The following is a 57,671-nucleotide window of genomic DNA, read 5'->3' on the forward strand; positions in this document are numbered from 1 at the left end:
CGCCGGCGGCGTGCCCTGGCCTCCGCGAACGAGCGTGCCGCCGCGCAGGAGGCGGCGCCGCGTCAGGTGTTCGCCCTGCCGCCCGCCGAGGCCGACCGGCCGTCCGGCGGCGCGCCGGAGGCGAGCGGCACGGCGGACGGTGCGACGGAGGCGGCGGGTCCCGTGGGGGGCCGTGGCCGCGGGACAGGTCCAGGTGCCCGGTCCGGCTGCTTCCGGCGATGCCCTGATCGACGACGGCCGGCACGACGCCGTGCCGCACGACCAGGCCGACGACCACACCCCGCCGCAGCCGCACCCGGCCGAGGCGCCGACGGGGCGCCGCCGCCGGGCCGTCGCCACCCCGTCGGCACAGACGGCGCAGACGGCGCAGGCAGCTCAGACGGCGCAGACGGCGCAGGCAGCTCAGACGGCACAGGCGACGCAGGCGGCGCAGACGACACAGGCCCACGGCATTCCCGCCCAGGGCGGCCCGGTGCAGGGGGCGCCCGTGCCCCCGCAGGGCGGCACCGCCGGTCAGGGCGTGCCCGTGCAGGGGGCCGCGCAGCAGCCCACCGCGTCCGCGGGACCGGCACAGCCCGTCGGGCCCGGCCGGCCGGCCGGACCCGCGCAGCCCGTGGGCCCCGCCCCGTCCCCCGTGCCCGTGGCGGGCGCCGAGCCCCCCGCGCCCGCCGCACCGGAGGCCGTCGGGCCCCCCGTCGGCACGCAGGCCCCGGCCACTCCGGCCCCGGCCCCGCAGCCGTGGCCCGCAGCCGCCGAGACCCCGGGCGCGGGGATCCCCGTGCCGCCCGACGACGCGGACGACACGGCGCCCTCGTCCGCTCCGGACACCGCCGGCGCACCCGGCGCCCCCACCCCGACGGCCCCGGCGGCCCCGGCGGCCCCGCAGGGCCTCCCCGCCTCCACGCCGAGCCGGGGCACCCCGCTGCCGCCGGAGAACACGCCGCGCGTGGCCCAGCCCCTGCCCGCGGAAGCCTCCGCCCCGGTCGATCCGAACTCCACCCAGGGCCGGTCGATCAGCGTGCGCACGCTCGGCCAGGGGGTGCCGTTCAACCGGCAGGCGTTCCAGGTGCAGCAGGCGTCGCCGACACCACCACCGCATCAGCCGGGCGGTTCCGGCCGACGCCGCAAGCTGGGCACCCCGCCCGACCCGGCGGCCACGGCGCGCCCGGAGCAGGCGGCCCGTCCGCACCCGGCGGCGGAACAGCCGACCGCGCAGCCCAAGGTCCCCTCCGTCCCGGGGCAGGAGCAGCCGTCCCCGGTCGGCGGCCAGCCCCGGCTCGCGCCGACGACCGAGGGCGCGGGACGGTCGTACGCCATAGGGGCGCCGGACCGGAACGCCGCCGAGGGACCCGAGCCGCTGGACGGGCCCGGCGGGGCCGTGGAGGTGGCGGATCCGCCGCGTCCGCAGCCCATGGACGACGAGCTGCCTCCGGAGCCGCTGGACAACCCGCGCCGGCTGCTGGTGTGGCCCGCGCCGGACGTCTCCACGCAGCAGGCGCTCAGCGACCGCGGCTACCGGCCGGTGATCGTGCACTCGCGCGAGGAGGTGGACGCGCAGATGGCGGCGTTCCCCGCCGCGCTGTTCGTGGACCCGCTGACCGGACCGATCACGCGTAAGGCGCTCCAGTCGCTGCGGCAGGCGGCCGTCGCGGCCGAGGTGCCGGTGCTGGTCACGGCCGGGCTGGGGCAGGCCTCGCGCGACGCCGCCTACGGGGCCGACCCCGCCGTGCTGCTGAAGGCGCTCGCGCCCCGGGACAGCGAGCAGCACCCGCCGCGGGTCCTGCTGATCGAGGAGCACGCGGAGATCGCGCTGGCGCTGACCTCGGCGCTGGAGCGGCGCGGGATGCAGGTCGCGCGGGCGGCGAGCGACGCCGACGCGGTGACGCTGGCGAGCCAGTTCCGGCCGAACCTGGTCGTGATGGACCTGATGCGGGTCCACCGGCGCCAAGAGGGGTTCGCCGGGATCGTCGACTGGCTGCGCGCGAACGGCCGGCTCAACCGCACCCCGCTCGTCGTCTACACCGCCGCCGTCGACCAGGCCGACCTGCCGCGGCTGGCGTCCGGGGAGACCGTGCTGTTCCTGGCGGAGCGGTCCACCAGCAGTGAGGTGCAGTCCCGGATCGTCGAGCTGCTCGCGCGGATCGGGACCAACTGACACCGCCGGACCCACCGGACCGGCCGACACCGCCGGACCGGCCCCGTGAGCGGTGGACGGGGAGGCCGGGCGGTGGGTGCCGCCCGGTCCCCGCGCCTTCGTACCCGGAGGTCAGAGCCGGGTGACGTCCAGCCCGCCCTCGGCGTACTGCCTGCGCAGCACCTTCTTGTCGAACTTGCCGACGCTCGTCTTCGGCACCGCCTCGATGACCGTCCAGCGCTCCGGGAGCTGCCACTTGGCGATCTTGCCGTCCTCCGCGAGGAAGGTGCGCAGCTCCTCGAAGCCGACGCTCGCGCCCTCCTTGAGGACGACGGTGGCCAGCGGGCGCTCGCCCCACTTGTCGTCGGGGACGGCGACGACGGCGGCCTCGGCGACGTCCGGGTGGGACATCAGGGCGTTCTCCAGCTCCACGGAGGAGATCCACTCGCCGCCGGACTTGATGACGTCCTTGGCGCGGTCGGTGAGGGTGAGGAAGCCGTCGGGGGAGATGGTGCCGACGTCACCGGTCTTCAGCCAGCCGTCCTCGCTGAACTTGTCGGCGGGGCGCAGCGGCTCGGCGTCCGGGCCGTTGTAGTAGGCGCCGGCGATCCAGTTGCCGCGGACCTCCAGCTCGCCGGCGGACTCGCCGTCCCAGGGCAGGCGCTCGCCGCCGGGGCCGGTGAGGCGGGCCTCGACGCCGGCCGGGAAGCGTCCCTGGGTGAGGCGGTACGCGAACTCCTCCGGCGTGCCGACCGCGTGGGCCGGCGGCCGGGCGACCGTACCGAGCGGCGAGGTCTCCGTCATGCCCCAGGCGTGGCAGACCCGCATGCCGAGCCCGTCGAAGGCCTCCATCAGGGAGGGGGGACAGGCGGAGCCGCCGATGGTGACCTGGGTGAGCGAGGAGACGTCCCGCGGCCGCGCGGTCAGCTCGGCGAGCAGGCCCTGCCAGATGGTGGGGACGGCGGCGGCGTGCGTCGGCCGCTCGCCCTCGATCATCGCGGCGAGCGGCGCGGGCTGCAGGAAGCGGTCCGGCATCAGCATGTTGACGCCGGTCATGAAGGTGGCGTGCGGCAGTCCCCAGGCGTTGACGTGGAACTGCGGGACCACCACCAGCGAGGTGTCCTGGTCGGTCAGGCCCATCGACTGGGTCATGTTGACCTGCATGGAGTGCAGGTAGATGGAGCGGTGGCTGTAGACCACGCCCTTGGGGTCGCCGGTGGTGCCGGAGGTGTAGCACATGGCGGCGGCGGCCCGCTCGTCCAGCTCGGGCCAGTCGTACGCGGTGGGCTTCCCGGCGATCAGGTCCTCGTACTCGTGCACCCGGACGGCGGCCCCGTCCAGCGGGGAGCGGTCGCCCGGGCCGGTGACGACGACGTGCTCGACCGTCTTCAGGTGCGGCAGCAGGGGGGCGAGGAGCGGGAGGAGCGAACCGTTGGCGATCACGACCCGGTCGGCGGCGTGGTTCACGATCCAGGCCAGCTGCTCGGCCGGGAGGCGGAGGTTGAGGGTGTGGAGGACCGCGCCCATGGAGGGGATCGCGAAGTACGCCTCGACGTGCTCGGCGTTGTTCCACATGAGGGTCGCCACGCGCTCGTCGTCGCCGACGGCGAGGTCCTCGCGCAGGGCGTGCGCCAGCTGGGCGGCGCGGGTGCCGATCTCGGCGAAGGAGCGGCGGTGCGGCTCGTCCTCACCGGTCCAGGTGGTCACCTGCGAGCTGCCGTGGATCGTCGACCCGTGGGTCAGGATCCTCGAGATCAGCAGTGGTACGTCCTGCATCGTGCTCAGCACGGTGTCCTCCCGGGGCGACATTGCCTACGCGGCGGTAAGGGGTGCGCTGATTCTGCGCACATACCGCGCGGTATGTCACTACTTCCGGGTGATCGATCAGTGCAAGCGGCCCGACGGGTCCGCCCGCCGCGGTGCCGCGGAGCCGCCCGTCACCGGTCGAGACCCAGCTCAGGGTCCTCGCGGAGCTTGCCGATCGCACGGGAGACCGCCGACTTCACCGTGCCCACGGACACTCCGAGGACTTCGGCCGTCCGGGCTTCGCTGAGGTCCTCGTAGTACCTGAGGACGATCATCGCCCGCTGCCGGGCCGGCAGCTTCATGACCGCCCGCCACATCGCGTCGCGCAGCGCCTGCCGCTCCGCCTGGTCCTCCCCGTCGGGCTCGGGGTCCGGTTCGGGCACCTCGTCGCACACGAACTCGTCGACCTTGCGCTTGCGCCACTGCGACGTCCGCGTGTTCACCAGCGCCCGGCGCACGTAGCCGTCCAGGGCGCGGTGGTCCTCGATGCGCTCCCAGGCCGCGTACGTCTTGGTGAGCGCGGTCTGCAGCAGGTCCTCCGCGTCGCTCGGGTTCGCGGTCAGCGACCGGGCGGTACGCAGCAGCACCGGCCGGCGGGCCTTCACGTACGACGAGAACGACGGGTACGGGAAGGTCTGCGCCACTGCTGTGGCGGCGTTCGAAGCGCTGGTGCAGACGGGTGCGGTCATGACTCAACGCTATGAGCGGAGGGGTGCGCGGCGGATCGGCCGCAGGTCCCGAAGCGGGGTCCGCCTCAGGTTGTAGGGGTGGGGCCGGCTGCACCTCCTCTGGGTGGAGGAGAGGGCGAGGGGCACTGCGGGTTCACCCCTGAGAAACCCCGGCTCCCGCGCGGTCCGGCGGGGACGAACGTCCGGGCGGTGGCATCGGAGCACCACCGCCCGGACGTCGTACGACCCCATGAAGCACACCCGTGAGGAGACCGGGGCCGGCGCCGGAGTGCCCGCACCGGCCCCTCAGCTCACCACAGCGGGGAGAAGCTGACGGCCACGTTCTCGTTGCCCTGGTTGATGGCGGTGAACGCGGAGCCGTCGACCTGCGCGGTGTTGTTCTGGTTCGAAGCGCCCGGGCCGACCGCCTGCTGCTGCGTGGTGGACGAGTTGCCGTTGTTGTCGTCGCCGACACCGCTGCCGACGATGCCCGCGAAGGCCTCCGCGGAGGTCGCGTTCGATCCGTCGTCCGCGAGGGCGCCGTTGTCCGCCGTCGCGACGCCGCCGAAGAGGGCGACGGCCAGCGGGAGCGCGGCGACGGCGGCGATGACGCGAGCGGTACGGATGCTTGCCATGTAGTTCCTCCAGAACACGGTGCGCACCGGCTTCCTGCCGACAACGCGAGAAGTACCTGCACTTGTGAACCAGCTCCTGCACCAAGGCAGTTGGCCGACCGCCTCGGCGCCGTGCACGACGTCGCGTGATCAGAGTTGCCCACCGCCCCCCGGCGAACCACCTCGGAAGCCCCGATTCGCCCTCAAGCGTGAGGACAAGTCGATAAACCCCTTTGCCCCCCTTTCCCTGCACCACCGTGCAGTACGGACGGCTCCGCACCAAGCGCCACAAGAGGTGAAGCGTTCCGCCACTTTCCTCCTCCGCCCCTCCGCCCCCGGCGCGTCGTACGCGGACACCCTTCCTTTTCTCGAACATACGTACGAAAATGAAGTCATGGCCACCACCGACCGGCAGGCCACGACACTGGCCCTCGCCCACGCCCTGTCCGCCGCCGAACGCGGACTGGCGGTCATCCCCCTGTCCCGGACGAAGCTCCCGGCCCTGCGCTCCCCCCACCGCGACGACCCGGCCCCCTCCCGCTGCCACGGCGAGTGCGGCCGCTTCGGCCACGGCGTCCACGACGCCTCCACCGACCCGTCCCGCATCCGCGAACTGTTCGCCGCGGCCCCCTGGGCCACGGGCTACGGCATCGCCTGCGGGCTGCCGCCGCACCACCTCATCGGCGTGGACCTGGACACGAAGGGGGACACGGACTCCTCGGCCGCCCTGCGCGAGCTGGCCCTGCGCCACCTGTTCACCATCCCGCCCACGGTGGTCGTCCTGACCCCCAGCGGAGGCCGCCACCTCTGGCTGACCGGTCCGCCCGACGCCGTCGTCCCCAACTCGGCCGGCCGCCTCGCCCCCGGCATCGACATCCGCGGCGCCGGCGGCTACCTCGTCGGCCCCGGCTCCCGCACCCGGCACGGCTCCTACACCGCCGCCCCCGGCACGGCCCACCTCGCGCCCGCTCCCTGCCCACCCGCGCTGCTGCGCCTCCTGCTCCCCCCGCCCCACGCCCACCGGCACGTCCACGCGACCACCGACGCGCACGGCCGGGGCCTCGTCCAGTTCGTCCTCGCGGCCCACGAGGGCCAGCGCAACACCCGCCTGTTCTGGGCGGCCTGCCGCGCCTACGAGAACGGCATCGGCGCCGCTCTGGTGGGTCCCCTGGTCGAGGCGGCCCGGGAGACCGGACTCACGGAACGCGAGGCACGCGCGACCGTCGCGTCGGCGGCCCGCATGACGGGCCACCGTCCCTGAGCGGAGCGGGAGGACCACCCGCGGGCCGCCCCAGCACGACGGCCCCCGACCGTCGTGCCTGGTCGGGGGCCGTCCATCACCGCGGTGGGTGTGGGATTTGAACCCACGGTGACTCGCGCCACGACGGTTTTCAAGACCGTTCCCTTAGGCCGCTCGGGCAACCCACCTCGTCCCCGTCCCACCTGGGGCGGAGCGGGTACAGCGTACCGGGATCGGAGCTGATCGTGGAGGCGTGGTCCACACAGGGTCCACCGGCTCGGTGCGCCCGTCCGTCTCAGCTCCGGCTCAGCCCGCGTCCCCTATGACGGCGTCGAACGTGTTGCGGTAATCGCTGCCAAGTCCGTTCGAGCCGAGCTCGGTGAGTTCGAGCCGGGCGATGTTCCCAGCGCCGGTACGTACGCACAGCACCACGCCCTTGGCGAGTTGCTGCTCCTTGGCTCCTTCCGCCGTGACCGTTGCCGAGCACTCCTCGAAGCCGGGGAGACCGGTCGTCCTTCCCGACCAGAGAGAGATCACGGTGTCCTTCCCACCGTTGATCCGGTTCTCCGGCGTCATGTACAGATCGCCTTCGTCGGCATAGCCGACAGCGACGGGCTGTCCGGCGTCCAGGTCCTTCGACACCGTGTCGAGCAGCAGTGAGCCCCTCCAGATCTCGCTTCCCCCGGGCGAAGAACCGCGATCGGGGTCCGGCGCCTCGGTCTGCTCCGACGGCGAGGCGGAGGGGGGTGGGGATCCGGGCGCCGAGGTGGGAGCCGATGAAGTGGGCACGGGGGTCGAGGCACCGTCGGCCTTGTCGTCACCGGAGGAAACGAGACCAGGCACCACGACGGTGATCAGGGCTGCAAGCACCGTCGCCCCGGCGCCGATCCAGGCTGCCTGCTGATGCCTGCTGAACCAGCCTCCGCCCGCGTCACCGCCTTGCCCGCCGTCCGGCGTCGGCGGGGCCCGGGGGCGGTGGTGCGGGCAGCTGTGCACCGTCCCCGTGGTCGCCGCCCTGGGCGGGTGTGTTCGCATCAGGTCGATCGTTGGCCACCGTGCTGAGCACCCCCATGTCGGCGTCGGTCCATGTGCGTCGCGCAGAGGCTGACGACCCGTGCAGACCCCGTCGGCAACACCCTGCACCGACGCAACAGTTGGGCAATACCCCACCGCCGGGAGAAGTAGACGATGCGGAGTGGCTTCGTGCGATCGACGTCAGTCGACGCCCCTGCTACGTTGCTCAGCCGTAGTTCGTCACTCCAGCGACTGCAACACCGGGGGTCTCGTGGGTCGGGTATCGAAGTTACGGCGTCTGTTCCCGCGCGTGCGGATGCACGCCGCCGCCATCGCAGGTTTGACCGCACTGCTGGTTGCATCGGCCGCCGGCTGCTCCAGCGGCGACGAGCAACCTGCGGCCACCGCCGACTCGGCCACCCACAGCCGAGCTGCGGGTACGACACAGGCGACACAACCCCGCAAGTACGTCGCCATGGCCGTGGAAGGCGAGCTGCACGCCATGCTGGCCTTCCAGGTCCACCCCGAGGGTGGTCAGGTGATCGGGAAGTACACGCTCGTGCACTTCGACGGGCAGGGCAAAGAGATCCGGGAAGAGACCGACTTCAACGGGCGCGGCTCGGACAGCATGTGGGAATTCAACGGCCTGACCGATTACGGGGCCGTCACAGGCACCCTCTCCGAGGACCGAACCCGGCTGACGCTCGACAGGGACTTCGGCGTGCAAACGACGCAGTGGACAATCGTCTCCTCCACGGACGTGTTCGAGTCGGCCGTCAAGGAGTACGCCAGGCGGTTCGAGTCCTGCTCCAAGGAGCAGGACGTCAACCCCTGTGAGGACGTGACCTGAACACCGGCATCGGTCGGCCTCCGCCCTCGGACAGGGGGCGGGCTGGTTCTTCCGACAACGAGGAGCGCCATCCTCACCCACACCGGAGAGAGGGTGGCGCCCTCGTCCGTCCTGGGGACGGCCCACGCCCGGTCCACGCGCACTGATCCACGACGCGACAGAGCCGGATCACGGTGGGACACCCCCACGCAGATGGGTGCCCTCACGGAAGGACACCCCATCTGACCAGCACGTCTCTGACCTGCGGAGGTGGTGGGACTCGAACCCACGGTGACGCTCTCACGTCACTACGGTTTCCCAGAGCGTCCCCTTGGGCCGCTCGGGCAACCCACCTCGCGCCCCGTCGGGGCGGAGCGGGTACACGGAGGGATGCACACGTACGGGGTGGCGGCGACCGGAGGCTCACCACACGTACGGGTGAGCGTCGGAGCCGGACGACCGGGTACGAGCTCACCGCCCCGGTGCTCGGCGGAGGTGGGGGCCGGAAGGGCCTCGGCGGGGAAAATGCCCGGTCACGAGGGTGTTTCCGGAAGTAAGCGGCGGTACGAAAGCGTTTCCGGTCGCCATCGGTCAACAGCGTGCGCGTGTCTACACCGAAGCGGACGCCCAAATTGTTCAGAATGTTCCTCACTGCCCCAGTTGAAACTATGAAGTTTCTTTGCCGAGGAGCGTGACATGCAGGTTCGCAGGTGGCTCCCAGACCAGCCCACCCGTATCGGTCGGCACGACTGGCCGGACGAGGGTGACAACGGAACACATCTGCGACTGCGGGCCGGCTCCATCGTGGTACTCGACCGGCAGGCGTGGCGGATCCTGGAGATCAACGCCTACTCGGGCGACCGGTGGCCGGAGTCCTACGAGAAGGCATGGCGCGACCACGTGGAGCTGTGGTGGCACGCCAACGAACTGCGGCGGGCCAACAACCAGATGGTCAAGCCGGCGCCGGAGCGTTCCGAATTCTACAAGCGCCCGGTGATCCTGGTCCTGCGCAACGAGAACCTGCCCCGGTCCACGCCCAAGCACTGGTGCGCCCCCGCGAGCCACGACTGGCAGGTCCTCCCGGAGCACTACGCCGTCTGCCGCGCCTGCGGCGAGCTGCCGCCCTGCCACCACGGGGAGTACCGCTGGGAGGGCGGTCCCCGCTGGCCCGAGAACAGCGGCGGCATCCCGCTCATCGTGCCGGAGGGCTGCTGCATGGGGTGCGCCGAGCCGATCAAGCCACGGGGGCGGACCGTGCGCTTCCCGGGCCCGAACCTCTGGTACCCGGACCTGGAGGAGAACACCGCGGTCTTCCACGCTCGCGCCGCCTGCGCCGATCAGGTCGACTGCTACCGCATGCAGTGGCAGGCCGAGTACAACCCGCGTTCCTCCGCCGCCCACTCCGCCACCCCGGCGTTCCCGGGCTTCGAGCACTTCGTGGTGCCCCAGACCCGGCACGCCCCGGACCTGGCCCCGCACGTCCAGCAGGGCTCCCAGAGCCCGCATCCCCCGCAGTTCGGCCAGATGCGGCCGGCCGAGGAGGAACGCAACCGCGCGGTGGGCGGCTCCGGCACGTTCCACCCCCCGTTCGACGGGTACCGCGCGGAACCGGAGACCGGTGCGGCGCCGGCCGGCCCGACGGCGCCGGCCTCCTCCGAGCCGGGGCGCCAGGCGGCATCCGTGGCCTCCGCCGCGCCGACGGCGGACCCGGCCGGGCCGGGCCGGGCCACCGTACCCGCGCCCTCCTCCGCGGCCGAGACGCCCGCGTCCACCACCACGGCCGAGGCGCCCGCGCCCGCCGTCGCGGCCTCCTCGGTCGAGAGCGCCGGGCAGGCGCTCCGGGCGGCGGAGGAGCTGGGCCTGTCCCTGACCGAGCGCCCGGCCTTCCACAACGCGGAACAGGCCGCCCGGGTGATCGAGGAACTCACCGCCGCGGTCCGGAACATCGCGCTCTGCCTGAACCCGTCGGCCGTCCGCGAGCGTTCCTGACCCGCGGACGACCGCACGCGCACGACCGCACGCGCACGACCGCACGCGCACTTCCCGTCACGGCCGGCCCGCGGCCCGCGGTCCGCGGGTCGGCACGCGCGCGGGGTCAGTCGTCGCCGGTCTTGGAACCGAGGGTGAGATCGGTGGTGTGCTGCTTGCCGCCGCGCTCGTAGGTGAGCGTGACCTTGTCGCCGGGCTTGTGGGTCCAGATCTCGCCGATCAGGGTCGGGCCGCTGTCGATCACCGTGTCGTCGAGCTTGGTGATGACGTCGCCGGGCTTGAGGCCCGCGGCCGCGGCGGGGCCGCCCGGTTCGACGGGCTCGGAGCCGCTGACGCCCTGCTCGGTGATCTTCGCGCCGTTCGCCGTCTCCTCCAGGGAGACGGAGGCGCCGATCCTGGCGTACACCGGCTTGCCGGTCTCGATCAGCTGCTTGGCGACGAACTCCGCCTGGTTGATCGGGATGGCGAAGCCCAGGCCGATCGATCCCGCCTGACCGGTACCGCCGAAGCCGCCGCTGCTCGTGGACTGGATCGCGGAGTTGATCCCGATCACGTTGCCCTGCGCGTCCAGCAGCGGGCCGCCGGAGTTGCCCGGGTTGATCGAGGCGTCGGTCTGCAGGGCGCTCATGTAGGACGCCTTGCTGCTCGCGCTGCCGTCGCTGGAGGCCACGGGGCGGTTCTTGGCGCTGATGATGCCCGTGGTCACCGTGTTGGACAGGCCGAAGGGGGCGCCGATGGCGATCGTCGAGTCGCCGACGGCCACCTTGTCCGAGTCGCCGAGGGGCAGCGGGTTCAGGTCCGACGGGGCGTTCTCGAGCTTGATGACCGCCACGTCGTAGCCCTGCGCGTGGCCGACCACCTGGGCGTCGTACCTCTTGCCGTCGGGGAAGGTCGCGCTGAGCTTGCCGCCGTCGACCGCCTCCGCCACCACGTGGTTGTTGGTGACGATGTGACCCTGCTTGTCGAAGACGAAGCCCGTGCCGGTGCCGCCCTCGCCGTTGCTGCCCTCGGCCTGGATGGTGACCGTGCTGGGCAGCGCCCTGGCGGCCACGCCCGCGACCGTGCCTGCGTCGCGCTTGACCGAGCCGCCGGTGTCCGAGGCGGAGACCGTCGTGGAACCGGACTCGTCGTTGTTCTTGGCCAGGGTGTAGCCAAGGCCGCCGCCCAGACCGCCCGCGACCAGGGCGGCGATCAGGATCGCGGCGACCACGCCGCCACGGCCGCGGCCGGACTTCGGCGCCGGCGGCGGGTACGAGGAGCCCCAGCCGCCACCGGAACCGTCGCCGCCGTAGGACGGGCCGACCGGCGGCGGGGGCGGCGGCCAGGAGGCGTCGGGGGCCGAGGGCCCCGGGGAGGCGGCCTGGTGGGAGCCGGGGGCGGAGGCCGGGGGTGACCGGAAACCGTCGTGCGGCTCCGCACCCGCGGGCGCCTGGGACGGCGGCTGGTCCGGGTGGGGCGGCGGGGGCGGCTCGGAGGCTGCGGGAGATTCCACCGGCACGGGAGGTGCGGACGGGGCCGGGGGTACCGCGGTGCCCTCGTTCTCGGTGCTCACAGCTTCTCTCCTCGATCCACGACTGCCGCCCGGGCGCACTGGTCGCGCTCGGCCACGCTCACGCGCGCCGCTCCACGGCCCGGAGCGAAGGGGCTGCGCATGCGGTGGGGCATGTGTTTGTGTAGGCCAACAGCTTTTCCCACGAGCCGTCAGAGCACCATAAGCGGATGCTGTGGGCCCGCGGTCGTTCCTTATACAGGCCATCCAAGACTAAACGGGCACGCGGCCGATGACTCCGGGGGCACGTCCACCCGCGCGCGGTGGCACCATGACGCGGTGACCCACGTACGACAGCACCCGATGCAGGTGGTCGCCCACCGCGGGGCCTCCGAGGAGGCCCCCGAGCACACCCTGGCCGCCTACCGGAAGGCGATCGAGGACGGGGCGGACGCCCTGGAGTGCGATGTGCGCCTGACCGCCGACGGCCACCTCGTCTGCGTCCACGACTGGCGCGTCGACCGCACCTCCAACGGCCGCGGCGCGGTCTCGGCGCTGGAGCTCGCCGACCTGGCGGCCCTGGACTTCGGCGCCCGCAGGACCCGGGAGTTCTGGCGCACGCGCGACGAGCAGCCCGAGTGGGAGCACCGGCCCGAGGACCGGGAGGAGACCTCGGTGCTCACCCTGGAGCGGTTGCTGGAGCTGGTGTCGGACGCGGGACGGCGGGTGGAGCTGGCCATCGAGACCAAGCACCCCACGCGCTGGGCGGGGCAGGTGGAGGAGCGGCTGTTGCTGCTGCTGAAGCGGTTCGGTCTCGACGCGCCCGCCTCGGCCGCCGAGTCGCCGGTGCGCGTGATGAGTTTCTCGGCCCGCTCGCTGCACCGGGTGCGGGCCGCGTCTCCGACGCTGCCGACGGTCTACCTGATGCAGTTCGTCTCGCCCCGGCTGCGCGACGGACGGCTGCCGGCCGGTGTCCGGATCGCGGGTCCCTCGATCCGCATCGTGCGCAACCACCCCGCCTACATCGAGCGGCTGAAGAAGGCCGGGCACCAGGTGCACGTGTGGACCGTGAACGAGACCGCCGACGTGGACCTCTGCGCCGGCCTGGGCGTCGACGCGGTCATCACCAACCGGCCACGCGCCGTCCTGGAGCACCTCGGCCGCTGATTCGTCCGGAAGCCTTGACCCCGCGGCCTCTCTGCCCCATTCTCCGGTCTTGGCCACCGACGAGATCCAGCCACATGATTACGGGGAGTGCTCCGGCGCGTTCGGTGCGTGTCCGATCGTGTCGAATGCGTCACCGGGCGGGCAACGGCCGGTTTCCGGCCCAGGCCAGAAGGGCATCCACTCCGTGGCGTGGGGCGAAGGAGGTCTCGGGGGTGGCGTTGGTGGTGGCACAGGAGGTGCCCACGTCGTCGAGCATGGCCGTTCCCCATGGCCCTGCGGGCGTGGGGAAAGCACGACACCGGATGCGGGAGCAGTTGCGCAGGGGCGGTGTGGCGGAATCGGTCATCGACGACGCGGTACTGGTCCTTTCCGAACTTCTCAGCAACGCGTGCAAGCACGGCCGTCCGCTGGGTGACGCCCTGGCCGGGGACGGTGACGTCCGCGCCGCATGGCAGGTGGACACGGCGGGCCGGCTCCTCGTGGAGGTGACGGACGGCGGCGGACCGACCCGTCCGGCCCCGGCGACCCCGTCGGTCACCGCGCACGGCGGCCGCGGGCTGAACATCATCACCGCGCTCGCCGACGACTGGGGCGTGCGGGACGGCGCGTGCGGAGAGGTCACGGTCTGGGTGGTCGTCCACGACGACGTGTACGACCCGGACGCGGGGCACCGGCGCGACGACTTCGCCACGCGGATCGCTGCCCCGGCCGTGTCGGAGATCCCCGGTCTGGACTTCGCGGACGCGTTCGACGACCTGGGCTGAGCAACGGCCCGGGCCCGGCCCGGCACCGGCCGACCCGTGCGGTGCGGGCGGTCGTGCGGTGCGGGCGGCCCGCTCCCGCGGGGCACGCTCCCCGCTCGGCGCGCCGGAGGAGTTGTCCACACGCGGCTCGTCGTCCACAGGATCCCGTCGGCCGGGACGCGAACGGCTAGGCTCGCGCCGTACGAGTAGAGCCGTAACCGGGAGACACCCACGATGGCCAAGAAGCGACCCCAGACGAAGGCCAAGCGGCCCCAGCTCACCGACGGCGAGGTCCCGGTCGTCGGCGCCCGCGAGCCCTGCCCCTGCGGCAGCGGCCGTCGCTACAAGGCCTGCCACGGCCGGGCCGCCGCGCAGGCCACGACCGCGCTGGTGCACCGTCCGTTCGAAGGCCTGCCCGGCGAGTGCGACTGGGTGGCGCTGCGCGAGCTGGTGCCGGCGGCCACGGTCGGGCTGACGCTGAAGGACGGCCTGCCCGAGGGCGTCCCGTCGGTCACGCTGGCCACGGTGCTGCCGATGGCCTGGCCGGCCCTGCGCCGCGACGACGGCTCGGTGCTGCTCGGCCTGCAGAACGACACGGCGTCGGGCGACATCAGCCGCGACCTGGCGGACACCCTCCAGCGGGCCCTGACCGCCGCGCCGGGCACGCCCGTGCAGGGGCGTCGCGCGTCGGCCGACGGTCCGCGCCTGCAGGACCTGCTCGCGCCCGAGGGTGCTTTCGAGCCGGCGGTGCACGAGGGCTTCGAGTTCTGGGTCCCGGACGCGGAGAACGCCACGCCGGAGGTGGCCGCCTCCCTGGAGCGGGCCAACGCCGCGGCCATCCCGACCGTCCGGCTCCAGGGCGTGGACGCCGCCTACTGGTGCGAGACGCCGGAGAAGAACCACCTGCGGTGGGTCATGCCGCACGAGGAGGAGCGGCTTCTGGACGCGTTGGCCCGGCTGCACGCGGCGGGCCGGTCGAGCCTCGGCGAGGGCACCCGCCTCGTGGGTTCCTTCCGTGCCCACGGGCTCACCGTCCCGGTCTGGGACCTGCCGAGCGGGACCACCGCCGAGGACGTGGAGAAGCCGGCGGCCGAGTTCGCCGAGCGCCTCGCCGAGGCGTTGGCCACGGACGCGCCGCTCACGCCCGACGAGCGCCGGGCGCGCGGCGGCCTGACCAACCGGCAGGTCACCCTCAGCTGAGCGGCGGCCGGCGCACGGCCTCGGCGTCCGTTCCGGCTGACCGACCGGTCAGCCGGAACACCGGGTACGGAGGGGGTGACTCCGGTCACAACTCCCGGTAGAGCCACGCCAGTCGGTGACCGGAAAACAGGAGATCGAATTTGCTAACCGCCAATCTCTTGTTACCGTTCGAGTAGCCCGGTTGCTGGTGCATCCCCCGTCGCCAGCAACCGGGTCTTTCCATGTCCACCGACACCCACGTGCTCACGACCGGTCCCTCAACGGGCGGTTTTCCGGGGTGAGTTGCTGCCGGTGCGCAGCAGCAACGGTCCGTGGTCGGCCCGGCCCGCGAACTCCGCGACCGCGGTGTACCCGGCCGGCTCGCCCTGCATCCGCACCCGGGGTGTCTCGCACGTGCCCGGCGCGTCCTCGGCGCCCACCGCGCAGCTCGTCCGCACACCGCGGCCGTCGGGCCCCATGAGGCTCAGCACGGTTTCCAGCGGCCCGCCGGTCGCGTTGCGGTAGGAGGTCCGCGCCCAGGTCCCGGCGCCCTGCGTCAGTACACAGGTCTGCGCCTCGACGCCCTCGGGCGAGGTGAGTTCGGGACCGCAGCGCACGGCGGTGGCCAGGCCGAGCGGCAGCGTGGTGCGGGCGGGCCCGGCGGCGGACGGCCCGGTGCCGTCGTCGTCGCGCGGCAGGGCGCCCGAGCCGAGGGACCGGCCGTCCTCCTCCCCGTCGTGCCCGGGTCCTGTCGACGCCACGGCGAAGGACAGCACGACCGCGCACGCCACGACGCCGGCGAGGACGTACGGACGGAACCCTCGGCCGGCCGGACGACGGCGGCGCCGTTCGGCCCGGCGCGGCCTCGAGGAACGGTGCACCCCAGCATGAAGCGGCATGGAGCGGACGATAACGATCCCGGGCGGGCGCCGACTTCCGCGCGCGCCCGACACCCCTACAACTCGGGCGCGCTCACACCCGTACGGGTGAGGGCGTCGACCACCGCGTCCACCACGGCCTCCACGTCGGGCACCCAGGGCGAGGCGGAGCCGGGCAGCGGTGCCCGCTCCCAGCGGACGCCGCCTCGCCCGGTCCCGGACGGGGGCAGGACGAGGTAGCCGCCCTCGCCGTGGAAGCGCAGCGAACCGGGGACGAAGTCCTTGGCATAGAGCAGTTCGCCCAGCTGCTCCATGGAGTACGGCCGGACCAGCAGCGACCAGCGGGTGGGCGAGGCGACGACCGGGCCGAGCCGCAGACCGGCGCGGTCGAGCGCGGTCAGGGCGCGGGCGGCCGGCAGGGCGGGCAGGGAGACGGCGCACGGGGCACCGCCCCCGGTGGCCAGGACGATCGGCGCCGTCGGACGGTTGGTCCACCACCAGCGCACCATCCGCTCGTCGGTGGTGGCGGCGAGGAGACCGGGGTCGAAGGGGTGGGCGCCGGGCACCGTGCACTCGGGGTCGGGGCAGGCGCAGCGCGAGCGCGCCTGCGGATCGGGCGCCACGCCCGGGAGTACGGGCCACTGCCACTGCGTCGCGTAGGTCAGGGCCGCGCCGATCAGCTCAGGCCGCCCGCCACCTCGCCGGGACAGGAGCCTGCGTCGCCTTCCGAGGATCTCGCGCATGAGCGCTCGTTCCTTTCCGTTGCACGCCTGGCAACACCGTGGTCGTCTCACACCATGTGTCGATCTCTTCGCTGTGCGTAGCTGATGGCGCATCACACCCCTGCCGCGGGCAAGGGGACCCCTGTGGGCCGAGCTCTGACTGCGTCCGCGGCGACTGCGTCCATACTGCGTCCATCACGAGCATGGGCCTGGCGCGGGGGTGGCGAAGTCTGGCGTTTGCCGTCCCGCGTATTTCTCTCCGCCTCCGCCACGGGAGGATGGGGCACGGTCGTCGGTGGATAGGACGCCCGGGTCCGTCGCCAGGTTCCGGGTGGCCCCCAGCCACCCCTGGCCTTCACCGAGTACGTACCCATCACGACCGCTGTGACGCTCCGTGGAGCACCCCCAGAAGACCGCAACAAGTCATCCTCTGGGGAAGTTTCGAGCCAACTTTGCTTTTCCGCAAGGGGCGAGGAAAGGAGGCCCCTCACACCCCACGGACACCAGTAATCCCAGCAGGACAATGCTGGACATCTCCTTACGAGTGCGTGTACATGTGGAGGCACTGCTGCGGCGCAGAACGACATGGGGGTTTGCGATGCTTTTGAGCAGTAAGCACCGGTCGGAAAGCCGGACACCATGAACGCCCCGCACCCTGCGAAAGTGGCTGGAATCGATTCAACTGTGCCGTCCCCCGCCCACACTGTCGCGTCCGCCGTCGCGGGTGCTTCCCCGGCCGCCCCGTCGAGCGGCCCGGGCACTTCGGGTGCGCCGGGCGCCCTGCTCCAGGACCGGCTCGCCGGCTGGGTGTCGGACCTGACGACCCTGCACGAACTCACCGAGCGCCTCGCCCGCACGGACTCCCTCGCCGAAGCGCTCCAGGAACTGCTGCGTGCCGGTGCCGCCCTGGTGGGCGCCCGGCGCGGACTCGTCGTCCTGGAACCGTCGGACGGCCTCGGCCCCGACAGCACCATCGGCCTCGGACTGGGCCGCGCCGACCTCGGCCACATCGAGACGGTGCCGCGCAGCTCGCTGCCGTACGGACGGATCCTGGAGGGGCTGCCCGTCACCGAGGGCGGCATCGCCGAGCCCGACCTGTTCGTCGAGGAGGGCCTCGACCCGCGCCACCGCGAGGTCGCCGCCCGCCTCGGCTACGCCGCCAGCTACGCCCTCCCCCTGTCCACCGAGCGCGCCGGGCGCCTCGGGGCCGCCGTCTGGCTCTACGACGAACCCGCCGAACCGCGCGAGCGGCAGCGGCACCTCGTCGGGCTGTACGCCCGGTACGCCGCCGAACACCTGGCCCGGCTCCTGGAGACCGAGCGCACGCGCGCGTGCATGGCGACCATGGCGGAGGAACTGCTCCCCTCGCGCCTGCCCCGGGTGCCCGGCGTGCAGCTCGCCGCCCGCCGCCGTACCGGCCCCCGCGGCGGTGGCGACTTCTGCGACGCCCTGCCGCTGCCGGACGCCGCGCTCGGCCTGGCCGTCGGCTCCGTCACCGGTTCCGGCCCCAGCGCCGTGGCCGCCACCGGACGGCTGCGCGCGTCCCTGCGGGCGTACGCCGTCATGGAGGGCGAGGACCCGGTCGCGGTCCTGTCCGACCTGGAACTGCTGCTGCGGCTCACCGAACCCGCCCGTTCGGCCACCGCCCTGTTCGGCTACTGCGAGCCCGCGCTGCGCCGGATCACCCTGGCCGGCGCCGGACACAGCCCGCCCCTGCTGATCGGCGAGCGGCGCACCGAGTTCGTCGAGACCTCCGTCTCCGCGCCGCTGGGCATGCTCGCCTGCTGGGAGGCACCGAGCGTGGAGGTCCGGGCCGAACCCGGAGAGACGGTTCTGCTGTACACCGACGGCCTGCTGCGCCGCACCGGCGACCCGGTCGACCGCGCCTTCGCACGGCTGCACGCCGCGGCGGCCGGCGTGCCGCGCGCCAAGCGCCACGACCCGGACGCCGTCGTCGACCACGTGCTGCGCACGGTGCTGCCGGACGGCGCGGACGAGGCGGACTCCGAGGAGGACGTGGTGCTGCTGGCGGTCCGCTTCGACCGGTGACGCGCCGCCGCCCGGTGTAACGGGTCCTTCGGCCCTGGGCCCCCTTCCGTACGACCGTACGATGGGGGTGGTCCAGTGCCGTATCAAGGAGGATGACCGTGGCGGAGGAGCTCACCCCGGCAGCAGACGATCCTGCTGCTGACGCAGCGGGCCCGGAAGCTGTGCTTGAGGACGCCGCTGACGCGACGGACGACGAGCCGATCAAGCAGCGCAAGAACGGCCTGTACCCGGGCGTGTCCGACGAGCTGGCCGAGAACATGAAGTCCGGCTGGGCCGACACGGAGCTGCGCGACCTGGAGCCGATCGCCCAGGCCGCCGAGACCGCCGCCCGCCGGGCCGCGCTGTCCGCGCGCTTCCCCGGTGAGCGCCTGGTGATCCCCGCGGGCAACCTGAAGACCCGCTCGAACGACACGGAGTACGCCTTCCGCGCCTCCGTCGAGTACGCCTACCTCACCGGCAACCAGACCGAGGACGGCGTCCTGGTGCTGGAGCCCGAGGGCGAGGGCCACAAGGCCACGATCTACCTGCTGCCCCGCTCCGACCGCGAGAACGGCGAGTTCTGGCTGAGCGGCCAGGGCGAGCTGTGGGTCGGCCGCCGCCACTCCCTCACCGAGGCGGAGAAGCTGTACGGCATCCCCGCCTCCGACGTGCGCGAGCTGGCCGACAGGCTGCGCGAGGCCACCGGCCCCGTGCGCGTCGTGCGCGGCCACGACGCCGGCATCGAGGCGGCGCTGACCGACAAGGTCACCGCCGAGCGCGACGAGGAGCTGCGCGTCTTCCTCTCCGAGGCCCGCCTGGTCAAGGACGAGTTCGAGATCGGCGAGCTGCAGAAGGCCGTCGACTCCACCGTCCGCGGCTTCGAGGACGTCGTGAAGGTCCTCGACAAGGCCGAGGCGACCAGCGAGCGCTACATCGAGGGCACCTTCTTCCTCCGCGCGCGCGTGGAGGGCAACGACGTCGGCTACGGCACCATCGCCGCCGCCGGCCCGCACGCCTGCACCCTGCACTGGGTCCGCAACGACGGCCCGGTCCGCTCCGGCGACCTGCTGCTGCTCGACGCGGGCGTGGAGACGCACACGTACTACACGGCGGACGTCACGCGTACCCTGCCGGTCAACGGCCGCTACAGCGAGCTGCAGAAGAAGATCTACGACGCCGTGTACGACGCCCAGGAGGCCGGCATCGCGGCCGTGAAGCCGGGCGCCAAGTACCGCGACTTCCACGACGCCGCCCAGCGCGTGCTGGCCGAGCGGCTCGTCGAGTGGGGCCTGGTCGAGGGCCCGGTCGAGCGGGTGCTGGAGCTGGGCCTGCAGCGCCGCTGGACGCTGCACGGCACCGGCCACATGCTCGGCCTGGACGTCCACGACTGCGCCGCCGCGCGCGTGGAGTCCTACGTCGACGGCACCCTGGAGCCCGGCATGGTCCTCACCGTCGAGCCCGGCCTGTACTTCCAGGCCGACGACCTGACCGTGCCCGAGGAGTACCGGGGCATCGGCGTCCGCATCGAGGACGACATCCTCGTCACCGAGGACGGCAACCGGAACCTGTCCGCCGGCCTGCCGCGCCGGTCGGACGAGGTCGAGGCGTGGATGGCTTCGCTGAAGGGCTGACCCTCGGGCCGACGGCCGGGTACCGCATCGGGTACCCGGCCGTCGGCATGTCCGGGGGGAGGACTCTTGTGGGCGCCTTTCGGTCCGCCGTCGGCGGGGGTCCGCAGCCGGGGTCTGCGCCGGGGTCCGCAGCCGGGACCGGTCGCCGGGGCCGGTCGCCGGGGCCCGGTCACCGGCGACCGACGGCCCGGCGGGCGGCGGGCGGCGACCAGGAGGCGGCGGTCGGCGACCAGGAGGCGGCGGTCGGCGACCAGGGGGCGGCGGGCGGCTGGCGGCGGGCGGTCACGGCATCCCGCGGGGCACGGCTGAGCGGCGTACGGCTGCGGGGACCCGCACGGCCGGACCATCCGGGGCGGGCTCGCGCTCCTCACCCGCGTGCCGGACGGCGCCACGGCCGTGTCCGTCACACCGCCACCAAGGGGGCGTCCTTCCGCCACTTGAGGATCTTGTCGAAGCTCACCACGGCCCCCGTCCGGCCCGGTGTGCCGCCGATGTGGACGTGGTCGGCGAGCTCCCGGATGAGACACAGGCCGCGCCCGTGCTCGGCGTCGGCGGGCACCGGACGGGCCGGACCGCCCGGCCGGCCGGAGGCACCCGCGTCGAAGCCGGGGCCCGTGTCGGCGACCTCGATGCGGCACCGCTCGCCGTCGAGGTAGGCCGTGACGCGGTACGCGTCCGAGGGGCCGCCGGGCTCGTCGTCCCCGCCGTGCTCCACGGCGTTGGCGCAGGCCTCGCTGAGGGCGACGGAGAGGTCGAAGGAGATGTCGGGGTCGACGCCCGCGGTCTCCATCGTGCCGAGCAGCAGGCGGCGGGCCAGCGGCACGCTCGCAGCCTCGCGCCGCAGATGGAGTGACCACCAGATGCTCATGCTCCAGCCTCCCGGCCGCGGCTCGACATACCGTTACGTATTGCCCCCCGTGCACGGCCGTAAGCGCTCCGTCCGCGCCGAACCGCCCGGACGGCGGATGCGACCGCCCCGGTGACCGGTGTATGTGGGACGGCTCGTACCAAGGGCGACCATCCGGTCGTACGGCATCTTGCGGACCTGCCGTACGGCGCGGGTGCCGTCAGTGCGATGATGAGCCCGCCATGACTGCCCCCCACCCGCCTTCGGCGCGTTCCGGGAACGACCTCCGGATTCTGCGGGCCGCGGTGTTCGCCGCGGTCTGCGTCGTGCTGGCCGCGGCGGGGCACACGTTCGCGTCCTGCGCCGCCGTGCCCCTGTGGACACTGGGCGCGGGATTCCTCGGGGCGGTCGTGGTCGCCGCGCCCCTCGCCGGGCGCGAGCGTTCGCTGCCCGGGATCGCGGCGCTGCTCGCGGTCGGCCAGACCGCTCTGCACACGCTGTTCGGACTCGGTCAGCACGGGGTCGCGGCGGTCACGACGGCGGCGCCCCCCGGCGTGGCGGACCCGCTGTCCGACGCCTCGCTGGTCCAGCAGGCCGCACGCCTGGTCTGCGGGACCACCGCCGCGGCGATCAGCCCGGTCCAGGCCCAGCGGATCCTCACCGACGCGCGGCTCGTCCCGGGTTCCGGCGCCCACACCGGCGCGGTACACCAACCGGCGGACGCCCTGGCCGCCGCCGGCTCCTCCGCGTCCCTGCTGCCGTCCCTGCCGATGCTGCTCGGCCACGTCCTCGCGGCGCTCGCCGCCGGCTGGCTGCTGCGACGCGGGGACCTGGCCGCGGCACGGCTCGTCGCGCTGTCGGCGCACTCGGCCCAGTCGATGGCCGAGGGAGCGTTCGTCCGCGCCCTGCGCGCCGCGCTCGCCCTGGTGCGCGCCCTGCACCGCGGGCTCGTCGGCGCACCCCGCACGGGGCCGCGTCCGCCGCGCACCGCCCTGCTCGCGCCGGCCCGGCCGCGCACCACCGCTCTCCAGCACACGGTGATCAGGCGCGGTCCGCCGAGCGCCCTCGCCCTCGCCGCCTGACACGACGCGACCACCGACCGCCGATCCGCTTCCGCCTCCGGGCCGGAGTGACGGAGGAGGGGCCGCCGTCGTGCGGCACGCGCGCGTGCGCGCGCACCCTTCCGACCACTCCCGACACCGGCTCCCCGCCGGGTCGTCACACGAAGCGGAGTACTCCGTTCATGAAGGTTTCCCGTATCGCCGCCGCCGGCTCCGCGGCCGGCATCGCCGTCCTCGCCCTCTCCGTCCCCGCCTTCGCGCACGTCAGCGTGCAGCCGGAGGGCACGGCCACCAAGGGCGGCTACGCGGTCGTCGACTTCAAGGTCCCCAACGAGCGGGACAACGCCTCCACCACCAAGCTGGAGGTCAACTTCCCCGCCGACCACCCGCTGGCGTCCGTCATGCCGCAGCCGATCCCCGGTTGGAAGGCCGAGGTCACCAAGGCCAAGCCCGCCAAGCCGCTGGAGGCGCACGGCGAGCAGATCACCGAGGTCGTCACCAAGGTGACCTGGACCGCCGACGGCAAGGGCGTCGAGCCCGGCTACTTCCAGAAGTTCCCCGTCTCCATCGGCGCGCTGCCCGAGGACACCGACGAACTGGTCTTCAAGGCGATCCAGACGTACTCCAACAAGGAGGTCGTGCGCTGGATCGAGGTGCCGCAGGAGGGCCAGGAGGAGCCCGACAACCCGGCGCCCGTGCTCGAACTGACCGCCGCCGAGGGCGACGACCACGGCGCGGCGGGCGCGAAGACCGGCACCGACGCCGGATCCACCGCACAGAACACCGCCGCCGACGGCTCCGCCGACTCCGGCGACAGCAGCGACACCACCGCCCGCGTCCTCGGCATCGTCGGCATCGTCGTCGGCGCGGCGGGCGTCGCGTACGGCGTCCTCGCCGGCCGCCGCCGGGACACCGGCGCCTCGGCGTAACCGCACCCCCCGCCGGTGTGCGCCGGGGTCCCGTTCGCGGGCCCCGGCGCACACCGGGCACATCACATCTGGGACATCTCTCCATGCGCAAGAAGACTTTCGCCGCGGCCGCATTGCTCGCCGCCGCCTCCCTCACCCTCTCCGCCTGCGGCAGCGGCGGTGACGGCGACAAGCCCGTCACCGTGGTCTCCGAGGACACCACCCAGCAGGCGGCCACGGTCCTCGACAAACCGTTCGAGAAGCCCGACCTGGTCCTCACCGACACCCAGGGCAAGCCGTACGACCTCCGCGAGCAGACCGCCGGCAAGCCCACCCTGATCTACTTCGGCTACACCCACTGCCCCGACGTGTGCCCGCTGACCATGAGCAACATCGCGGTGGCCAAGAAGCAACTGCCCCGGGCCGAGCAGGACAAGCTGCGCGTCGTGTTCGTCACCACCGACCCCGAACGGGACACCCCCGCCGCGCTCGGCACGTGGCTCAAGGGCATCGACCCCCAGATCATCGGTCTGACCGGCGACTTCGACACCGTCCAGGCCGGCGCCCGCACCCTCGGCATCTCCATCGACCCGCCGACCAAGGACAAGGACGGCAACGTCGTCTCGACCCACGGCACCCAGGTCATCGCCTTCTCCCCGAAGAACGACGCCGGCTACGTCCTCTACGGCAAGGACGCCACCGTCGACGACTACACCGAGGACCTCCCCGAGCTGATCAAGGGGGAGAACCCGTGATCCGCCGCCCCGCCCTGGCCGCCGCGACGGTGATCGGCGCCCTGCTCCTCGCAGGCTGCGGCGGCTCCGGTTCCGACGCGGCCGCCGCACTCTCCGTCGAAGCCGCCTACATACCGCAGCCGGTCTCCGACACGATGGCCGCCGGTTTCCTCACCATCACCAACGAGGGCGACGCCGAGGACGAGCTCACGTCCGTCACCAGCGCGGCCGGCGAGGTCACCGTCCACGAGACCGTCGGCGGCGCGATGAAGCGGGTCGACCGCCTGCCCGTGCCCGCACACGGCGAACTCGTGCTCGAGAGCGGCGGCAACCACCTGATGTTCGAAAAGCTGACGCACAGGCCCGAACAGGGTGAGACGGTCTCCGTCGAGCTCCACTTCGCCCACTCCGACCCCGTCACGGTCGAGATGCCGGTGAAGGCGGCCACGTACCGGCCCACCACCGGTCACACCGGACACTGAGGGAGGGACCACCTTGACCCGGACCACCGCCCCCCGCGTGCGGACCCTGGTGCTGCTGTTCCTGGCCGCGGTCTGCGCGCTGTTCGCCGCCGCCGGCCCGGTCTCGGCGCACGCCGCGCTGACCGGCAGCGACCCCCGGCAGGGGGCGGTGGTCGACAAGGCCCCGGCCCAGGTGTCGCTCACCTTCTCCGAGGCGGTCTCCCTGGACGACGACTCACTGCGCGTCCTCGACCCCAAGGGCGGGCGCGTCGACGACGGCCGGCCCGTCGGCACGGGCGGCACGACGTACGCCGTGAAACTCCACGCCGGCCTGCCCGACGGCACCTACACGGTCGCCTACCAGGTCGTCTCCGCCGACAGCCACCCGATCTCCGGCGCCTACACCTTCTCCGTCGGCGCCCCCTCCCGGACCTCCGTCTCCGTCGACGACCAGGACGCGGGCGGCGGCATCGTCGGTGTGCTGTACGGCATCGGGCGGTACGTGTCCTACGCCGGGTTCGTCGTCCTGGCCGGCGGCGCCGCCTTCGTCCTCGCCTGCTGGCCGCGCGGCTCCGGCGTACGGCCCCTGCAGCGGCTCGTCGTCTCCGGGTGGCTCGCGCTCACCGCCGCCACCCTGCTGCTGCTCCTGCTGCGCGGCTCCTACACCGGCTCCGGGAAGCTCGGCGACGTCTTCGACCTGAGCCTGCTCGGACAGGTCCTGCAGACCAAGAGCGGCGCCTCACTGGTCTCCCGGCTGCTGCTGCTCGCCGCGGCGGCGCTGTTCATCACCGTGCTCTTCGGCGCGTACGACAAGCGTGAGGACGAGGAGAAGAAGGACCTCACCTTCGGGCTCGCGGTCGGCGGAACCGTCGTGGCCGCCGGGATCGCGGCGACCTGGGCGCTGTCCGAGCACGCCTCCGTCGGCCTCCAGGCCGGCCTCGCCATGCCGGTCGACGTCGTCCACCTGCTGGCCGTCGCCGGCTGGCTCGGCGGGCTCACCGCCCTGGTCACCGCCCTGTACCGGGCCCCCGCCGACACCCCCGTCCCCGCCACCGCCGTACGCCGCTTCTCCAGCGTCGCCTTCGGCAGCGTGGTCACGCTCGTGGTGACCGGCGTCTACCAGTCCTGGCGCCAGCTCGGCTCCTGGTCCGCCTTCACCGACACCCGCTACGGACAACTGCTCCTCGTCAAGATCGCCCTCGTCGCGGTGATGGTCGGCACCGCCTACTTCTCGCGGCGGTGGACCGCGCAGCTGGCCCGGACGCCGGGCGTGGTCGCCCCGCGGCGGGAGAAGGAACAGGTCTCCGTGACCGGCGGTTCGGCGGCACCGGAGGACTCCGGCAGCTCGGCGGCACCGGAAGCGTCGAAGGATTCCGGCGGCTCGGCGGCACCGGCGTCGTCGAAGGGCCCCGGTGGCTCGGCGTCGTCGAAGGCGCCGAAGGCGTCGAAGGCGTCGAAGGACTCCTCCGTCCCCCGGGCGACGGACGCGTCGAAGGGTTCCGGCGACTCCCGGCGCGCCGCCCAGCTCGCCCGGCAGCGGGCCGCCATGGACACCGCCCGGCAGAAACGCCTGCGGGACGCCGACCCCCGCCGCCTCGGGCTGCGCCGGTCCGTCCTCGCCGAGGCGGGCGTCGCCGTCGTCCTGCTCGCCGTCACCACCGTGCTGACCCAGACCGAACCCGGACGCACCGAGCAGGAGGCCCGGGCCGCGGGCCGGACCTCCGCCTCCCCGTCCACCGCGGCGACCGGAGCCGTGACCCTGGACATGCCCTTCGACACCGGAAGCGCGAACGGCAAGGGCGTCGTACGGGTCGAGCTCTCCCCCGCCCGGACCGGCGACAACGACCTGCACCTCTTCGTCGAGGACCCGGACGGCCGCGCCGTCGACATCCCCGAGATCAAGATCGCCTTCACCCTGGAGGCCAAGGACCTCGGGCCCCTGCCCGTCGTCCCCGACCACATCACCACCGGACACTGGTCGGCGAGCGGTGTGCAGCTCCCGATGGCCGGCGACTGGAAGGTCGCCGTCACCGTGCGCACCTCCGACATCGACCAGGTGACCCTCTCCAAGAACGCGCAGATCGGCTGAACCGCACCATGGCTGACCAGTCCCTCCCGGAGACCCGCACCCACGGAACGACGCCCGGGGCACCCGCCGGGCCCGGCCCGCACGACGCCGGCGACGCCGCCCCGCGCGAGGGCATCTCACGGCGCCGGCTCCTCGGCACCGCCGGTGCCACCGGGCTCGTGCTGGGTGCGGCGGGCGGCGCCGTGGGATACGCCGCCGCACCCTCCTCCGCCGCCACACCGCTCACCTCCCTGGGCAGCGGGCGGGTGATGTTTCACGGGAAACACCAGCCCGGCATCACCACCCCGATGCAGGCCCGCGGGCACCTCGTCGCCTTCGACCTGAAGCCGGGCGCCGGGCGCAAGGAGGCCGCCGCCCTGCTGCGCCGCTGGTCCGACACCGCCCGGCGGCTGATGGCGGGCGAACCGGCCGGATCCGGTGACACGGACGTCGCCCGGGACGCGGGCCCCTCCTCCCTGACCGTCACCTTCGGCTTCGGCCACAGCTTCTTCGGCCGGACCGGACTGGAGCGGCAGCGCCCGGCCGCCCTCGATCCCCTGCCCGACTTCTCCTCCGACCACCTCGACAAGGCCCGCAGCAACGGTGACCTGTGGGTGCAGATCGGCGCCGACGACGCCCTGGTCGCCTTCCACGCGCTGCGCGCGATCCAACGGGACGCCGGGTCGGCCGCCCGCGTGCGCTGGCAGATGAACGGTTTCAACCGCTCACCGGGCGCCACCGACCGTCCCATGACCACCCGCAACCTCATGGGCCAGGTCGACGGCACCCGCAACCCCGATCCGGCCGGCCCCGACTTCGACGAGCGGATCTTCGTGCCCGAGAAGGGCGAGCCCGCGTGGATGGCGAACGGCTCCTACGTCGTCGTACGCCGCATCCGGATGCTCCTCGACGACTGGGAGGAGCTGTCCGTCGAGGCCCAGGAGCAGGTCATCGGGCGACGCAAGTCCGACGGCGCACCCCTGTCCGGGGGCACCGAGACGACCGAGATGGACCTGGAGAAGACGGACGGGTCCGGAAAACTGGTCGTCCCGATCAACGCGCACGCCCGCATCACCCGTCCCGACCAGAACGGCGGTGCCACCCTGCTGCGCCGCCCGTTCTCGTACCACGACGGCTTCGACACCGACGGTGCCCCCGACGCGGGCCTCCTCTTCATCTGCTGGCAGGCCGACCCGTTGCGCGGCTTCGTACCGGTGCAGCGCAAGCTGGACCGCGGGGACGCGCTGTCGCGGTTCGTCCGGCACGAGGCCAGCGGCCTGTTCGCCGTACCGGGCGGGGCCGCGGAGGGCGAGTACGTGGGGCAGCGGCTGCTGGAGGGATGACCCGCCGCTCCGGCACGTCGCCCCGTGGGGTGGCGGGCCGGAGAAGCGTGCTCGCCGTCCGGCAGGGCCACTAAGGTGAGGCTCATGCCCGCCAGTTACGCGTATCTCGGTCCCGAAGGCACGTTCACCGAAGTCGCCCTGCGCACCCTTCCCGAGGCGGCGACCCGGGAACTGGTCCCCTACGTGTCCGTCCAGTCCGCGCTCGACGCCGTGCGCGTCGGCGAGGCGGAGGCCGCGTTCGTGCCGATCGAGAACTCCGTCGAGGGCGGCATCACCACCACCCTCGACGAGCTGGTCGCCGGTCAGCCCTTGATGATCTACCGCGAAGTGCTGCTGTCCATCACCTTCGCGCTGCTGGTCCGCCCCGGCACCGGACTGTCGGACATCAAGACGGTCACCGCCCACCCCGCCGCCCAGCCCCAGGTGCGCAACTGGCTCAAGGCGCACCTGCCCGACGCGGTCTGGGAATCGGCCGCCTCCAACGCCGACGGCGCCCGCCTCGTGCAGGAGGGCCGGTACGACGCCGCCTTCGCCGGCGAGTTCGCCGCCGAGAGGTACGGCCTGGAGGTCCTCGAGTCCCAGATCCACGACGCGGAGAACGCCCAGACGCGGTTCGTGCTCGTGGGCCGCCCCGCCCGGCCCGCGGCGCCCACGGGCGCGGACAAGACGTCCGTCGTGCTCTGGCAGCGCGACGACCACCCCGGTGGGCTGCGCGACCTGCTGGGCGAGTTCGCCACCCGGGGCATCAACCTGATGCTGCTCCAGTCCCGGCCCACCGGCGCCGGCATCGGCAACTACTGCTTCTGCGTCGACGCCGAGGGCCACATCTCCGACCGACGGGTGGCCGAGGCCCTGATGGGTCTGAAGCGGATCTGTCTCCAGGTGCGGTTCCTGGGGTCGTATCCGCGTGCGGAGGTCGATCCGGCGGACGTGGCGCCCCTGCGGCGGGGGACCTCGGACGAGGAGTTCACCGCGGCGGCGGACTGGGTGGCGCGGTGCCAGGACGGTCGTTTCTGACCGGGCGCATCCACTGATCGTCGTTATCCACAGAAGTTATCCACAGGTCTGCTTCTCGACGTGGGGACAAGTCGATAACGACGTTCCTTTCGGTCGACAAATCCCCCTACGGGTATCGATTTCATCCACAGGCGCCCAGTCCACCCTTCGCCTCCCTGCTTCCTGTCCTTCATCCTCCAGAGTGGTCCGCTTTCACTCGAAAGTGAGCATGCAGGGGGTTTGACGCAGGAATTCTTCGCCCAGCATGCCCCTGCCTGTCCGTTTAGGAGGGATCACTTCCGGAGTCCACAGATCTTTCGCACAGGCTGTGGATAACTTTTCCCGAACCATGCGGCCTGTGGACAGCCGAGCCCCCGCAGCCCTCCCAAGTCCCGCTCCGCGCAAGGAGATCGGTCAACCTGGCGCCCGCCGCCTGCGTCGTTCCGGGGAAGGGGAAGCCCTATGTTGACAGGCCCGGCACAGGGGCTCAAAGGGTGCTATTTCCCCCACGGCGGAGCGTGCGGGAACGCGGTCGGCAATAGTGAGTCGTGAGCCGTCACCGCGCACCGGTAGCCTTGACCGCGTGATTGACCTTCGCCTGCTCCGTGAGGACCCCGACCGTGTGCGCGCGTCGCAGCGTGCCCGTGGAGAGGACGTCGCGCTCGTCGACTCCCTCCTGTCTGCCGACGAGCGGCGCAGGTCGTCCGGCGTCCGCTTCGACGAGCTGCGCGCCGAGCAGAAGGGCCTCGGCAAGCTCATCGGCAAGGCCACCGGTGACGAGAAGGCGGAGCTGCTGAAGCGCGCGAGCCAGCTCGCCGCCGACGTCAAGGCCGCCGACGCCGAGCGTGACGCCGCCGACGCCGAGACCCAGGAGCTGCTCCAGCGGCTCGGCAACCTCGTCCATCCCGACGTGCCCGTCGGCGGCGAGGAGGACTTCGTCACGCTGGAGACGCACGGCACGCACCGCGACTTCGCCGCCGAGGGCTTCGAGCCCCGCGACCACCTGGAGCTGGGCCAGCTGCTCGGCGCCATCGACGTCGAGCGCGGCGCAAAGGTCTCCGGCTCGCGCTTCTACTTCCTGACCGGCGTCGGCGCGCTCCTGGAGCTCGCCCTCGTCAACGCGGCGATCGCCCAGGCGACGGCGGCCGGCTTCACGCCGATGCTGACCCCGGCACTGGTGCGCCCGCAGTCGATGGCCGGCACCGGCTTCCTCGGGCAGGCCGCCCAGGACGTCTACCACCTCGACAAGGACGACCTGTACCTGGTCGGCACGTCCGAGGTCCCGCTCGCCGCGTATCACATGGACGAGATCCTCGACGCCGACCGGCTGCCGCTGCGCTACGCCGGCTTCTCGCCCTGCTTCCGCCGCGAGGCGGGCTCGCACGGCAAGGACACCCGGGGCATCTTCCGCGTGCACCAGTTCGACAAGGTCGAGATGTTCTCCTACGTCCTTCCCGAGGACTCGCAGGCGGAGCACCAGCGCCTGCTGGAGTGGGAGAAGCAGTGGCTGACGTCGCTGGAACTGCCGTTCCGGGTCATCGACGTCGCCTCCGCCGACCTGGGCGCCTCGGCGTCGCGCAAGTTCGACTGCGAGGCGTGGATCCCGACCCAGGGCAAGTACCGCGAGCTGACCTCGACCTCGGACTGCACCGAGTTCCAGTCCCGCCGTCTGTCGATCCGCGTCCGCGAGGACAAGAAGGTGCGTCCGCTGGCGACGCTCAACGGCACGCTGTGCGCGGTGCCGCGCACGATCGTGGCGATCCTGGAGAACCACCAGCAGGCCGACGGCTCGGTGCGCGTGCCCGAGGTGCTGCGCCCGTACCTGGGCGGCCGGGAGGTCCTGGAACCGGTGGCGAAGTGAGCGACACCGGTTCCGCCGGCGGCTTCCCGTACCGGCTGGTCGCCACCGATCTCGACGGCACGCTGCTGCGCAGCGACGACACGATCTCGTCGCGCACCCGTGACGCGCTCGCCGCGGCCACCGCGGCGGGCGCGGCCCACATCGTGGTCACCGGGCGTGCGGTGCCGTGGACCCGGCACATACTGGACGACCTGGGGTACGACGGCCTCGCCGTCTGTGGCCAGGGCGCGCAGGTATACCACGCCGGGGAACACCGGCTGCTGACCTCGGTCACGCTGGACCGCCAGCTGGCCGGGGTGGCGCTGGCCAAGATCGAGGCGGAGACCGGTCCGCTGTACCTGGCGGCGAGCCGCGACGGTCTGGAAGGCGACGTCCTGGTCGGCCCGGGCTACGAGGTCGGCGGTCACCTCCCGGCGGTTCCGTTCACCGACGCGTCGGACCTGTGGTCCGCTCCGCTGAACAAGATCTACATCCAGCACCCGACGCTGTCGGACGACGAACTGGCGGAGACCGCCCGGCAGGCCGCGGGCGGTTTCGTCACGGTCGTCATGGCCGGTGCCGGTGTCGTCGAGCTTCTTCCGCTGGGCCTCTCGAAGGCGACGGGGCTGTCCCTGGCGGCCCGCCGTCTGGGTCTGAAGGCGGCGGACACGATCGCCTTCGGCGACATGCCCAACGACATCCCGATGTTCGGCTGGGCCGCCCGGGGCGTGGCGATGGCCAACGCCCACGAGGAACTGAAGGCCGTGGCCGACGAGGTGACGTCCTCGAACGACGAGGACGGGATCGCCGTGGTGCTGGAGCGGTTGTCGTCCTGACGGTGGTCTGAAACGGTCCGGGCGGCACCGGCGTCCCCGTCGGTCGGCCCACGCGAGGCGTCTCGCGTGCTCGAAGCGGCCGCCGATTCGCCGGCGCCGCCCGGCCTCGTGCAGTCTCCACAGTGCCGGTACGGCAAGCCGGGCGCCACCGATTAAAACGGACCTATGGTGCCTCGCCGCCCGCGTCCCCTCGGGGCCGGGACCCGGTCATTCCTCTCCCGCGAGCGTCAGCGACCGCAGCTTCTGGCCGGCGTACCAGGTCGCGAGCACGGTGACCGCGACCAGCAGCACCGTCGCGGTCGGCAGGCCCACGTCGGAGGAGACCAGATTGCCGTCGGCGACCTTCTGGGCCACGGCCAGCGACCACTGCTGGACGCTCAGGGTGCGGGCGCCGGGCACGAGGGAGCCGAACAGGGCCTCCCAGACGAGGGCGTAGACGAGTCCGAAGACCACCGCGTGCCGGGAGACCGTGCCCAGCAGCAGGAAGAGCGCGGCGTAGGCGATGGAGGCGACCAGCGCGGCGATCGTGTAGGCGACGGCGACCTGCTGGCCGTTGCCGTTGAGGATCAGGCCGGCGAGCAGGGTGGGCACAGCGGAGAAGACCATGGTCACGGCGATGGCGACGATCAGCTTGGTGAAGATGATCGTCGGCCGCTTGATGGGCTTGGACAGCAGATACACCACCGAGCCGTCGTCGATCTCGGGGCCGATGGCGCCGGTGCCCGCGATGACGCCGATGATCGGCACCATGGTGGCGAGCGCGAAGCCGCCGAGCACGTCGGACGCCGTCTGGTCGTCGGCCCCGGTGAGCGCCCGCACCGCCACGGCGATGACGAGCAGCAGCAGGGGGAGCGCACCGAGGATGAGGGCCCGGCGGCGGCCGAGCAGGGCCCGGTAGGTGAGCCGGGCGACTGTGGGGTCGTACATTCTTCGGCCTCCTACGCCGCGACGAGGTACGAGAAGACGGACTCGAGGGACTCGTCGGACGGCGAGACCGTGAGCAGCCGGATGCCGTGGTCGCGGGCGACCTTGGGCAGCAGAGCCGTGAACCGGCCGAAGTCGACGGCCTGGATGCGCAACGCTCCCTCGGCGAGGTCCACCTCGATGCCGGACGTCGACGGATCGGCGATCAGCGCCGCCGCGAGGGCGCGGTCGTCGCTGGAACGCACCAGGTAGCGGTGCGGTCGGTCGGTCATCAGGCGGCGGATCTTGCGGAAGTCGCCGCTGGCCGCGTGGCGGCCGGCGACGATGACCTCGATGTGCCAGGCGAGCTGCTCGACCTCTTCGAGGATGTGCGAGGAGAACAGCACCGTGCGGCCCTCGTCGCCCATGCGGCGCAGCAGGTCCATCAGCTGCATGCGCTGGCGCGGGTCCATGCCGTTGAACGGCTCGTCGAGCAGGAGCAGCGAGGGCTGGTGGACGAGGGCGGAGGCCATCTTCACCCGCTGCCGCATGCCCTTGGAGTACGTGCCGATCTTGCGGTCCTGCGCGTGTTCCATCTCGACGGTGGCGAGCGCCTCCTGGGCCGCCTTGGCACCCAGGCCGTGCAGTTCGGCGTTGGCGAGGACGAACTCGCGGCCGGTGAGGAAGTCGTACATCGCCTCCCGTTCGGGGACGACACCGATGTGCTTGTAGATGGTCTCGTTGCGCCAGACCTGCTGTCCGTCGAGGGTGACGGTGCCGGTGGAGGGGGCGAGGAAGCCGCCCATCATGTTGATGAGGGTGGACTTCCCGGCGCCGTTGGGGCCGAGGAGGCCGGTGACGCCGGGGCCGATCGTCATGGTGATGTCGTTGACGGCGACCACGTTGCCGAACCAGCGGGAGACGTGGTCGATGTTCAGCGTGGTCACAGTCCCACCTTCTTGTAGCGGCGCATCAGGAGCCCGTAGGCGCCGGCGATCAGGCCCAGGGTGACGAGGACGTACACCGCGCCCTCCGCGGTGCTCGGTCCGCTTCCGCCGGGGAAGGAGGACGTGGCGCCCAGGAAGGCGGACTGCACGCCGTCGATGAGGGTGATCGGCGAGAACAGGCCGATCCAGGCGATGGATCCGGAGCTGTCCTGGACCTCCGCGATGGCCTGGAGCGTGGAGACCGCTCCGTAGGTGATGGTCAGGACGGCGATGACGGCGGCGATGCCGAAGCCGCGGCGCGGGGTGACCGAGGCGATGACCAGGCCGAGGCCGGCGAAGAGCAGCGAGAGCAGTGCCACGGAGACGAGTCCTTGGGCGAACCCCTTGGTCTGGTCCGCGAAGTCGAGTTTCGCGAGCAGGGCGCCCGCATAGAGCACCAGCAGGGGGGCGGCGGTGAGGATGAAGAGCGCCGAGGCCAGTGCCGCGTACTTGGCGCGGACGTAGTCGGTCGTCTCGATGGGCCGCGAGAAGTAGAGCGGCACGGTCTTGAAGCGCAGGTCGCGCGAGACGGACTGGGGTGCCTGAGCGGCGACGTAGAGGCTGATGACGGCCTGGAGGACGATCGCGTAGCGCGTGTAGTCCAGGGGCAGGTCGTTCGCCTTGGTGGCGACGGCGACGGCGACCATGATGCCGGCGGGCAGGCACATCACCACGAACAGCAGCATCGGCAGGACCTTGGACTTGGCCGAGCGGCCGAGGCCGTAGGCGCCGCGCAGGGACTGCGAGTACAGGGAGCGGCGGGCGTAGGCGCGGCCGAGGCGGGGGCCGTCGTAGCTGCGGTAGCCGATGTTGTGGATGCGGGTCTGGTCGCCCGGCATCGTGGCCGGTGTCGGCAGGGGCTGTTCAGTTGTCATGGCCGACCGCCTCCTTCCGTGCTGCGTCGCTGTCCCTGAAGACCTCCGAGATGTGGTGCCTGCGCTGCTCCATGCGCACCAGGCCGAGACCGAGGTCCGCGATGACGTCGCGGACGAGGTCGTACGTCTCGTCGCCCGACGCGCTGAGCAGCAGGATGTGGCCGGCACCGGGCAGCCCGCTGCCGTCCTCGGTGGTCACCCCGCGCGCGTGGAGCGCGTCGCGGACCGCGCGGGTGCCGTCGGGGTGCTCGTCGGTGTCGGTGACCTCGATCGCGAGGGTCGTCGTGGTCTGGGTGAAATCGGTGGTGGAGCTGGAACGCAGCAGCTTGCCGCCGTCGACGACGACGACGTGGTCGCAGGTGCGTTCCAGTTCGCCCAGCAGGTGCGAGGTGACGAGGACCGAGATGCCGAAGTCGGTGTGGACGCGGCGGATGAGGCCGAGCATCTCGTCACGGCCGACCGGGTCGAGGCCGTTGGTCGGCTCGTCCAGGAAGACCAGCTGCGGATCGTGGACGAGGGCCTGCGCGAGCTTCACGCGCTGCTTCATGCCGGTCGAGTAGCCGCCGATGGGGCGGTAGCGCTCCTCGTACAGGCCGACGTGGCGCAGGGTGTCGGCGGTCCGTTCGCGCGCGGCGGTCGGCGGCAGGCCGGACATGCGCGCCATGTGGACGACGAACTCGGTGGCCGAGACGTCGGGCGGCAGGCAGTCGTGTTCCGGCATGTAACCGACCCGCTCGCGGATGTCGGCGCCCTTGGTGGCGACGTCGAGACCGAGCACTTCGGCCCGGCCCTCGGTGGCGGGGGACAGGCCCAGAAGGATCTTGATCAGGGTGGACTTGCCGGCGCCGTTGGCGCCCACGAGTCCGGTCACACCGGGTCCGATGTCCACGGAGAGCCGGTCGATCGCGGTCACCCGGGGGAACCGCTTGCTCAGGCTTTCGGTCGCGATCACAGTCACATCCACGACAGTAGTGACGACCGCCACTTCGGTCGTCAGACCGGAGAGCCGTCTTGGGGTCAGACTCGAGGAGTACGAGCCCGTAGGGGATGCCGTACCTGAGGGCCATGGCGCGGGCCACGGGCCGCGCCGTGACGCCCTATTGACGCTGGGTCTAACAACTGGGAGATTCGGCGGTGCCGCGTACCGGACGAGCAGGGCGGTCGGCGGGGGCGGCCGGGACGGGTGGCACGGGGAGCGCCTTCTGGCTGGACGACGGGCTGCCGCGCGTGCGGCGGCCGGGCGGAGGAGAGATGACGGTGCTGGACGGTGCGCGGGAGCGCCGGGTGCGCTCGGGCGAGGTGGAGCTGTGCGTGGCCGAGCTGGGCGACCCGCGGCAGCCGACGGTCGTTCTGGTGCACGGTTACCCGGACAGCAAGGAGGTCTGGTCCGAAGTGGCCGCCCGCCTCGCGGGGCGGTTCCACGTGGTGCTCTACGACGTCCGGGGCCACGGCCGGTCCAGCGCGCCGAGCCCGCTGCGCGGCGGGTTCACGCTGGAGAAGCTGACGGACGACTTCCTGGCCGTCGTGGACGCGGTCAGCCCGGACCGGCCCGTGCACCTGGTGGGCCACGACTGGGGCTCGGTGCAGTCCTGGGAGTTCGTCACGGTCGCGCGCACCGAGGGCCGCATCGCCTCCTTCACCTCGATGTCGGGACCGTCCCTCGACCACTTCGGCCACTGGATCAACCGGCGGATCAAGCGGCCCACCCCTCGCCGGGTGGGCCAGCTCCTCGGCCAGGGCGCCAAGTCCTGGTACGTCTACCTGCTGCACACGCCGGTGCTGCCCGAACTGGCCTGGCGCGGCCCCCTCGGCAGGCGCTGGCCGGGAATCCTGCGACGCGTGGAGCAGGTGCCCGGCGGCGACTACCCGACCGCGTCCCTGCCGGCGGACGCCGCGCACGGAGCCTGGCTGTACCGGGACAACGTCCGGCCCCGGCTGCGGCACCCGCGCGACGACGCCCACGCCCACGTGCCCGTCCAGCTGGTCACGCCCCTCGGTGACGCCTTCCTGTCGGAGCGGCTCTACGACGAACTGGAGCAGTGGGCGCCGCGGCTCACCCGCCGCACCCTTCCCGCCAAGCACTGGGTGCCGCGCACCCGGCCCGACCGGCTGGCGGACTGGATCACGGAGTTCGTCACCACCGTCGAGGACGGGCGGACCGAGGTGACGGCGAGCGGCAGGCACGCCGACCGCTTCGGCGGCCAACTGGTCCTCGTCACCGGTGCGGGCAGCGGCATCGGCCGGGCGACGGCGCTCGCGTTCGCGGAGGCCGGCGCGCGCGTGGTGGCCGTCGACCGGGACGCCGGGTCCGCGGCCCGCACCGCGGAACTGTCCCGGCAGGCCGGTGCCCGGCAGGCGTGGGCGGAGACCGCCGACGTCTCCGACGAGCAGTCCATGGAGAAGCTCGCGGCCAGGGTCGCCGCGGAGTACGGCGTGGTGGACGTCCTCGTGAACAATGCCGGGATCGGCCTGTCGGGCTCCTTCTTCGACACCACGCCGCAGGACTGGGAGAAGGTCCTCGACGTCAACCTGTGGGGCGTGATCCACGGTTGCCGCCTCTTCGGCCGGCAGATGGCCGAGCGGGGACAGGGCGGCCACATCGTGAACACCGCCTCGGCCGCCGCCTTCCTGCCCTCCAGGGCGCTGCCCGCCTACAGCACCTCCAAGGCGGCCGTACTGATGCTGAGCGAGTGCCTGCGCGCCGAGCTGGCAGGTCAGGGGATCGGCGTCACGGCGATCTGCCCCGGCCTCGTCAACACCGGCATCACCTCGACGGCACGCTTCACCGGGGTGGACGCGGACGAGGAGAAACGCCGGCAGCGGCGCGCCGCCCGGCTGTACGGGGTGCGCAACTACCCGCCGGAGAAGGTCGCCGACGCGATCCTGGAGGCCGTGGTGCACGACCGGGCCGTCGTCCCGGTCACGCCCGAGGCACGCGGCGCACACCTCATGTCCCGCTTCCTGCCGGGGGCGTTGCGCAGGCTCGCCCGGGTGTCGCCGCCGCTTTAGTTTCCACAGGAACGCCCCGGAGGCCTGTGGACAACCTTATGTGGCTGTGGATCAAACCTCCGGCCATATATCGATCGCGTGATACGCGTCTCTCCCGGCACCCTGGCCGTATGGACAGAGAGCAGGCCGTATGAACAGAGAACAGAGGGACGACAGACGCACCGTGAAGGTGTCCAAGTACCTGTCGAAGCACCTGCGGCACCAGCCGGACCGCATAGGGCTCACGCTCGACGGGGCCGGCTGGGTCGAGATCGACACACTGATCGCCGCGGCCGCCGCGCACGGCTTCCGCTTCACCCGGCAGGAGCTGGACCACGTGGTCGCCATCAACGACAAACGGCGCTTCGCCGTCGAGGGCACCCGCATCCGGGCCAGTCAGGGCCACAGCATCGACGTGGAACTCGGACTGCCCGCGGCGGACCCGCCTGCGTACCTCTACCACGGGACCGTGGCCCGTTCCCTCGACGCGATCCGCGCCGAGGGGCTGCGTCCCATGAACCGGCACGACGTACACCTCTCACCGGACCGGGAGACCGCCACCCGGGTCGGCGCCCGCCGCGGCCGGCCGGTCGTGCTGTCGGTGGACGCCGCCGCCATGCACCGTGACGGCCACGTCTTCCACGTCAGCGCGAACGGGGTCTGGCTGACCAAGGCCGTACCTCCGCGCTATCTCCGCTTCCCCGGCCCACGCTGATCCCGCATGATCGAAGGCATGGATCATCTGCCCACCACCGAATCCGCCGTGGCCGCCCTCGTCACCGTCGCCGCGGAGTACGCGCGTGAGATCGAGGTGACCCATGACATCGGCGCCGATCAGACCTCCCGCCGCAGCGCCGCGGGCGTGGGCGTGACCACGGATCCCGACGGTTCCCTCCCCCACGAGGCCTTCGTCGAGTTCGGCGGGGATCCCCGGGTGAGCGTGCGGCTCCTCCCCGAGGGCGACGCGCTGATCACCGTCGACACCGTGGAGTTCCCCGACATCCCGCGCGACGACGTGCCCGCGTTCCTCCGCTCCGTCTTCGGCGGTACGGCCCATGTCCGGGCCCGCAGCTTCCCGCCCGGCTACCGCCTGGTCGTGCCGCTGCCCGGTGATCGCACGCACAAGGAACTCGTGCCGATGACTCTCCTCACCCCTTGGCTGAGCAGTCGCGTGCGATGACGGCAGCGGCTGTTTCACGTGAAACCCCCCTGGGCGTTTCACGTGAAACTTGGAGGTCCGCATAGGCTCGGTGGCATGAGCCTGCGTCTGAGCACCGTGATCCTCCCGTACCGCCGCTGGCACGACGGCGGCCGTTCGACCTGGACGCGCGCCGAGCAGCTCGGTTTCCACAGCGCGTACACCTACGACCACCTGTCCTGGCGGAGCTTCCGGGACGGCCCGTGGTTCGGTGCCGTGCCGACGCTGACCGCCGCCGCGGCCGTCACCGAGCGGCTGCGTCTGGGCACCCTGGTGACCTCGCCGAACTTCCGGCACCCGGTGACCCTCGCCAAGGAGCTGATCTCCCTCGACGACATCTCCGGCGGCCGGGTCACCCTGGGCATAGGAGCGGGCGGGACCGGATTCGACGCCACCGCGCTCGGTCAGGAACAGTGGACGCCGCGCGAGCGGGCCGACCGGTTCGCCGAGTTCCTCCAGCTGCTCGACCGACTGCTCACGGAGGAGGCGGTGTCGTACCAGGGCGACTTCTACTCGGCGCACGAGGCGCGCAACATCCCCGGCTGTGTGCAGCGGCCCCGGCTGCCGTTCGCGGTGGCCGCCACCGGCCCGCGCGGAATGCGGCTCGCGGCGCGGTACGGGCAGGCGTGGGTGACCACCGGTGATCCGAAGCTGTACGAGAACGGCACTCCGGAGCAGTCGGTCCAGGCCCTGCGGGGACAGGCCGAGAAGCTGGCCGACGCCTGCGCCGCGATCGGCCGCGACGTGGACGAGCTCGACAAGGTGCTGCTCACCGGCTTCACACCGGACCGGAGCCGGCCGCTGGAGTCCGTGGACGCGTTCGTGGACTTCGCGGGGATCCACCAGGACCTGGGCTTCACCGAGATCGTCGTGCACTGGCCGATCCCCGGTTCGGACTTCGCGGCGGACGAGAAGGTCTTCGAGAAGATCGCCCTGGAGGCGCCTGCGCAGCTGGGGTGACCCCGCGGCGAGACGATCGGCCGGGGCGGACGGACCGGGCGCTGCCGCCGGGAGGGGCGTACCTGCCGGAAAAGCCACGTCTGCCGGAAAGGCCACGCCTGCTGAGGGAGGCCACGCCTCCTGGGAGAGGTCACGCCTCCCGAGAGAGGGGCGCCGATGGGAGCCGTAGCTCACATATGTGCGGACTCCCGCACGGGCGTGCGGGCATATGCGTGACAATGGCCGGGTGACCTCAGCGACCCGACAGCCCGAGACCCCGGTCGCCGCCGTGCGCCCGCGACTGATCGCCACCGACCTGGACGGCACGCTGCTGCGCGACGACAAGTCGGTCTCCCCGCGCACGGTCGCCGCACTGGCGGCCGCCGAGAAGGCGGGGATCGAGGTCTTCTTCGTCACCGGCCGCCCCGCCCGCTGGATGGACGTCGTCAGCGAGCACGTCCACGGCCACGGCCTCGCCATCTGCGGCAACGGCGCGGCCGTGGTCGACCTGCACGGCGGACCCGGCGCCCACCGCTTCGTGAAGGTCCGGGAGCTGGCCCGCGAGAACGCACTGGACACCGTACGGCTGCTGCGCGACGCGGCACCCGGCACGTTGTACGCGGTGGAGCAGACGTACGGCTTCCACCAGGAGCCGGCGTACCCGAAGATGCACATCGAGGTGCCCGACACCCTCGCGCCCGCCGAGGAGCTGCTGGCACCGGACGGACGCGCCGCGGCCGAGCCGGTCCTCAAGATCCTGGCGTTCCACCCCGACCTGGAGCCGGACGCCTTCCTCGCGCTGGCCCGCATCGCCATCGGCGACCGCGCCAACGTCACCCGGTCCAGTCCCAGCGCCCTGCTGGAGATCAGCGGCCCGGAGGTCTCCAAGGCCAGCACGCTGGCCCTGTGCTGCGCCGAGCGCGGCATCTCGCACGAGGAGGTCGTCGCCTTCGGCGACATGCCGAACGACGTCGAGATGCTCACCTGGGCAGGGCAGTCCTACGCCATGGGCAACGCGCACCCGGACGTGATCGCCGCCGCGTCCGGGCGGACGGTCGCCAACAACGACGACGGGGTGGCCGTCGTGATCGAGCGCATCCTGGCGGAGATGCCGTAACGACCGGATCCGGGCCGGGTCACGTACCGGCTCGGTCGGAGCGGGCCCCGCGCTGCTTCGGCCAGGGCACCGGGTCCAGGGCCGAGCCCGCCTCCGGTGTGACCCGCCTCCCGAAGCGCAGGTGCGGCCCGGTGGAATTGCCGGTGCTGCCCGACTGCCCGATCCACTGCCCCCGTCGGACCCGCTCCCCCTGGTCGACGGCGAACGGCGGCTAGACGGCGGCGAGACGGGCGCATGCCGGCGATCGTGGACCGCAGGCGGACCCGCGGTCGTGTTCGTGCAGTGCGGGTGGGTGACCGCTTGCTGCCCATGGCCCGGCGCGGTTGCCGCACACGCGGCAACCGCGCCCCCTCACACCGTCTCAGTACGGTGCCTCCCACAGCACTGTCGTCCCGCTGCCGTCCGTGCCGACGCCGGGCCCGACGCGGCTGACGCCGCCGAGGGTCTCCGCACGGCGTGCGAGATTGCGCAGGCCACTGCGCCGGCCGCCCTCGGGGATGCCGACGCCGTCGTCCGCGACGGTCAGCCGGACACCCGGCCGACCGTCCGGCAGGGTCGCCTCCGCGTCGACGACCACGTCGATCCGGGTGGCCCGGGCGTGCCGGAAGGCGTTGGACAGGGCCTCGCGCAGGGCGGCGATGAGGTTCTTGCCGATCGGGTCGCCGACCGCTTCGTCGACCGGACCGACGAAGCGGTGCGAGGGCGTGAAGCCCAACGGCACGGCCGCCATGGCGATCTCGCGCAGCACCCGGGCGCGCAGCCCCGCGGGAGCCTCGGCGGGCTGCCGCAGCGCGAAGATCGCCGAGCGGATCTCCTGGATGGTCACGTCGAGTTCGTCGACGGCCCTGCCCACGCCGTCGCGCACCTCGGGCGCGAGCGGTCCGCGCCGGGCGCTCTCCAGCATCATCCCCGTGGCGAACAGCCGCTGGATGACGAGGTCATGCAGGTCCCGGGCGATGCGGTCACGGTCCTCGTACACGGCGAGCCGTTCCCGGTCACGCTGCGCGTCGGCCATCATCAGCGCCAGCGCGGCCTGTGCGGCGAACTGCCCGCCGAGCGCGCGCTCCGTCCGCGTGAACGGACGACCGCCCCGGGCCCGGGGCATGACCAGGCTGCCGAGGATCCGCCCGTCGCTGCACAGCGGCAGCAGCATGACCGGCCCGTAGGCGCGTACCGGTCCGGCCTCCAGCCGCGGGTCGGTGGCCGCGTCGTCGATGAACACGGCTCGTCCGGCGAGGAGTTCGGTGACCACACCGTTGTCCGACGGTATGACCGTGCCCAGCGCGTCCGTGGGCCGCGGCGCCGCGACGGCGGCGATCTCCATGCCTCCCCCGTCGGCGGTCAGCAGCACGATTCCGGCAGCCGCGCCGGAGAGCCGACGGGCCTGCTCCGCGACGACCTGGAGCGCGTCGTCGGTGTCGCCGCCGGACAGCAGCGCGGTGGTGACGGCGACCGACCCGTCGATCCAGCGCTCCCGCTGCTGCGCGGACTCGTACAGCCGCGCGTTGCCGATGGCGATACCGGCCTCCGTGGCGAGGACGCGGACCATGGCGAGGTCGCAGTCGTCGAACGGCTCGCCGTACCGCTTGTCGGTCACGTAGAGGTTCCCGAAGATCTCCCCCTGCACTCGGACGGGCACCCCGAGGAAGCTGCGCATCGGCGGGTGGTGCTCGGGGAAGCCGCAGGAGCGGGGGTCGTCGGTCAGGTCCGCGAGCCGGACCGGCTCCGGGTCGCGGATGAGGGCTCCCAGTAGGCCCTTGCGGCCGTCGGGCAGGTGTCCGATCCGCCGGACGGTCGCCTCGTCGATGCCGTGGTGGACGAAGTCGGCGAGGCCGTCGCCGTCCTCGGCGACGACGCCGATGGCCGCGTACCGTGCGTCCGCGAGGTCGGCAGCGGTCTCGCAGATCCGATTCAGCGTGGAGTGCAGCTCCAGCCCGGTGCCGACCGACCGCATCGCCTCCAGCAGCTTCGGCACCCGCGCCAGGAGTTCGGACGGGGCTCCGTCGCGGGGCGGAGGGCGGCCGGGGAGCGGGGCTGCGGACATGGACCGAGCCTAATCAGACGGTTTTGTCCAGAAAAGCCGTAATCGACATGAATCTTGCGTGGCCATGACTGTGCCGGTGTGCGTGACCGTTCCGACGCGCATGCCCGTGCCGACGTGTGGAGCCATGGCCGTGCCCACGCGCGTGACCGTGTTCCTGACGCGGCCGCGTGCGCGGTCACCGGGCTCCCACCAGCAGCTCCGCCGCCGCCTCCCGCTCGGTCATCGTCCGCAGCGGTCCCTCCACAGCTGTCAGCTCCGCGTACGTGCCCCGCTGCACGACCCGGCCCTCGTCCAGCACGACCACCTCGTCCACCGCGTCCAGACCCGCCAGCCGATGCGTGATGAGCAGGGTCGTACGGCCCTCGGTCGCGGCCAGCAGGTCGGTGGTGAGCGCGTCGGCGGTCGGCAGGTCGAGGTGCTCGGCCGGCTCGTCGAGCACGAGAACGGGGAAGTCGGCGAGCAGCGCCCGGGCCAGTGCCAGCCGCTGCCGCTGCCCGCCGGACAACCGGGCCCCGTGTTCGCCGACCAGCGTGTCCAGGCCGTCGGGCAGACTGTCGACCCAGTCCAGCAGGCGGGCCCGCGCCAGCGCGGCGCGCAGCTCGGACTCCGTGGCGTCCTTCCTGGCCAGGAGCAGGTTCTCGCGCACGGAGCTGTCGAAGAGATGCGCGTCCTGCGCACACAGCCCGACCAGCCGCCGTACGTCGTCACCGGCCAGGGCACCGGCTTCCGCGCCGGCCAGGGTGTAGGAGCCCGCGTCGGGGCCCAGGAACCGCAGCAGCACCTGGGCCAACGTCGTCTTGCCGGAGCCGGACGGTCCGACCACGGCGACGCGGCGGCCCTCCGCCAACGTCAGATCGAGCCCCGCGAGGGCGTCCCGGTCCTGCCCGGGGTGGCGTGCGACCAGTCCGTCGAGGACGACCGGGAACGGTGCCGCGGGCGCCTGCCGGGGCCGCTCGGGTTCGCGTACGGGCTCGGGCGCGTCCAGCACCTCGTACACCCGTTCGGCACTCCTGCGCACGCGCTGGCGGTACTGCACGGCGAGCGGCAGGCCGAGGACCGCTTCGAACGCGGCCAGCGGGGTGAGGACCACGACGGCCACGGCCACACCGGCGAGCCGGCCGTCGGCTACCGCCCGGACGCCGGTGAGCGCGGCGCCCGCGACGGTCAGGCCGGAGATCAGCGCGACGAGGCCGTCTCCCAACGCGGTGGCCGTGGCCGCGCGCGAGGCGATCCGGGTGAGCGTGCCGTCGGCCCGTCGCGCCTCGGCGGCCCGCCCGGGCAGGGCACCGGCGACGGTCAGTTCGGCGGTGCCGGTGAGCAGGTCGGTCACCCGGGTGGCCAGTGCGCCGCGAGCGGGCGCCAGCCGGTGCTCGGCCCGCCGTGCCACGGCCCCGGTGATGAGCGGGACACCGACTCCGGCGGCCAGCAACCCGGCGGCGAGTACGGCACCGGCCTCCGGAAGGAGCCAGGCCGTGAAGCCGACCGACGCGGCACAGACGACCACCGCCGTGCCCGCGGGCAGCAGCCAGCGCAGCCAGTGGTCCTGCAGCGCGTCGACGTCGGCGACGAGCCGGGACAGCAGGTCGCCCCGCCTGCTGCGGCGCAGACCGGCGGGCGCCAGCCGCTCCAGCCGCCGGTAGACGGCGACCCGGGTGTCGGCCAGCATCCGCAGCACGGCGTCGTGGGAGACGAGCCGCTCGGCGTAGCGGAACACGGCCCGGCCGATCCCGAAGGCACGCGTCGCCGTCACGGCCACCATCAGGTACAGCACCGGCGGCTGCTGCGAGGCCCGCGAGATGAGCCACCCCGAGGTGGCCATGAGTCCCACGGCGCTGCCGAGGGCGAGGCTGCCGAGGAGCAGTGCGAGACCGAGCCGACCGCGCCGGGCGGCCGACATGGCACGGACCCTGGCGAGGACGCCGGCCGAAGAGCCCGGCGCTGGTTCCTTCGTGCCCCGAACCTCGGCGGAAGCGGTGCCGGTGGCACCGGGCTCCTGCGCGGACGGACGGCCCGCCATGGGCCTCGGGACAGCGGTGGCCGCGGGAGCGGAGACCGGCTCGTCCAGGCGCACCACGCGGTCGGCCACCTCCAGCAGGGCCGGCCGATGCGCCACCAGCAGCACGGTCCGTCCGGCCGCCAGCCTGCGCACGGCGGTCACGACCTCGGCCTCGGTCGCCCCGTCCAGAGCGGCCGTCGGCTCGTCGAGCAGCAGCACCGGCCGGTCCGCGAGGAACGCCCGGGCCAGCGCGAGCCGCTGCCGCTGCCCGGCGGACAGACCGGAACCGTCCTCGCCGAGCACGGTGCCCGTCCCCTCCGGCAGCGCGTCCACGAACTCCAGCGCCCCGGCGTCGCGCAGCGCCCGCCGCACGGCCGCGTCGTCCGCCTCTGGACGGGCCAGCCGTACGTTCTCGGCGACCGTGCCCGCGAACAGGTGCGGACGCTGCGGCACCCAGGCGACGCGAGCGTGCCACTGCGCCGGGTCGAGGCCGGTGAGATCGGACCCGCCGATCCTGATCCGCCCCTCGCGCGGCCGGACGAAGCCGAGGAGGGCGTGGAGAAGCGTCGACTTGCCCGCTCCGCTCGGCCCGACGAGCGCGACCGTCTCACCGGGTTCGACGACGAGGTCCACGCCCGACACGGCGTCCGCGGTACGTCCGGGGTAGCGCACGGTCACGCCTTCGAAGGACAGCGCACCGTCCGCCGGCACCGGCCCGTTCCCCGAGGCGGGCGCGGGCGTCTCCAGCACCGAGAAGATCTCCTCGGCGGCGGCGAGCCCCTCGGCTGCCGCGTGGTACTGCGCCCCCACCTGCCGCAGCGGCAGATAGGCCTCGGGCGCGAGCACGAGCACGACCAGGCCGTCGTACAGGTCCATCTCGCCGTGGACGAGCCGCATGCCGATGGTCACGGCGACGAGCGCCACCGAGAGCGTGGCGAGCAGTTCCAGGGCGAAGGACGACAGGAAGGCGATCCGCAGGGTCCGCATGGTCGCCTGCCGGTACTCGCCGGTGATGCGCTTGATCGACTCGGCCTGTGCCTTGGCCCGTCCGAACACCTTCAGCGTCGGCAACCCCGCGACCACGTCCAGGAAGTGCCCGGACAGCCGGGACAGCAGCCGCCACTGCCGGTCCATCCGCGCCTGCGTGGCCCAGCCGATCAGCATCATGAAGACCGGGATGAGCGGCAGGGTGGCGACGATGACGGCCGCCGAGACCCAGTCCTCGGTGACGATCCGTGCCAGCACCGCCACCGGCACGACCACCGCGAGCCCCAACTGCGGCAGGTAGCGCGAGAAGTAGTCGTCGAGGGCGTCGACACCCCGGGTGGCCAGGGTGACGAGCGAGCCGGTGCGCTGTCCGCTCAACCAGCCGGGGCCGAGCGCGGTGGCCCGCTCCAGCAGCCGGCCCCGCAGCTCCGACTTCACGGCCGCGCTCGCCCGGTGTGCGGCCAGTTCGGTGAGCCAGCCGACCAGGGCACGGCCGCAGGCGACGGCCACCAGCAGCAACAGCGGGGTGCGGAGTTCGGCGGCCGTCATGCCGTGCTGGAAGGCGCCCACCACCGTTTCGGCGATGAGCATCGCCTGGGCGACGACCAGCCCGGCCCCGGCGGCGCCCAGGACGATGACCGCCGCCAGGAAGAGCCGGGTGGCGCGGGCGTACCGCAGCAGCCGTGGATCGATCGGTTTCACGTGAAACACATCCCGCCGGGCTCAGTGCGCGGCTTCGGCGATGTGCTGGGTGCCGATCCGCTTGCGGAAGACCCAGTACGTCCACCCCTGGTAGAGCAGGACGACCGGCGTGGCGATCACGGCCAGCCAGGTCATGATCTTCAGGGTGTACGGGCTGGACGAGGCGTTGGTGACGGTCAGGCTCCAGTCCGCGTTCAACGTGGACGGCATGACGTTCGGGAAGAGCGTCAGGAAGAGCATCGCCACGGAGGCCACGATGGTGACTCCGGAGAGCGCGAAGGCCCATCCCTCGCGTCCCGCCTGATTCGCCGCCAGCGCGACGACCAGGGCGGCGACGGCCACCACCAGCGCGACCAGACTCGTGCCGTCGCCGTTGTCGGCCTGCGTCCACAGCAGGAAGGCGAGGGCCAGCACGGCGGCGACGAGACCCACCCGCAGCGCCAGCGTCCGCGCCCGTTCGCGGATCTCGCCGACGGTCTTGAGCGCGGTGAACACCGTCCCGTGGAAGGTGAACAGGGTCAGCGTGACCAGGCCGCCGAGGAGGGCGTACGGGTTCAGCAGGTCCCAGACGGTGCCGACGTACTCCAGGTCCCGGTCGATCTTCACCCCGTGGGCGATGTTGCCGAAGGCGACACCCCACAGGAACGCCGGGATCAGCGAGGTCCAGAAGATCGCGGTCTCCCAGTTGCGCTGCCAGCGCTCCTCGGGTCGCTTCACCCGGTACTCGAAGGCGACGCCCCGGACGATCAGGCAGAGCAGGATGACCAGCAGGGGCAGGTAGAAGCCGGAGAAGAGGGTGGCGTACCACTCGGGGAAGGCGGCGAAGGTCGCACCGCCGGCCGTCAGCAGCCACACCTCGTTGCCGTCCCAGACGGGTCCGATCGTGTTGATCAGCACCCGCTTCTCGGCCCGGTCGCGGGCGAGCAGCCGAGTGAGCACGCCGACCCCGAAGTCGAAACCCTCCAGGAAGAAGTAGCCGGTCCACAGGACGGCGATCAGGACGAACCAGACGTCGTGAAGTTCCATGACTGTGCAGCTCCCTCGGCCTAGTACGAGAAGGCCATCGGCTTGTCGGCGTCACGGGAGTCGCCGCCGATCTTCGTGGGCGGGGTGAGGTCGGCCTCGGTGAGCTCGGGCGGTCCGGCCTTGACGTACTTCACCAGCAGCCTGACCTCGATGACGGCCAGGACGGCGTAGAGCAGGGTGAAGGCGATCATCGAGGTGACGACCTCGGCCGTGGAGACACCGGGGGAGACCGCGTCGCGGGTCTGGAACACGCCGTAGACGACCCAGGGCTGCCGGCCCATCTCGGTGAAGATCCAGCCCCAGGAGTTGGCGATCAGCGGGAAGGCCATCGTCCAGACCGCCAGCAGCCAGTACAGCCGGGAGAACTTCGATCCGAGCGGCTTCTTCAGCAGCACCAGGCGGGGCACCTCGTCGTCACCGGTCCGCCAGGCCGCCGGCAGCATGAACTTCTTGCGGGTCAGCCAGAGCCCCAGCAGACCGAGCGAGAAGGAGGCCATGCCGAAGCCGATCATCCACCGGAAGCCCCAGTAGGCGACGGGGACGATGGGCTTGTAGTCACCGGGTCCGAACTTCTGCCGCTCGACCTTGTTGGTGTCGTTGATGCCGGGCACGTACGAGTCGAAGTCGCTGTGCGCCAGGAAGGACAGCAGGCCGGGGATCTCCAGAGCGACCTTGTTGTGCCCCTCGTCGACGTCGCCGTAGGCGAAGACGGAGAAGGGCGCCGGCTGCTCGCCGTCCCACAGGGCCTCGGCGGCGGCCATCTTCATCGGCTGCTGCTCGTACATGACCTTGCCGAGGGTGTCGCCGCTGACGGCGGTGAGCAGGCCGCCGACGGCCAGGGTGACCAGGCCGAGCCGCAGCGAGGTCCGCATCACGGGGATGTGCTTCTTGCGCATCAGATGGAAGGCGGCGATGCCCACCATGAAGGCGCCACCGGTCAGGAAGGCCGCCGAGAAGCTGTGGAAGACCTGGTTGAGGGCGGTGTTCTGGGTGAGGACCTGCCAGAAGTCGGTGAGTTCCGCCCGGCCCTTCTCCTCGTTGATCCGGTAGCCGACGGGGTGCTGCATCCAGGAGTTGGCGGCGAGGATGAAGTACGCCGACAGCAGTGTGCCGATCGAGACCATCCATATGCAGGCCAGGTGGACCTTCTTCGGCAGCTTGTCCCAGCCGAAGATCCACAGGCCGATGAAGGTCGACTCGAAGAAGAAGGCGATCAGCGCCTCGAACGCGAGCGGTGCGCCGAAGATGTCACCGACGAAGCGGGAGTAGTCGGACCAGTTCATGCCGAACTGGAACTCCTGCACGATGCCGGTGACGACACCCATGGCGATGTTGATCAGGAAGAGCTTGCCCCAGAACTTCGTCGCCCTGAGGTACTTCTCCTTCTCCGTGCGCACCCAGGCGGTCTGCAGTCCGGCCGTGAGGGCGGCCAGTGAGATCGTCAGCGGCACGAAGAGGAAGTGGTAGACGGTCGTGATGCCGAACTGCCATCGCGCCAGTGTCTCCGGCGCCAAAGCCATGTCCACGTCGTCGGCCTCCTTGCATCGCCGTGGTTCCGGCAGTTTGCGCGTGTATGTGCCACCTATCTCAGGAGCAACCAGACACGCTTGTGAAAGCGTTCACATTCACAAGCAATTATGACTTACTGCTTTTCGACACCGGAAGGGGGGTCCCCTGTGACGTCAACCCCTTGGCAAGAACTTCAACATCTTGTTGAATCCGCGGCATGAACACCGCGAGCACTCAGGGGCAGTACGCACGGATACGCATCTCGTGGCCCACGGGTCACCTCACCGCGACCCTCGAGGACACCCCCACCACGCAGGCGCTTCTCAAGGCACTGCCGCTCACCGCCTCCGCCCACACCTGGGGCGAGGAGGTGTACTTCGACACAGGTGTGTCGGTTTCACGTGAAACGGACGCCCGTCAGGTCGTCGAGCCGGGCACCGTGGCGTTCTGGACCGACGGCGACGCACTGGCTCTCCCCTACGGTCCCACGCCGATCTCGCGAGGAGACGAGTGCCGCCTCGCGAGCCCGTGCAACGTCCTCGGCCGCCTCGACGGCGACCCTCGCCGACTGGCGACGGTGCGCGACGGCGACCCGGTACGCGTGGAGACGGTGGACATCTGACGCCCACCGCCCCCGGTGGACGCGTCCGGCGCCCGCCCGCCTCGCCGGACGCCTGGCACCGCAGCCGCGTCAGATCTCCTTGCGGAACGCTTCCGACACCTTCAGGAAGATGTCGTTCGCCTCGCTCTCCCCGACCGTCACCCGCACACCCTCACCCGGGAACGGCCGTACGACCACGCCGGCCCGCTCGCACGCCTCCGCGAAGGCGACCGTGCGCTCTCCCAGACGCAGCCACACGAAGTTGGCCTGGGTCTCCGGCACCGTCCAGCCCTGCGCGCGCAGGCCGTCGACCACACGGATGCGCTCGCAGACCAGCGAGCCGACCCGGCCGATCAGCTCGTCCTCGGCCCGCAGCGAGGCGATCGCCGCCTCCTGGGCGATCTGGCTCACGCCGAAGGGCACGGCCGTCTTGCGCAGCGCGGCCGCCACCGGCTCATGGGCGATCGCGAAGCCGACCCGGAGGCCGGCGAGGCCGTACGCCTTGGAGAAGGTCCGCAGCACACAGACGTTGGGCCGCTCACGGTAGATCTCGACGCCGTCCGGCACCTCGGGATCACGGATGAACTCGCGGTAGGCCTCGTCGAGAACCACGAGCACGTCGCTCGGTACCCGGTCGAGGAAGCGCTCCAGCTCGGCCCGCCGCACCACCGTGCCGGTCGGGTTGTTGGGATTGCAGACGAAGATCAGTCGCGTCCGGTCGGTGATCGCGTCGGCCATGGCGTCCAGATCGTGCACGTCGCCCGGTGTCAGCGGCACCTTCACGGACGTCGCACCGCTGATCTGCGTGATGATCGGGTACGCCTCGAAGGAACGCCAGGCGTAGATCACCTCGTCACCGGGGCCGGAGGTCGCCTGGATCAGTTGCTGCGCCACACCGACCGACCCGGTACCGGTGGCCAGGTGGGAGAGGGGGACGCCGAATCGTTCCGACAACTCGGCCATCAGGCTCGTGCAGGCCATGTCCGGGTACCGGTTGAAGGACGAGGCCGCGGCCGCGACCGTCTCCATCACGCCCGGCAGCGGCGGGTACGGGTTCTCGTTGGAGGACAGTTTGTAGGCCACCGGCCCGTCCGCCGCGGCGGGCTTGCCCGGCTTGTAGGTGGGAATTCCCTCCAGCTCGGCGCGCAGCTTGGGGCTCGTCTCGCTCACCGCAGTCCTCCTCGTGACCACCACCGGCATCGAATACTTCTCACCCTATGAGGATTCAGCGTCACTGCGTATAGGGGCGGCCGGACCTCCTCCGTCACACTGGCATCAGGGGCATCAGGGGCATCAGGGGCATGAAGGCGCACGATTCGGGGGGCGTACCGCACATATATCTACGCGCCGGTGGCTCGCGCCGTGGCGCGCATCCCTCGTGCAGGTGAGTTGCAACCTCTTCGCAACATCGACCGGCCGACAGGTCCTCGCTCGCTGACACGGCAGATACTGGGGCTGGAGTCGCCAACTTCCTTGTTTTCCAAGGCAATTGAGATCCTGCGATCATGCAGAAACGTGCCTGCCAATGCATGCATATGCGTCCGCCCTACCCCACCGCACGAGCCCTACTATCGGCTCGCCATGACAGCAGCAGGGAAGCACCAGGTGAGCCGCGCGGAAACCTCACGTCGAGGCAGTCGGCCGGGCCGGGCGGGCATCAGAGACGTGGCCGCCGCCGCCGGAGTATCCATCACGACCGTCTCCGACGCCCTCAACGGCAAGGGCCGACTCCCGGATGCCACCCGGCGCCACGTCCGCGAGGTGGCCGACCGGCTGGGCTACCGACCCTCGGCCGCCGCCCGTACGCTCCGCACCGGTAAGTCGGGACTCATCGGCCTGACCGTGACGACGTACGGGAATGAACCTTTCACCTTCACCGAGTTCGCGTACTTCGCCGAGATGGCGCGCGCCGCCACCTCCGCCGCGCTCGCCCGCGGGTACGCCCTCGTCATCCTCCCGGCGACCTCCCGCCACGACGTGTGGTCCAACGTCGCGCTGGACGGCACGGTCGTCATCGACCCCTCCGACCAGGACCCGGTCGTCGGCGAACTGGTCCGCCAGGGCTTACCGGTCGTCTCCGACGGCCGCCCGGTCGGCGCGCTTCCCGTCACCGCCTGGGTCGACAACGACCACGAGGCCGCCGTGCTCGGCATCCTCGACCACCTGGCCGCCGCCGGCGCCCGCCGGATCGGCCTGCTCACCGGCACCACCACCGACACGTACACCCACCTGTCGACCACCGCCTACCTGCACTGGTGCGAGCGCGTCGGACAGGACCCGGTCTACGAGGCCTACCCGGCACACGACCCGTGCGCGGGAGCGGTGGCCGCCGACCGGCTGCTCGCCCGGCCCGACCGGCCCGACGCCGTGTACGGCCTGTTCGATCCGAACGGCACCGACCTGCTCGCCGCCGCCCGCCGTTACGGCCTGCGCGTCCCGGAGGACCTGCTGCTGGTCTGCTGCAGCGAGTCCACGGTGTACGCCAGCACCGAGCCCCCCATCACCACCCTGTCGCTCAAACCCCGTCGCATCGGCACGGCGGTGATCCAGCTCCTCATCGACGCCATCGAGGGGCTCGACTCGGAGCAGACGGTCGAGCAGGTGATACCGACGGAACTGATCGTGCGGACGTCGTCGCAGCGCCGCCCGCCCCGGACGACGGTCAGCCCGCCGCGGTCGCCCGAGCACGAGTAGGGACCGGATCCGCCGGAACGCGCCCAGCCGGAGGAAATCACACCGGACAGACTCCGACCGGTGAAGATCACGCCGACGTCACGGACGGGCGAAGACCGGCCCAATCGGGGCGAAAGCCGCGGTGAACCCGAGTCCTGCCCCGATTCACCACCCCTGGGTCATCACACAGAGCGATCCGCATTCCTATGATGGGCCCACACACCGCGGGCCGCTGCGACCAGGCAGTCCGAAGCGGTGCAGATGCGGCGCGATGGTGGAGGGGTCGATGACTCAGGGGGCCGGTCAGGGACCCGAGGTGGAACGGACGGCGACGGTGCGCGACTTCCGGGTGCCCGCGTACGTCCACGAGGCCGCTCCGTACGTCACTCCCGGCACGCACCCGGGCGAGGCCGCTCCCCCCTCCGAGGAGGGATACGGGGAGGCCTATCCGGAGGGGTACACGCCCACCCAGCGCGATCTGCCCGTCATCCGAAGGGGTGACACGGTCCAGGTGGCCCTCGACCCCGAACCGGCCCCGGCAGCACAGCCCGCCACGGGTCAGGGGCCGCTGTTCGTCGTCGGTGACGTGCACGGCTACCTGGACCAGCTGGTGGCCGCGCTCCAGGAGAAGGGCCTCATCGACGCCGCCGGCCAGTGGTGCGCGGGCACCTCCCGCCTGTGGTTCCTCGGCGATTTCACCGACCGCGGCCCGGACGGCATCGGTGTCATCGACCTGGTGATGCGACTGTCCGCCGAGGCCGCCGCGGCCGGCGGCTACTGCAAGGCGCTGATGGGCAACCACGAGCTGCTGCTGCTCGGCGCCAAGCGGTTCGGCGACACCCCCGTCAACTCCGGTGCCGGTACCGCCACCTTCCAGGCCGCCTGGCTGCTCAACGGCGGCCAGAAGACCGACATGGACCGCCTGCAGGACCACCATCTCCAGTGGATGGCCCGCCTCGACGCGCTCGAAGAGGTGGACGGACACCTCCTCGTCCACTCCGACACCACCACCTACCTCGACTACGGCCGTTCCATCGAGGAGGTCAACGACACCGTCCGCGAGACGCTCACCCGCAACGACGCGGAAGAGGTGTGGGACCTGTTCCGCAAGCTCACCAAGCGGTTCTCCTTCCGCGACGAGGGCGGTGCCGACGCGGTGCGCTCGCTGCTGGACACGTACGGCGGCACCCGTATCGTCCACGGGCACAGCCCCATCCCCTACCTCCTGGGCGAGGTCGGCTCCGAGGACGGCGAGGACGACACCCGCACCGCGGTCGAGGGGCCCCACGTCTACGCGGACGGGCTGGCCATCGCGATGGACGGCGGCGTGACGATGGCCGGAAAGCTGCTGGTCCAGCAACTCCCGCTGGACGCCTGACCGTTCACCGGGCCGCCCTTCCCCGGCAGCGGTCCCGCAGGTCGGCACCCAATTTCTGGAAACCCCCTGTCACCGCGCGCCGTCACCGCTCTACCATCGGCTTATCCGTAGCAGGCTCCCCTCCGTTTCTGCCCGACGGCTCGTTGGCATGCGAGCCCCAAGCCCTACGGAGCATCGGGGGATGCACATGAACAGCGTTCCGCAGCATCTGCCGAACGAGGACCGCCAGGAGTACGAGCGGATCCTCGACGAGGCGCTGCGCTCCGCACCACACCGCCCGGAACTGACCGCTGTCGGACAGCGGCTCAACGCCGAACAACTGCGCACCATGGCACTCGACGCCACCGCTCTGATCACGGCGGCGGCCTCCACGGAGTACCAGCACTACGTGAAGGTCCGCGAGGAGCTGCGCCATCGGGCATCGTCCTCCTCGTCGTCCGCGCGCGGTTCCGGAGCCGAGGAGCCGGATACGGGCCCGGTGGGTCTCGCCGTCACCGTGGGGGAGGCCGCCGAGGCCACCGGTGCGGGCGCGGGCGCGGTCGTCGCCGTCCTGGCGCCCGTCCTGGCCGGCACCGCAGCGGCGATCTTCCTGCTCGTCGGCTACGTCCTGAGGATGCTCGACCCGGGGCAGGCGTTCGCACGGACCATGCTCACCACGGGATGGGTGTTCGGCGGTGTGGCCGCCGTCGCCGTCCTCGTCGCGGGGGCGGGGCTGCTGCTCACCGCGCTGCGCAACCGGCCCTCCGCCGAGTCCGGCCGCCACCGCGAACTCGACGGGGAGGTGAACCGGGCCAGGGAGGCCTGGCAGGACGCCCTGCTCGAACGCGGCATCCTGCCGTTCCTGCGGAAGGCGCTCACCGACCCGGACGCGGCGGTCGCGCTGCACCCGACGGGACCGGCGGCACCGACGAGCCGGATGCCGCGCCTCGGCTACGACCGTCCGGGATTCACGAGCCCCGACGACGGCCGGGAGGGTCCGCGTCCGAGCTACTCGAGCCCGGACTACAGCAGCCCGGACTTCGGCGGTCCGGAACACCGGCCCGAGTAGCCACCGGCCAGGGCGGGCACGTCGGAGGATGCCCGCCCGGCCGGCGGCAGTGATCCAGGACGGGAACTCGGACAGCAGGCGGTCGTGCAGCTCCTGGTCGGGGGCGGTGCCGATGTCGTCGACGGTGATGCCGAAGTCGGTGGCCAGGCCCGCGAGTCCGATGGCGTAGCCCTGCTCCACCGCCCGGTGAGACCGGCGCCCTCGCCCAGGGATGTGGCTGTCATGGACCCGGTCTGCCGAGTCGGTCCCTCCGGGGGGGGGAGAGAGCGGACCCGGTGCTCCGTCCCTTCTCAGCGACGATTTCCTCCGGTTGCGCGTCCCGATCCGGGTCACGCCCCGGCACACCTACGTCGTCGGCGACCTGGCCCTGCTGATCGTCGACTTCGTCATCGACGGCGTCGCCGCCCACGGCGGCCGTGTGCACATCGAGGGCACCGCGACGGACGTGGCCCGTCGCGGACCGGACGGGTGCTGGCGCTACGTGATCGACAACCCGTTCGGAGTGGCGGCCCCGCCCGGGACGGCCCCGGTGCCCGGCTGACGCCGGACGGTCCCGGAGGAGGGATCGCCCGGCGTCGAGCGGGGAGCGGGGGGTCAGTCGGCCAGCGGGAGGTACACCCGGTTGCCGCCGGCGGCGAACTCCTTGGACTTCTGCAGCATGCCCTCGGCGATCTCCTCGGAAGACGCCCCCGCGGCGGCCGCGCCACCGAACCGCTCGTTGATGTCCTGGCTGATCTTCATCGAGCAGAACTTCGGTCCGCACATCGAGCAGAAGTGGGCCGTCTTGGCGGGCTCGGCCGGCAGCGTCTCGTCGTGGAACTCCCGTGCCGTGTCCGGGTCGAGGGCCAGATTGAACTGGTCCTCCCATCGGAACTCGAACCGTGCGTCCGACAGCGCGTCGTCCCACTCCTGCGCACCCGGGTGTCCCTTGGCGAGGTCAGCGGCGTGGGCGGCGATCTTGTAGGTGATGACACCGGTCTTGACGTCGTCACGGTTGGGAAGACCCAGGTGCTCCTTGGGCGTGACGTAGCAGAGCATGGCCGTGCCCCACCAGGCGATCATCGCGGCGCCGATGCCGGAGGTGATGTGGTCGTAGGCCGGTGCGACGTCCGTCGTCAGCGGGCCGAGCGTGTAGAACGGGGCTTCGTCGCAGATCTCCTGCTGAAGGTCGATGTTCTCCTTGATCTTGTGCATCGGGACGTGTCCCGGGCCCTCGATCATGGTCTGTACGTCGAAGCGCCTGGCGATCCGGTTGAGTTCCCCGAGCGTGCGCAGCTCCGCGAACTGTGCCTCGTCGTTGGCGTCCGCGATCGACCCGGGCCGCAGGCCGTCACCGAGGGAGTAGGTGACGTCGTAGGCGGCGAGGATCTCGCAGAGCTCCTCGAAGTTCTCGTACAGGAACGACTCCTTGTGGTGCGCCAGGCACCAGGCCGCCATGATCGAGCCACCCCGCGAGACGATGCCGGTCTTCCGGTTCGCGGTGAGCGGCACGTAGGACAGGCGCACACCCGCGTGGACGGTCATGTAGTCCACACCCTGCTCGGCCTGCTCGATGACCGTGTCCTTGTAGATCTCCCAGGTCAGCTCCTCCGCCTTGCCGTCGACCTTCTCCAGGGCCTGGTAGAGCGGCACGGTGCCGATGGGGACGGGGGAGTTGCGGAGCACCCACTCGCGGGTGGTGTGGATGTTGCGGCCCGTGGACAGGTCCATGACCGTGTCGGCGCCCCAACGGGTCGCCCAGGTCATCTTCTCGACCTCCTCCTCGATGGAGGACGTCACCGCCGAGTTGCCGATGTTGGCGTTCACCTTCACCAGGAACCGCTTGCCGATGATCATCGGCTCGATCTCCGGGTGGTTGACGTTGGCGGGCAGCACGGCCCGGCCGGCGGCGATCTCCTCGCGGACCACCTCCGGTGAGACGTTCTCCCGGATGGCCACGTACTCCATCTCGGGGGTGATCTCGCCCCGGCGCGCGTACGCGAGCTGCGTCACCGCCGTGCCTTTCCGGCCCCGGCGCGGCTGCCGCGGGCGTCCGGGGAAGACCGCGTCCAGGTTGCGCAGGCCACCGCGCGGTGAGGTGTGCTTGATCCCGTCGTCCTCGGGACGGACGGGACGGCCCGCGTACTCCTCCGTGTCGCCGCGGCCGATGATCCAGTTCTCCCGCAGCGCCGGCAGCCCCCTGCGGACGTCGGTGTCGACGAGCGGATCGGTGTACGGGCCCGAGGTGTCGTAGAGCGTGACCGACTTCCCGTTGGTGAGGTGCACCTGACGGACCGGCACCCGCAGGTCGGGGCGCGAACCCTCGACGTACGCCTTGTGCCAGCCGATGGACTTCCCGGCCTCCGCGGTCTCCGCCTCGACGGAGGCGGGGGTGGAGGCAGGCGTGCGTGCGTCCTTGATGGTCATGAGACCTACTCCCTACGCCGGCATTACCCGGTAACAGGTTCAGCGGTCGACGCAGCGGCTTCCGTCGAACGACGCTCCGTGGGCGACATCACTCGACTTCGGTGACGTTTCCCGTGAAACATCGCTGGGACGGAGGTCAGCGCCCTCTCAGCCCGGTGCTCCGAGCTCCCGCGTGTACAAAGGTGCCCCCACGCTAGCGTCAACTCGGGCGCGGTGACCAGGGGGCCCCTCCCGCTCTTGCGATGATCGGTCGGTGACCACAACTCAGCACCCTCCCCACCCGCCGCACGAACCCCGCCGCGGCCCGGGCACCCCGGCCGGCGACGGGCGCGCGGAAGGCCACGTCCCCGGCGGCTCGTACGGTGCGGGTGGGGATCCCGAAGCGGGCCACGGGCGCGGCGCTTCCGCCGACGGCCGTCACTTCGGTCACGGACCCGGTGGCGAGGCGGGGCGGGGTGGCGGTGACGAGCACACCGGCAGCGGCGAGCACGGTGGCGGTGGTGGACATGGGCACGCGCACGGTCACGGGCCGGCGGCACCGGTGTCACGCCATCTACGGAAGGTCATCGCGGCGGTCCTCATCCCGTTCGCCGCGGCGGTGGTGGTCGGGCTCGCCGTGCTCTGGCCGGGCGGCGCACCGCCGCACGAACGCACCGGGGTCGGCTTCGACCGGCAGACCCAACAGGCCACGGTCACCCGGGTGGACAGGCTGAGCTGCAAGTCCGTCAACGCCTCGGGCGTCCCCCCGACCGGTGACACCTCCACCGCCGAGGGCTCCTCCGCGGTGCAGCAGGCCGACGGCGACTGCAAACGGGCGACGATCCGCGTCGACACCGGCAAGGACAAGGGCCGCACCTTCAACGAGATCGTGCAACCGGACCAGACACGTCAGTTGCACGAGGGACAGAAAGTGGTGGTCGCCTACGAGCCCTCCGCACCGAAGGACCTGCAGTACTCGGTGACCGACATCGACCGCGGTTTCCCGATGGCCCTGCTCGCGGGCATCTTCGCGCTGGCCGTCGTGGTCGTCGGCCGGCTGCGCGGCTTCATGGCCCTGGTCTCCCTGGCCA

The 57,671-nt window shown here is 72.0% G+C and carries 46 protein-coding genes, 2 tRNA genes, 4 pseudogenes and 1 riboswitch (1 of these 53 running past the window's edge); of the genes and pseudogenes, 29 read left to right on the plus strand and 23 right to left on the minus strand.

Translation table 11 applies throughout. From position 1 onward, the window contains the following. Window positions 1–2,155 (plus strand): annotated as a pseudogene (locus JHAT_RS11990) (nickel transporter); the annotation flags it as partial. A gap of 111 nt (window positions 2,156–2,266) precedes the next feature. Here the strand turns inward: JHAT_RS11990 and JHAT_RS11995 are convergent. The 3 genes from JHAT_RS11995 to JHAT_RS12010 all read right to left on the minus strand — a co-directional run bounded on the left by JHAT_RS11995 (window position 2,267) and on the right by JHAT_RS12010 (window position 5,243). Then, entirely contained in the window at window positions 2,267–3,943 is a 1,677-nt protein-coding gene (locus JHAT_RS11995) for a long-chain fatty acid--CoA ligase (RefSeq protein WP_077798097.1), read from the minus strand. 128 nt (window positions 3,944–4,071) lie between these two features. Then, complete coding sequence (locus JHAT_RS12000) at window positions 4,072–4,629, minus strand: SigE family RNA polymerase sigma factor (protein WP_107481909.1); 558 nt, start codon at window positions 4,627–4,629, stop codon at window positions 4,072–4,074. 290 nt (window positions 4,630–4,919) lie between these two features. Then, window positions 4,920–5,243, minus strand: a complete 324-nt coding sequence (locus tag JHAT_RS12010; RefSeq protein ID WP_077798207.1) for a hypothetical protein — start codon at window positions 5,241–5,243, stop codon at window positions 4,920–4,922. Between the two features lie 373 nt (window positions 5,244–5,616). Between JHAT_RS12010 and JHAT_RS12015 the strand changes: the two genes are divergently transcribed. Then, window positions 5,617–6,483, plus strand: coding sequence for a bifunctional DNA primase/polymerase (locus JHAT_RS12015; protein ID WP_077798099.1), 867 nt, complete (start codon window positions 5,617–5,619; stop codon window positions 6,481–6,483). 82 nt (window positions 6,484–6,565) lie between these two features. Here JHAT_RS12015 and JHAT_RS12020 read toward each other — a convergent pair. Beyond that, window positions 6,566–6,650, minus strand: a tRNA-Ser gene (locus JHAT_RS12020). Window positions 6,651–6,768: 118 nt separating this feature from the next. Further along, window positions 6,769–7,332 (minus strand): hypothetical protein, encoded by a 564-nt coding sequence (locus tag JHAT_RS34350; protein WP_143660415.1) that lies wholly within the window; start codon window positions 7,330–7,332, stop codon window positions 6,769–6,771. Between the two features lie 454 nt (window positions 7,333–7,786). Here JHAT_RS34350 and JHAT_RS12030 point away from each other — a divergent pair, with 454 nt between their 5' ends. Next, a complete protein-coding gene (locus JHAT_RS12030) occupies window positions 7,787–8,326 on the plus strand; it encodes a hypothetical protein (protein WP_143660418.1) in 540 nt (179 codons plus the stop codon). A gap of 244 nt (window positions 8,327–8,570) precedes the next feature. Here JHAT_RS12030 and JHAT_RS12035 read toward each other — a convergent pair. After that, window positions 8,571–8,661: transfer RNA gene (locus JHAT_RS12035), tRNA-Pro, on the minus strand. Between the two features lie 340 nt (window positions 8,662–9,001). On the opposite strand from JHAT_RS12035, the gene JHAT_RS12040 reads away from it, so the two are divergent. Beyond that, the gene (locus tag JHAT_RS12040) at window positions 9,002–10,294 is read left to right on the plus strand and encodes a hypothetical protein (RefSeq protein ID WP_077798102.1); all 1,293 of its coding nucleotides are present in this window, start codon (window positions 9,002–9,004) and stop codon (window positions 10,292–10,294) included. A gap of 106 nt (window positions 10,295–10,400) precedes the next feature. Here JHAT_RS12040 and JHAT_RS12045 read toward each other — a convergent pair whose 3' ends face one another. Next, window positions 10,401–11,846, minus strand: coding sequence for a S1C family serine protease (locus tag JHAT_RS12045; protein WP_077798103.1), 1,446 nt, complete (start codon window positions 11,844–11,846; stop codon window positions 10,401–10,403). 276 nt (window positions 11,847–12,122) lie between these two features. Here JHAT_RS12045 and JHAT_RS12050 point away from each other — a divergent pair, with 276 nt between their 5' ends. Further along, window positions 12,123–12,950 carry a glycerophosphodiester phosphodiesterase gene (locus JHAT_RS12050; protein ID WP_077798104.1) on the plus strand — a complete coding sequence of 276 codons (828 nt, stop codon included), beginning with the start codon at window positions 12,123–12,125 and terminating at the stop codon, window positions 12,948–12,950. A 130-nt stretch (window positions 12,951–13,080) separates the two neighbouring features. On the opposite strand, the gene JHAT_RS35730 is transcribed toward JHAT_RS12050, so the two are convergent. After that, the gene (locus JHAT_RS35730) at window positions 13,081–13,206 is read right to left on the minus strand and encodes a hypothetical protein (RefSeq protein WP_290439803.1); all 126 of its coding nucleotides are present in this window, start codon (window positions 13,204–13,206) and stop codon (window positions 13,081–13,083) included. On the opposite strand from JHAT_RS35730, the gene JHAT_RS12055 reads away from it, so the two are divergent. Both JHAT_RS12055 and JHAT_RS12060 read left to right on the plus strand, forming a co-directional pair. Beyond that, entirely contained in the window at window positions 13,163–13,714 is a 552-nt protein-coding gene (locus JHAT_RS12055; protein WP_253195470.1) for an ATP-binding protein, read from the plus strand. The genes JHAT_RS35730 and JHAT_RS12055 overlap by 44 nt on opposite strands. Window positions 13,715–13,927: 213 nt before the next feature. Further along, a complete protein-coding gene (locus tag JHAT_RS12060; RefSeq protein ID WP_077798106.1) occupies window positions 13,928–14,893 on the plus strand; it encodes a DUF5926 family protein in 966 nt (321 codons plus the stop codon). 257 nt (window positions 14,894–15,150) lie between these two features. Here JHAT_RS12060 and JHAT_RS12065 read toward each other — a convergent pair whose 3' ends face one another. After that, window positions 15,151–15,771 (minus strand): hypothetical protein, encoded by a 621-nt coding sequence (locus JHAT_RS12065; protein ID WP_107481910.1) that lies wholly within the window; start codon window positions 15,769–15,771, stop codon window positions 15,151–15,153. A gap of 56 nt (window positions 15,772–15,827) precedes the next feature. Beyond that, entirely contained in the window at window positions 15,828–16,493 is a 666-nt protein-coding gene (locus JHAT_RS12070; RefSeq protein WP_077798108.1) for a bifunctional DNA primase/polymerase, read from the minus strand. Between the two features lie 618 nt (window positions 16,494–17,111). Between JHAT_RS12070 and JHAT_RS12075 the strand changes: the two genes are divergently transcribed. Continuing rightward, window positions 17,112–18,521, plus strand: coding sequence for a PP2C family protein-serine/threonine phosphatase (locus JHAT_RS12075; RefSeq protein ID WP_077798109.1), 1,410 nt, complete (start codon window positions 17,112–17,114; stop codon window positions 18,519–18,521). Window positions 18,522–18,619: 98 nt separating this feature from the next. Next, window positions 18,620–20,131 (plus strand): aminopeptidase P family protein, encoded by a 1,512-nt coding sequence (locus JHAT_RS12080; RefSeq protein WP_077798208.1) that lies wholly within the window; start codon window positions 18,620–18,622, stop codon window positions 20,129–20,131. Window positions 20,132–20,534: 403 nt separating this feature from the next. On the opposite strand, the gene JHAT_RS12085 is transcribed toward JHAT_RS12080, so the two are convergent. Further along, on the minus strand, window positions 20,535–20,999 hold the full coding sequence (locus JHAT_RS12085; protein ID WP_077798110.1) for an ATP-binding protein: 465 nt from the start codon (window positions 20,997–20,999) through the stop codon (window positions 20,535–20,537). Between the two features lie 221 nt (window positions 21,000–21,220). Between JHAT_RS12085 and JHAT_RS12090 the strand changes: the two genes are divergently transcribed. The 9 genes from JHAT_RS12090 to JHAT_RS12130 all read left to right on the plus strand — a co-directional run bounded on the left by JHAT_RS12090 (window position 21,221) and on the right by JHAT_RS12130 (window position 31,225). Beyond that, on the plus strand, window positions 21,221–22,060 hold the full coding sequence (locus JHAT_RS12090) for a hypothetical protein (protein ID WP_077798111.1): 840 nt from the start codon (window positions 21,221–21,223) through the stop codon (window positions 22,058–22,060). Window positions 22,061–22,221: 161 nt separating this feature from the next. Beyond that, on the plus strand, window positions 22,222–22,968 hold the full coding sequence (locus JHAT_RS12095) for a YcnI family protein (RefSeq protein WP_077798112.1): 747 nt from the start codon (window positions 22,222–22,224) through the stop codon (window positions 22,966–22,968). Between the two features lie 83 nt (window positions 22,969–23,051). Continuing rightward, window positions 23,052–23,702, plus strand: coding sequence for an SCO family protein (locus JHAT_RS12100; protein ID WP_077798113.1), 651 nt, complete (start codon window positions 23,052–23,054; stop codon window positions 23,700–23,702). Then, entirely contained in the window at window positions 23,702–24,163 is a 462-nt protein-coding gene (locus tag JHAT_RS12105) for a copper chaperone PCu(A)C (RefSeq protein WP_171990859.1), read from the plus strand. Before JHAT_RS12100 ends, JHAT_RS12105 begins: the two co-directional genes overlap by 1 nt. Before the next feature lie 13 nt (window positions 24,164–24,176). Beyond that, entirely contained in the window at window positions 24,177–26,231 is a 2,055-nt protein-coding gene (locus JHAT_RS12110; RefSeq protein ID WP_077798115.1) for a copper resistance CopC/CopD family protein, read from the plus strand. 8 nt (window positions 26,232–26,239) lie between these two features. Then, window positions 26,240–27,553 (plus strand): iron uptake transporter deferrochelatase/peroxidase subunit, encoded by a 1,314-nt coding sequence (efeB, locus tag JHAT_RS12115; RefSeq protein WP_077798116.1) that lies wholly within the window; start codon window positions 26,240–26,242, stop codon window positions 27,551–27,553. An 84-nt stretch (window positions 27,554–27,637) separates the two neighbouring features. Continuing rightward, the gene (gene pheA / locus JHAT_RS12120) at window positions 27,638–28,570 is read left to right on the plus strand and encodes a prephenate dehydratase (RefSeq protein ID WP_077798117.1); all 933 of its coding nucleotides are present in this window, start codon (window positions 27,638–27,640) and stop codon (window positions 28,568–28,570) included. A gap of 562 nt (window positions 28,571–29,132) precedes the next feature. Next, window positions 29,133–30,410, plus strand: coding sequence for a serine--tRNA ligase (gene serS, locus JHAT_RS12125; protein WP_077798118.1), 1,278 nt, complete (start codon window positions 29,133–29,135; stop codon window positions 30,408–30,410). After that, a complete protein-coding gene (locus tag JHAT_RS12130) occupies window positions 30,407–31,225 on the plus strand; it encodes an HAD family hydrolase (protein ID WP_077798119.1) in 819 nt (272 codons plus the stop codon). The genes serS and JHAT_RS12130 overlap by 4 nt, the downstream gene beginning before the upstream one ends. 207 nt (window positions 31,226–31,432) lie before the next feature. On the opposite strand, the gene JHAT_RS12135 is transcribed toward JHAT_RS12130, so the two are convergent. The 4 genes from JHAT_RS12135 to JHAT_RS12150 are packed head-to-tail and all read right to left on the minus strand — an operon-like array spanning window position 31,433 to window position 34,941. Then, entirely contained in the window at window positions 31,433–32,152 is a 720-nt protein-coding gene (locus JHAT_RS12135; protein WP_077798120.1) for an ABC transporter permease, read from the minus strand. An 11-nt stretch (window positions 32,153–32,163) separates the two neighbouring features. Further along, entirely contained in the window at window positions 32,164–33,075 is a 912-nt protein-coding gene (locus JHAT_RS12140) for an ABC transporter ATP-binding protein (protein WP_077798121.1), read from the minus strand. Next, the gene (locus tag JHAT_RS12145) at window positions 33,072–33,989 is read right to left on the minus strand and encodes an ABC transporter permease (RefSeq protein WP_171990853.1); all 918 of its coding nucleotides are present in this window, start codon (window positions 33,987–33,989) and stop codon (window positions 33,072–33,074) included. Before JHAT_RS12145 ends, JHAT_RS12140 begins: the two co-directional genes overlap by 4 nt. After that, complete coding sequence (locus tag JHAT_RS12150) at window positions 33,979–34,941, minus strand: ABC transporter ATP-binding protein (protein ID WP_077798123.1); 963 nt, start codon at window positions 34,939–34,941, stop codon at window positions 33,979–33,981. Before JHAT_RS12150 ends, JHAT_RS12145 begins: the two co-directional genes overlap by 11 nt. Before the next feature lie 299 nt (window positions 34,942–35,240). Here JHAT_RS12150 and JHAT_RS12155 point away from each other — a divergent pair, with 299 nt between their 5' ends. The 5 genes from JHAT_RS12155 (at window position 35,241) to JHAT_RS12175 (ending at window position 40,231) form a co-directional block, all read left to right on the plus strand. Next, complete coding sequence (locus JHAT_RS12155; RefSeq protein WP_077798124.1) at window positions 35,241–36,998, plus strand: SDR family oxidoreductase; 1,758 nt, start codon at window positions 35,241–35,243, stop codon at window positions 36,996–36,998. A 130-nt stretch (window positions 36,999–37,128) separates the two neighbouring features. After that, window positions 37,129–37,692, plus strand: coding sequence for an RNA 2'-phosphotransferase (locus JHAT_RS12160; RefSeq protein ID WP_077798125.1), 564 nt, complete (start codon window positions 37,129–37,131; stop codon window positions 37,690–37,692). Window positions 37,693–37,698: 6 nt separating this feature from the next. Continuing rightward, on the plus strand, window positions 37,699–38,157 hold the full coding sequence (locus tag JHAT_RS12165; RefSeq protein ID WP_077798126.1) for a hypothetical protein: 459 nt from the start codon (window positions 37,699–37,701) through the stop codon (window positions 38,155–38,157). A 75-nt stretch (window positions 38,158–38,232) separates the two neighbouring features. Continuing rightward, the gene (locus JHAT_RS12170) at window positions 38,233–39,135 is read left to right on the plus strand and encodes an LLM class flavin-dependent oxidoreductase (protein ID WP_077798127.1); all 903 of its coding nucleotides are present in this window, start codon (window positions 38,233–38,235) and stop codon (window positions 39,133–39,135) included. Between the two features lie 208 nt (window positions 39,136–39,343). After that, complete coding sequence (locus JHAT_RS12175; RefSeq protein ID WP_171990854.1) at window positions 39,344–40,231, plus strand: Cof-type HAD-IIB family hydrolase; 888 nt, start codon at window positions 39,344–39,346, stop codon at window positions 40,229–40,231. A gap of 19 nt (window positions 40,232–40,250) precedes the next feature. Here JHAT_RS12175 and JHAT_RS12180 read toward each other — a convergent pair. The 5 genes and pseudogenes from JHAT_RS12180 to JHAT_RS12200 all read right to left on the minus strand — a co-directional run. Then, a pseudogene (locus JHAT_RS12180) lies at window positions 40,251–40,433 on the minus strand (M23 family metallopeptidase); the annotation flags it as partial. A 159-nt stretch (window positions 40,434–40,592) separates the two neighbouring features. Continuing rightward, window positions 40,593–42,275, minus strand: a complete 1,683-nt coding sequence (locus tag JHAT_RS12185) for a GAF domain-containing sensor histidine kinase (RefSeq protein WP_077798129.1) — start codon at window positions 42,273–42,275, stop codon at window positions 40,593–40,595. Between the two features lie 175 nt (window positions 42,276–42,450). Then, window positions 42,451–45,960: a thiol reductant ABC exporter subunit CydD gene (gene cydD / locus JHAT_RS12190; RefSeq protein ID WP_077798130.1), complete on the minus strand. Its 3,510-nt coding sequence runs from the start codon at window positions 45,958–45,960 to the stop codon at window positions 42,451–42,453. Between the two features lie 21 nt (window positions 45,961–45,981). Next, complete coding sequence (gene cydB, locus JHAT_RS12195) at window positions 45,982–46,986, minus strand: cytochrome d ubiquinol oxidase subunit II (RefSeq protein WP_077798131.1); 1,005 nt, start codon at window positions 46,984–46,986, stop codon at window positions 45,982–45,984. 20 nt (window positions 46,987–47,006) lie between these two features. Continuing rightward, a complete protein-coding gene (locus JHAT_RS12200; RefSeq protein ID WP_077798132.1) occupies window positions 47,007–48,512 on the minus strand; it encodes a cytochrome ubiquinol oxidase subunit I in 1,506 nt (501 codons plus the stop codon). Between the two features lie 200 nt (window positions 48,513–48,712). Here JHAT_RS12200 and JHAT_RS12205 point away from each other — a divergent pair, with 200 nt between their 5' ends. Then, the gene (locus JHAT_RS12205) at window positions 48,713–49,117 is read left to right on the plus strand and encodes a cyclophilin-like fold protein (protein WP_077798133.1); all 405 of its coding nucleotides are present in this window, start codon (window positions 48,713–48,715) and stop codon (window positions 49,115–49,117) included. Between the two features lie 69 nt (window positions 49,118–49,186). Here JHAT_RS12205 and hisC read toward each other — a convergent pair whose 3' ends face one another. After that, a complete protein-coding gene (gene hisC, locus JHAT_RS12210) occupies window positions 49,187–50,266 on the minus strand; it encodes a histidinol-phosphate transaminase (RefSeq protein ID WP_077798134.1) in 1,080 nt (359 codons plus the stop codon). A 411-nt stretch (window positions 50,267–50,677) separates the two neighbouring features. Here hisC and JHAT_RS12215 point away from each other — a divergent pair, with 411 nt between their 5' ends. The 3 genes from JHAT_RS12215 to JHAT_RS12225 all read left to right on the plus strand — a co-directional run bounded on the left by JHAT_RS12215 (window position 50,678) and on the right by JHAT_RS12225 (window position 54,195). Continuing rightward, window positions 50,678–51,790, plus strand: coding sequence for a LacI family DNA-binding transcriptional regulator (locus JHAT_RS12215; protein WP_077798135.1), 1,113 nt, complete (start codon window positions 50,678–50,680; stop codon window positions 51,788–51,790). Between the two features lie 250 nt (window positions 51,791–52,040). Beyond that, window positions 52,041–53,147 carry a metallophosphoesterase gene (locus JHAT_RS12220; RefSeq protein ID WP_077798136.1) on the plus strand — a complete coding sequence of 369 codons (1,107 nt, stop codon included), beginning with the start codon at window positions 52,041–52,043 and terminating at the stop codon, window positions 53,145–53,147. A 181-nt stretch (window positions 53,148–53,328) separates the two neighbouring features. Next, entirely contained in the window at window positions 53,329–54,195 is an 867-nt protein-coding gene (locus JHAT_RS12225) for a hypothetical protein (protein ID WP_077798137.1), read from the plus strand. A gap of 24 nt (window positions 54,196–54,219) precedes the next feature. On the opposite strand, the pseudogene JHAT_RS35245 reads toward JHAT_RS12225, so the two are convergent. After that, window positions 54,220–54,318 (minus strand): annotated as a pseudogene (locus JHAT_RS35245) (VWA domain-containing protein); the annotation flags it as partial. 175 nt (window positions 54,319–54,493) lie between these two features. Here JHAT_RS35245 and JHAT_RS12230 point away from each other — a divergent pair. Next, a pseudogene (locus tag JHAT_RS12230) lies at window positions 54,494–54,736 on the plus strand (YybH family protein); the annotation flags it as partial. A gap of 53 nt (window positions 54,737–54,789) precedes the next feature. Here the strand turns inward: JHAT_RS12230 and thiC are convergent. Continuing rightward, complete coding sequence (gene thiC / locus JHAT_RS12235) at window positions 54,790–56,601, minus strand: phosphomethylpyrimidine synthase ThiC (protein WP_077798138.1); 1,812 nt, start codon at window positions 56,599–56,601, stop codon at window positions 54,790–54,792. Next, window positions 56,594–56,783, minus strand: a riboswitch (TPP riboswitch). Its footprint overlaps the gene before it by 8 nt. 71 nt (window positions 56,784–56,854) lie before the next feature. Here thiC and JHAT_RS12240 point away from each other — a divergent pair. Further along, window positions 56,855–57,671, plus strand: partial view of a YibE/F family protein gene (locus tag JHAT_RS12240; RefSeq protein WP_077798139.1) — the 5' portion only. Its footprint extends 749 nt past the window's final position; the window shows 817 of its 1,566 coding nt (coding positions 1–817); it begins with the start codon at window positions 56,855–56,857; its stop codon lies beyond the right edge, outside the window.

It is taken from the genome of Streptomyces sp. JHA26, from assembly GCF_002005565.1.
Lineage (GTDB): Bacteria > Actinomycetota > Actinomycetes > Streptomycetales > Streptomycetaceae > Streptomyces.

Excerpts from the sequence above, each read along its gene's own strand:
- JHAT_RS35730 (WP_290439803.1), bottom strand. The coding sequence starts at position 13,206 with ATGCTCGACGACGTGGGCACCTCCTGTGCCACCACCAACGCCACCCCC.
- cydB (WP_077798131.1), bottom strand. The coding sequence starts at position 46,986 with ATGGAACTTCACGACGTCTGGTTCGTCCTGATCGCCGTCCTGTGGACC.
- JHAT_RS12175 (WP_171990854.1), top strand. The coding sequence starts at position 39,344 with ATGCGTGACAATGGCCGGGTGACCTCAGCGACCCGACAGCCCGAGACC.
- JHAT_RS12165 (WP_077798126.1), top strand. The coding sequence starts at position 37,699 with ATGATCGAAGGCATGGATCATCTGCCCACCACCGAATCCGCCGTGGCC.
- JHAT_RS12170 (WP_077798127.1), top strand. The coding sequence starts at position 38,233 with ATGAGCCTGCGTCTGAGCACCGTGATCCTCCCGTACCGCCGCTGGCAC.
- thiC (WP_077798138.1), bottom strand. The coding sequence starts at position 56,601 with ATGACCATCAAGGACGCACGCACGCCTGCCTCCACCCCCGCCTCCGTC.
- JHAT_RS12225 (WP_077798137.1), top strand. The coding sequence starts at position 53,329 with ATGCACATGAACAGCGTTCCGCAGCATCTGCCGAACGAGGACCGCCAG.
- JHAT_RS11995 (WP_077798097.1), bottom strand. The coding sequence starts at position 3,943 with ATGTCGCCCCGGGAGGACACCGTGCTGAGCACGATGCAGGACGTACCA.
- JHAT_RS12215 (WP_077798135.1), top strand. The coding sequence starts at position 50,678 with ATGACAGCAGCAGGGAAGCACCAGGTGAGCCGCGCGGAAACCTCACGT.
- JHAT_RS12065 (WP_107481910.1), bottom strand. The coding sequence starts at position 15,771 with ATGCCGCTTCATGCTGGGGTGCACCGTTCCTCGAGGCCGCGCCGGGCC.
- JHAT_RS12075 (WP_077798109.1), top strand. The coding sequence starts at position 17,112 with ATGAACGCCCCGCACCCTGCGAAAGTGGCTGGAATCGATTCAACTGTG.
- JHAT_RS12010 (WP_077798207.1), bottom strand. The coding sequence starts at position 5,243 with ATGGCAAGCATCCGTACCGCTCGCGTCATCGCCGCCGTCGCCGCGCTC.
- JHAT_RS12100 (WP_077798113.1), top strand. The coding sequence starts at position 23,052 with ATGCGCAAGAAGACTTTCGCCGCGGCCGCATTGCTCGCCGCCGCCTCC.
- JHAT_RS12015 (WP_077798099.1), top strand. The coding sequence starts at position 5,617 with ATGGCCACCACCGACCGGCAGGCCACGACACTGGCCCTCGCCCACGCC.
- efeB (WP_077798116.1), top strand. The coding sequence starts at position 26,240 with ATGGCTGACCAGTCCCTCCCGGAGACCCGCACCCACGGAACGACGCCC.
- JHAT_RS12085 (WP_077798110.1), bottom strand. The coding sequence starts at position 20,999 with ATGAGCATCTGGTGGTCACTCCATCTGCGGCGCGAGGCTGCGAGCGTG.
- JHAT_RS12185 (WP_077798129.1), bottom strand. The coding sequence starts at position 42,275 with ATGTCCGCAGCCCCGCTCCCCGGCCGCCCTCCGCCCCGCGACGGAGCC.
- JHAT_RS12160 (WP_077798125.1), top strand. The coding sequence starts at position 37,129 with ATGAACAGAGAACAGAGGGACGACAGACGCACCGTGAAGGTGTCCAAG.
- JHAT_RS12205 (WP_077798133.1), top strand. The coding sequence starts at position 48,713 with ATGAACACCGCGAGCACTCAGGGGCAGTACGCACGGATACGCATCTCG.
- JHAT_RS12060 (WP_077798106.1), top strand. The coding sequence starts at position 13,928 with ATGGCCAAGAAGCGACCCCAGACGAAGGCCAAGCGGCCCCAGCTCACC.
- JHAT_RS12000 (WP_107481909.1), bottom strand. The coding sequence starts at position 4,629 with ATGACCGCACCCGTCTGCACCAGCGCTTCGAACGCCGCCACAGCAGTG.
- JHAT_RS12095 (WP_077798112.1), top strand. The coding sequence starts at position 22,222 with ATGAAGGTTTCCCGTATCGCCGCCGCCGGCTCCGCGGCCGGCATCGCC.
- JHAT_RS12135 (WP_077798120.1), bottom strand. The coding sequence starts at position 32,152 with ATGTACGACCCCACAGTCGCCCGGCTCACCTACCGGGCCCTGCTCGGC.
- JHAT_RS12220 (WP_077798136.1), top strand. The coding sequence starts at position 52,041 with ATGGTGGAGGGGTCGATGACTCAGGGGGCCGGTCAGGGACCCGAGGTG.
- JHAT_RS12145 (WP_171990853.1), bottom strand. The coding sequence starts at position 33,989 with ATGACAACTGAACAGCCCCTGCCGACACCGGCCACGATGCCGGGCGAC.
- JHAT_RS12090 (WP_077798111.1), top strand. The coding sequence starts at position 21,221 with ATGACTGCCCCCCACCCGCCTTCGGCGCGTTCCGGGAACGACCTCCGG.
- JHAT_RS12040 (WP_077798102.1), top strand. The coding sequence starts at position 9,002 with ATGCAGGTTCGCAGGTGGCTCCCAGACCAGCCCACCCGTATCGGTCGG.
- pheA (WP_077798117.1), top strand. The coding sequence starts at position 27,638 with ATGCCCGCCAGTTACGCGTATCTCGGTCCCGAAGGCACGTTCACCGAA.
- JHAT_RS12070 (WP_077798108.1), bottom strand. The coding sequence starts at position 16,493 with ATGCGCGAGATCCTCGGAAGGCGACGCAGGCTCCTGTCCCGGCGAGGT.
- JHAT_RS12155 (WP_077798124.1), top strand. The coding sequence starts at position 35,241 with ATGACGGTGCTGGACGGTGCGCGGGAGCGCCGGGTGCGCTCGGGCGAG.